Raw genomic sequence first — 57,671 nt, forward strand, 5'->3', positions numbered from 1 at the left:
CCTTCAAGAGGACGGCCAAGGCCTTGTCCGCTTGCCCGTGGCGGAACAGCCAGCGTGGCGACTCCGGCACCACGAAAGCCGCCACCACGAAGACCACGGCCGGCCACGCCGACGAAAGGAACATCTGGCGCCAGGCGTGATCCTGGGCGGACAGGATTTTGGCGGCGTCGCCGGCGGCGGCTTGCACGGCGTCATCCACCCCTGACTGATACCAAGCCCCGGCGGCCATCGCCACGGCGATACCCAGGGTGATGCACAATTGAAACATGGTCGAACTGATTCCGCGCACCTTAGCCGGCGCGCACTCGCTCATGAACACCGGCACCACCACGGCAATCATGCCGGCGCTCAAGCCCTGCAGGGTGCGTCCGGCAAACAGCATCCAGAAACCGGCGGAAAGCACGATGATCCCCACGCTGGCCACAAACAGGAACGCAGCCAGAATCATGGTTTTCTTGCGCCCGATCAGGTCCGAAAGACCGCCGCCGATCACCGACGAGGCCAGCGCACCGATCATGATGGCCGACGCCAGCATTCCCACCTCGGCCTCACTCAGGCGAACGCACTTGTCGAGGTAGAGCAATGCCGACGAAATGATCCCCAGATCATAGCCATAAAGGAGGCCGCCCAAGGAGGCGATGGCGACGAGGAGGAAGGTGTAGGTTTTGTTTTGCATGCGGGCTTTCAGGAAATGTCGGGGCAGAGAACCTGCGTGCGGACTTGGCGGAAGCCGTTGGGAACGGAGCCGAGGGGGTCAGGGCAAGGTTGCGGGCGTGGATTGCGCAGCGACGACCGCTGCGCCGGTGGGGGCTTTCGCCATCGCTCGATCGACGGCCCAATAGAGTGCGATCAAAGCGATGACCGTACTGGCCGGCATCACGACGGCTTTCCGGTACCAAGCCTTTTTCCAGAACCATGCGGTCAGGAGCAGACCGGTGATCACGATGAGCAATTGCGCGAATTCGATTCCGACATTGGCGCAAAACACGGCAGGGAGAAACAGGTGACGGGGCCAATCCACTTCCGAGAGTGCTCCGGCAAAGCCGAGTCCATGAACCAGCCCGAACACCGTGACAATCGCAAGCCGGCGACCGAACGGGCGCTTGGCGTCGGGTAGAAGGTTTTCCACCGCCACGAAGGCGATGCTGGCGGCGATGCCGATCTCCACCCAGTGGGCGACCGCCTCCGGGAAGCGGACGAGGCCAGCCATGGTGAACAACAGGGTGACGCAGTGGGCTACGGTGAAGGCCGTGACCTGCCACAGGATTTCCTTGAACCTCCGCGACCCGAGATAGACGCCGAGAATGAACAGCAAGTGGTCGGTGCCTTCTGGAATGATGTGGCGGAAGCCAATCCAAAAGCAATCGGTCAGCAACCGGACGGTGGCGGGTGGCGGGGAGACGGCTTCCAATGCGGGGGAACTCAGCGCCCCGGCGATTTCCGCGGGAGCAGGGTCGAGGTCGGTCTCGATCACCAGGAAGGAAACCGGTATGTCGAACTCGCCGATGCGATACCGGGAGTTCTTGATTTCCGGAATGATCGAATCGTCGCCGCGGGCTTCCAAGAACATCGCGACTCTCTGCGGCAACTCCATTTCGGGAGTGATGGGGACGCCTCCTTCGAGTGACGGGATGTGCAGACTCAAGCCGGACAGCCGGGTTTGGTTTTGCTCCAGGATGGTGCCGGCCGACAAAATGGCGGCCAGCGGGGCGCGCACCCGCGCGAGGTCGGCTCCCGTTCGAATGGAGTATGGAGCCACACCGGAAAGCATCTCAATCTGATCCAAGGCCAACTCCAACTTTACCCGCCAGGTTCCCGGCATGGATTTCTCGATCCTCGCTTCGAACACATCCAATCCATGAGCATGGCCGGCGGACGAGGTGGCGCCCCACGCGAGGATCGCCAGGGCGACTTGAAGGAGGATGCGTTTCATAGGGCCGGGTGCATGGCGGGGTTCCCCCCTTCCGACATCACCACTTCACCCGCAGCGTGACGAACCCGTTGCCCGGCACGGTGACCGTTGTGCCCACCTCTTCGCCCGGTTCTTCATCCAGCGTGCACAGCCGCACCGAATCGGGCGCGCGGTCGGGCCACACCAATCTCACGATTTCGTCCTTCTCCGAAACCGAGCGCAAGCGGAGGATCGTGTCCTTGCCGTCCGTGCTGCCCTTGAGGATGGCGATGGTGATGGAGGGCGATCCCTCCAGCGCGACCACGGGTTTAGTGACCGGGTTGCTCTGGGCGGGCGTGGCGACCAGGGGTTGCGCCTGTTCCACGCCGAAGCGGTTGGCCACCGCTGCGTCGTAGCCGGTGGCGTGCGGCATCACACGGTAGCGGAAGGGAATCAGTCCTTCCTGGGTCAGCGGGAAATTGGTGTGCCAATGGTTGTTGAGCGCCCAGGAATAGATGGTCGAGCTGGGCTGAAGATTGCGAATCCAATGCGGCGAACCGGTGGCGGCACCGATGATGTTGGCGGTCATGCCGCCGACTTCGAAGGTGGACGCGTCCAGCGAGGCCCAGGTGACACCGCATTGATCGTTGGACACATCCAACCAGCGTTGGAAGGCGATCCAGTTGCGGTTGGCTTCGGGCATTTGGTCGGCATCCACGCGCATCACGCCCCAGGGGATGTCGGCGCGAATCTCGCGATTCGGGACGGCGAAGGCAAAGCCGAAGTGGATGCCTTCCTTCGCGGCCACGGCCAACTTGTCCACGACATTGGAGCATTCGAGCCAGGGTTGGCCGGCAACGAGTCGCACCGCGCGCGACACCGACTTGCAGCCGGGGGCGACGGAGTCCACCTGCCATTCGACCACCAGCGGGCCGTTCTCTTTGACGCTGACTTTGATTTCGGTGTCGGGCTTGCCGTCGGCACTTCCTCCTGGCAACTGGCGGAAGGCGTTGAGGCCGCCGTCCTGCGCGGGGTTCACGAACTCATGAGGGTTGCCAGCGCAAAGCAGGCTTTTGATGTTGCCGGTGGCCGGGTCGAGGGTCGCCGTCAGAACGCCGTTGGAAGCGCTGTCTCCCTTGAGCGCGGCGGGCACCGGCGGCGGCGTGGCTTGGCCGGATTGCACGCGATAGGCTTTGCTCCCCAAGGCGGGGATGTTGGAAGCCAAGAAGGCCAGTTCGCCGGTGGAAAGCCGTTGAGAGGGCACGGCGGCTCCCGCGTCATCAATGACGCGATCCCCCGCTTTGGAGGCTTCGGCGGAAAGCGTCACCAACCCGCCGCGGTTCCACGACAGGGTGTTCATCACGGCCACGGACGGACCGGCGGGAACCTGTTCCGCAGACTGCTTCAAGAGCGCGATGCTGGTGTCCTGCGCCGCTTGAAAATAGGACTTCTTTACCTTCCAAATGGCTTCCTGGAAATAGGGATGATTGGGATCGGCATAGCACCACGTGTGCTCGGACCCGAGGAGGATGTTGCGCCATGAGGCTTCGACCTCCGCACGCGGCGCGGGCTTGGTCGGATTGAGCATCGAAGCCAGCGTGTCGGCTTGGATCAAGCGTTCCTTGGCAACCCGGTTCATGCCGGTGAACTTGGCGGCGGTGCCCAAGCCGTCCGTCCAGTATTCGGTGTAGTCCCCCCTGACCACCGGCAATTGGTCGCCGTATTTCTCATCAAAGGCCGACATGATGTCGTGGGCGCTGGAGATCGCCAGTTTGGGGTAGGCATATTCCTCGTTCCACATCCGCACGGCTTCGGGCAGGTCTTCATCTAGCGGCGTGTTGTCTGCCATGGCCCACGACATGGCAAAAAGGTCGTAGGGATACTTGTCGCCCCAGCTCTCCAAGGCTTTCAGGGTTCCGAGCAAATAGCCGTCGAGGAAGTTGGCGCGCGGGTTGGCAGTCTTGATGGTTTGAGGGATGTCGTCCGGATTCACGACGCCCATCCAGCTTTGATAGTGGCCCATCCCCTTGGCTTTGAAGCCCGGCGTGTAATCGCCCGGCTGGTAGAACAGCACCTTGGATTTTCCGTCGGGGCCGACCCACCAGAACGGGCGGTGGGAAAGTCCCGGAGCAAGTCCCGTGCGATCGATGCCGTTGAACAGGCAGAACGCATACTTGATGCCCGACTGGTTCAGCACAGGCAGCAAACCCCAGGAAACGCCCGGCACATCCACCTGCACGAAGGTGTCCACCGTGGCACCGGTCTTCTTCTGAAGCTGGCGGGCATCATGCAGCAGATGGAACATCTCCTCGTCGGCGCACACGCTGGTGTTCACATTGACATAACCGGCATCGAGGACCATGCGACCTTGGCGAATCGCCGTGTAAACTTCTTCCTTTTGCTTCGCGGTGGCGGTGCTGAGGTAACGCTCCACCGGCCAGATCACTTCCGGATTCCACTTGTAGCGCAGGCCTTCGGGGCGCTTGGCAGTTGCATTGGCGATGCGGATGCCGTTGACGACATTGCGCTTGTGGATGATCTCCACGTTTTCATGGGTATTGGTGTAGCCGATGTCCACGTGAGAGTGAGGATAGACGAACACGGTCCATTGACGTTGGGCGGGAACCAAAAAGGGCTTGCTGCTTTGCACCTTGGCTCCTTGGCGCAAGGTGACGCTGACTTCCGCCGCCTTGTCCACGCCCACGCCTTTGGGCAGCAGCAGGGAATAGTATCCCAAACCTTTGACGTTCTCGGGCAAATCCTGGGTTTCTACGGTTTGGCCGTCCACCGTGACCTCCAGTTTGGCCCGGCCGTAAAGACGGGTTCCTGTGAAGCCTAAGCGCACTTCACGCCCGGCTTCGCCATCGGGACGGTGGCGGTAAAACGGCTGGACGGTGGCCGCCATGTCAGTGGGGAAAGGCAGGGCATCGGCGGCGACCTCACGGGTGTTGGTGAACTGAACTTCGGACAGGCCATACACATTGCCGCCGTAGTTGCTCTTGGCCGCGAGGATCACGCCGGTAAGAGCCTTCCCACCGGTTTTAAGCGGAAACACTTGGGCTTCTTCCGCCGTGCCGCCGGCCTGCTTGAGGGTGATGTCCGCGAGGAGCACCCATTTCGAACCATCCATGGTGCCGTAAACCCGCACCTCGCGCAGGCCACGGTTGGTGTAGCCTGCTTGGTTGTGGTTCCACAGCTCAAGGCCGTCCACGGTCTGTGGCTTGCCAAAGTCGAAGCGCAGCCAAGCTGGACAGGCCGGAATCTGACCTGCAGGCGCAGATTCGGTTGCCACGAGCGCGGTGTGCCACATCGTGGCGGCACCGGAATTGCTGTCGTGACGCATCTGATCATCCAAGCCCGAATGGTCCACCAAGGTCGCCGCCGATGCATAAATCGAGGAAGCACTGATTTTGATGTCGGTGGTCGCGACCTGTTCGGTGACGGGGATGGAGAAAGCTGGTGATACGAAGCCAAGGGTGGCGACGGTGGCATAAGCCGTAAGCAGGGCGAAGGTGGAAGTGTTCATGATGGAAGGGTCCGCGCGAAAATCAGGGAAAGACACCGGGTCGTGGGTTCCTCTAGGATGTTAGAGATTGAGTCCATGGCATCGTGGCGAGGTCTTGAGCTGAAGCGTTTGCCTCCGACGGTCCAAGCCGGGTTGCCATGGCACATGTCGCGGGATCGCGTGCGGGAAAGACCTTCAGCGCCACATTGGCGGGTTCAACATGGTTGGCCTGCCTCCGTTGCAGGCGGATCTTCGCCGGCAGCACGAAGGACTTAGCAGCGTGAACCACAAATGGGTCGAATGTTCCGGCCGGATCTTTAGCGATCACTTCTTCTCTTTGGAAAAATTCAATAGGTTGAACGTGCCCCGGTGTCGTGAGCGAAGCCCATATTCGTCAGGCATTCCGGCGAAGGGCACGCGGCGGCGGCACAGAAGGACGACCACGCCGAGACCGCAGAGCAGCGCGGCAGCCGCTTCTGGAACCAGCGACATAGTCACGAAGCGGCTTTCCGTGGCCTCGTACCGAAAGTTCCGGCCCGCCTCGGTGTCGTTGTAGTTGAATAGCCACTGGTTGGAGCCGAAGGTGTCAGCGGTGAAACCGAAGGTGATGCCGCCGCCGGCGTAACTGACGGGGTGAAACGGTCACCCCAAGGATCAATTACTGAGGACGAGAGGCACTTTGAGCGGATTTTTCTGCACTTCGGCAGACTGATTTTGAAAGTAGCGCTGCACAGTTTGGGCATCAAGGTTCGTGCACGAGCAAATTGCGCCAACCAAACAGCGAAAACTTCAAGCATCGGGAGTCCTCACCCACTATATTGCGCCAAATGTGGGAGAGCATGACGAGATCCCCCACGATAAACCCGCGTCACCACGCTGAAGGCCATTCTCGAAACTATGGAGAGACCGCATTCGCTACAGCATGCGAGGATCCGGCCCTACCTGTTACCAATTGACCCGTGGCCGATACGTTGCTCCCCGGTTTGGGGAGATGAATCCCTTGGAGCTCTGATCTTCGGCATGCGGGGGGCGGAATGTTGAACGGCACCCCGTGGCGAGCTCATCCGACTGCTGGAGTTCAACCCATCCCGACCCAGTCATCGGTAAGACTTCGTCGAAGAAGCGGTGCGTTTATAGCTGCCGAGCAGCAACGCATCAATGCACCCCTAGGCTCCTCCCGTCATGCTGTCCACATTGTCGCATTATAGTGGGTGGAACTCCGGATGCTTGTCTTTTTCGGTACTGCGTAGGCGCAATTTAGTCGCGCGCGAAACTTGATACCCAAACTGCGCATGGCTATTTTGAGAGTGAGTCTGCCTATGTGCAGGGAAATCCACTCCAATAGCGTATCTCTTCTCGGACTTCTGCTCACTCCCACTTGGCTTCCAGCCCGCCGCCGACATCTTTTAGCAAGCGAATGGAGACACGACTGCCACCAATGAGGAGCAGCCACTCAACACATCCGGTTCGCAGGCGACGAACATAAAATTTCCCGTCGAGGTCAAGAGGGGAGGAAGAGCGCCGCGCGGAGCAATCCGCGCGGCGCTGAACTCCACCCGCTTCGTAAAACCCAAAAATTAGAAACCCCACGTGAAAAAGACCCAATGTCTGAGTTTGTTCGCCGCAGGAGGATTGATCGGAACGCTCTTCCTCTTCGATGAGGGCGACAGAAGTGGAGTAGCAACCGAGGCTAAGAAATCACCCCGCTCGTCGTCGGCCCGGGAGCACGCTTCAAGCGGCACGCCGGAATCCGCAGCCGCTAGCGATTCATCGGCACCGGTGAACCCGGCACCGCAAGACGGTTCGCAGCAGCACACTGCTGAGTGCCTCCATGAGAATGGAGAGCATTCCAACCCCGTCGGCAATGAGGTGAGGCCCGTCCATCAAGACCTTGAGCCGGACTTTCTTGACCGCATCGTTTCGGGAAAGTCCGTCAGCTTCGATCTTCCCGACGGTCGCAAGGCGACCGGTGTCGTGGAACTGATCCAACACGACGACACCGGAGTCCTGTTCGTTCAGGGCCGACTCGAACAGCCGGCCGCGGGGTCCTATTTCTTCCAACGCCAAACCATTGCAGGAGTGGCCGGATCGCTTGTCGGCAACATTCGGTTCGACGCCGGTAGTGACGCATGGAAAGTCCTGCCAACGGCCCCGAATGGTGGCCCGCGCCTCGTCGCCAGCACCGTGGATGAGGTCCTGTGCGTGAACTACGCGTTGCCACCTTCCGACCTGGATGCCGAGCAGGCCGGAGAACCCGAAGTTCAACACGCGCCGCAAACCCATCCGACCAACATCACCATTCCTTCGTATCAGAACGGTATTATCCCCCTGCAGAGCCTGCCCGATGCCACCGGCGTCGTTTACCTCGACTTCGACGGCGAGAAAGGTCCGTTCCCGAGCTGGGGGAACTTCGACGCCGCCCATTCCGGGGCCAACAACACCCAGATCTACGACGTCTGGAAAATGGTCGCGGAAGACTTTCAAGGCTTCAATCTCAACGTCACCACCGACCGCAAGGTGTATGACTCGGCTCCTCAAGGCCGCCGTATCCATTGCATGGTCACCCCCACGACCAACGCTGCTCCCGGCGCGGGCGGCGTGGCCTTTCTCGGTTCCTACAACTGGGGCGGCGACCCGGTGTGCTGGGCCTTCTACTCCACCGGCAAGTCATCGGCGGAGGTCATCTCCCACGAGATCGGACACACCCTCCAACTGGCGCACGACGGGCGGACCATTCCTGCCGAAGGTTACTATGGCGGCCACGGGACTGGTTCCACTGCCTGGGCGCCCATCATGGGCGTCGGCTATTACGCCAACCTCTCGCAGTGGTCGAAGGGCGAGTATGCCAGTGCCAACAACCTGCAGGACGACCTCGCGATCATCGTCAACAACAACGACGTCGATTACCGCGCGGACGACCGGGGCAATACGCTCGCCACGGCCAGCTATCTTGAAATCGCTGCCAACAGTTCGGTTTCCAACGAAGGGATCATCGAGAGCACCGGCGATGTGGACGCCTTCCGCTTTGTCACCAGCGGCGGCCAAGCGACCCTCAACGTCAACACCGTCGGCCTGAATCCCAACCTCGACATCCTCGCGGAACTCGTCAACGCGGCCACCGGTGTGGTGGTCACGTCGAACAACCCGGACCTCGGCATTGACGCCACCGTCGCCGCCAACCTGGCGGCCGGGGAATACCTCCTGCGCGTGAGCGGCACCGGCCGCGGCAATCCGTTGATCGACGGCTATACCAATTACGGCAGCCTCGGAGCTTACCTCGTTTCCGGCTCCGTGACCGGCGGCGTGAAACCCGACCGTTTCTCAATCGCCGAGAACAGTGCCAATGGAACCTCCGTGGGCACGGTGACACCCCGTAACAACCACGGCGGTGCCACTCTGGCCTACACGATTGCTTCCGGTAATGGTGCAGGTGCCTTGGCGATCAACGGCACCAGCGGGCTCCTCACCGTCGCGAACGGATCGCAGTTCGACTACGAAGCCCTTTCCCTGCGCTGGGATGATCCGCCCACCATCGAGCTGTTGGTGAACATCACCAATGCCTCGAACCCGTCGCTGAACGAAACGGTGCGCGTCGTGGTCAGTGCCACGGATGCCAATGAAGCCCACAGCATTGTCGGCACCTCCAACACCTCGGTCTATCGCAATGCCAACACCGGCACCCTCGTCGCCAACTTCTCGACCCAAGGTGAGGATCAGTTCGACAACATCACTTGGTCCATCACCTCGGGCAATGGTGGCGGTGCCTTCGCCCTTTCCGCGGACGGCAGGCTGACCGTGGCGAACTCCGCTGCACTCGCAGCCCAAAGCAGCCATGTCCTGCAAATTACCGCAACCGACAGCGGCCCGCTATTACCCGTCATTTCCGCGAATCACACCGTCACCGTCGGCACCTTGCTCTGGAATCCCGGCGATGCCCTGGTCGTCAGGAACTGGACCCAGGAAGCCGGTGTAACGGCGAGCCAGTCCTCGACCTTCGGCGGCTGTGTCGCCTCACGGGCCATCGATGGCAACACTGACGGAAACTTGGGCAGCGAGAGTCTCACCCACACCGACACTGGCACCAACAGTTGGTGGGAAGTGAATCTGGGTGCGGATCGGGTCATTGGCTCGGTGCAGCTCTTCAACCGCACCGACGGGGTGGGCACGCGGCTTTCCAATTTCAGGATCTCCGTGCTCGACGCCTCTCATACGGAAGTCTCCGGGCAGAACTTCTATCCAGGCAGCGGTTCGGTCGGCACCAGTGAGCTATGGAACTTGGCCTCCGCCGTGACGGGCCGTTATGTGCGGGTGCAATTCCTTGGATCAAACAACGATGGCAATGGCTACCTGTCCCTGGCGGAAGTCGTCGTCGCAGTGCCGCTTCCCGCAAATGTTGCCGTGGCCGATCCCAACTGGGCACAGCAAGCGGGAGCGACGGCGAGCCAGTCATCGACTTACGCCGGCGTGGTCGCCTCTCGAGCCATCGATGGCAATACCGAAGGAAACTGGAACGGCGGGAGTCTCTCTCATACCGATACTGGCACCAACAGTTGGTGGGAAGTGGATCTGGGGACCGACCGGCTCATCGGCTCGGTAAAACTCTTCAACCGCACGGACGCGGTAGGCACGCGGCTTTCCAATTTCCGGGTGTCTGTCCTCGACTCAAGCCGCACGGAGATCGCCGGCCAGAACTACTACGAAGGAATCGGGTCTGTCGGCACCAGCGAGCTGTGGAGCCTTGCCGCCGCAGTGACCGGCCGGCACGTGCGGGTGCAGTTCCTTGGAAACAACAACGATGGCAATGGCTACCTGTGCCTTGCCGAAGTGAAGGCTTTTGCGAGCGCTGCGCCGAGTGAGCCGCTTGCGACGCAATCCACCACCTTCGCGGGCGGAGTCGCCTCCCTTGCGGTCGATGGCAACACGGATGGCACCTATGCCAACGGCAGCGTCACCCATACCGATGGGACCACCAACAGTTGGTGGGAAGTGGACCTCAAAGCGCTGCAGAGCATCGATCAGATCGTCCTCTACAACCGGACGGACTTCCCCATCCGGTTGTCCAATTTCAAGGTCAGCCTCTGGAATGGCAGCACGGAGGTCTACAGCAGCAACCACTTCACCGAGCCCGGCACCCGGGCATCCAACGTGTTCAGCCTGTCACAAATCGCAGGCATGGTCGCGGACCGTGTGCGGGTCGAGCTATTGGGCAATAACAGCAACGGAGACACGTACCTCTCGTTGGCCGAGGTCGAAGTCTATGGAACTACGGCGACCAAGACCTGGACCAATGCCGCAGGGGGCTCGTGGACTAACACGGGCAACTGGAGCGGTGGCCTCATCGCCAGCGGTGCCAACATTACCGCCAACTTCGCCACCCTGAACCTGACGTCGAATGCGACTGTCACGCTCGATGGTACACGCACCATCGGTCACCTGACCTTCGGTGATACCACGCCCAGCCACCATTGGACCCTCCACACCGGCAGCAGCGGCCCGCTCACGCTCGACGTCACCAGCGGCAGTCCACTTGTCACCGTCAACAACCAGACGGCTACCATCGGCGCAGTCCTGGCGGGAAATGACGGCCTCACCAAGGCGGGTGCCGGCACACTGGTTCTCACCGGCACCAACACTTACACCACGGCCACCACGATTAGCGGTGGCACGCTCCAAATCGGCAATGGCGTGGCGAATGGCACCTACAACGGCACCTACTCTATTGGCAGCGGAAGCACCTTGCGTTTGACCAGGGCAACGGCAGCCGCGCCACCGTGGAGCAGCATTACCGGTGCGGGCACACTACGGCTCTTCACCGCCGCGAGCTTTGATTATGGTTGGGGCGCCGCCTCATTGGGCGCGGGCTTCACCGGCAAGCTCTCGATTGAAACCGGCCGCGTCCAAGTCAACGTTGCCGGCTTGGGTGGCACCAACAGCATTGACGTGGAAAACGGGGGGCAGCTCATCATCTATCCGACGAGCGGCCAGACTTACACCCAGCCGCTGACGATCGCCGGGAACGGCTACGGTGAACCGGGATACCCCGGCGCGTTGCGAAATTCGGTTGCCGCGTCCACCTGGTCGGGGCCCATCACCCTTGCGGCGGATGCCGGCATCTATTCGCAAACTGGCACTTTCACTCTCACGGGACCGATCACCGGGGCACATCAATGCGAGTTCACCCGCATTGGCAACATCGTGGTCGCCCCTGCGGTAGCGGTGCAGAACAGCTATGACTCCACCAAAATCAGCAGCGCGGGGGGCAGCGGCGTTATTTCGGCAGGGAACCCCTACGCCTTCAGTACCGGAGGATTATTGATGAATGGCGGCGTGCTGGCCCTGAACAACCACAGCTTCAGCTTCGCCTATCTCAGCGGCACCACCGGCGTCATTCGGAACAATGGAACCACTGCGGCTTCGGTGATCACGATCGGCAGCGACAACTCAAGCACCAGCTATGGAGGAACCCTGATCAACGGCAGCACGGCCACCCTCAGCTTCACGAAAACCGGCACGGGCACGCTCACCTTGACCGGTGCCAATGCCTACACCGGCGCGACCACCATCAGCGCCGGCACGCTGAGCGTCACCGGCTCGCTGGGAGCTACCACCATCACCGCGCAAAGCGGTGCAACCCTCGGCGGCACCGGCACCTTGGGTGGCGCGGTCACCGTGCAGGGAGGCGGCTCCATCATCCCGGGGACAAGCGCCATTAGCATGGGCACCCTCACGCTCAGCAACAAAGCGCTCACCTTGTCCGGCACCGCCGCGATGCAGATCGGCCGCACCGGCGGCACGCTCTCCAACGACAAGGTCAGCGGCATCAGCACGGTGACCTACGGTGGCAGTTTGTTCGTCACCGATGTGGGCGCGGACCTTCTCCAGGCCGGCAACACGTTCCAGCTCTTCAATGCCACCACCCGCACCGGCAGCTTCAGCAACATCACGCTGCCAACCCTCGCCTCCGGACTAGCGTGGGACACCAGTCGCCTTGCGGTGGATGGCACCATCAAGGTTGCAACAAGCGGCCCCATCCTCGTTAACCCCTACGACACCTGGGCAGCAGCTCAAGGCCTCGACGGTTCCAGCGACGATCCCGACCACGACGGCACCGGCAACCTGCTCGAGTTCTACCTCGACGGCGATCCACTCGCTGCCGACGGATCCACCCTTCGGGTCATGATGGTTGATACCACTCATGTGGTGCTCACCTTCCACCGCCGCGACGATGCCGAAGCCCATGTCAGCACCGAGTTGGTCCAATGGGGATCGGACCTCGCCGGCTGGACCGATGTTGCCCTCGGCGGATCCCACGCCGGGCCCGATGCCAACGGCGTTGTCGTCGAGGTGATCGAAAACGACGAGAGACCGGATGACATCACGGTATCCATCCCGCGAGAACTGGCGATCAGCGGCAAACTATTTGCCCGACTGAAAGTAACCGAATAATTTCCCTGGCCAACACCAGGGTGAGCACAACGGGTGACCGGCGGTTTGGGTTTTCCGTCGGTCACCCGATTCGCTTCAACAACGTTTTTCATCTGCGCAACTTCCTCGTCTTCGGTCGCAGGATGTAATGAACGAGTTCCCCAAGTCCCTTTGACCAAGTCCCTTTGAAAGTCCTCCCCCCTCTTTTGCTTGTCCTAGCCGCATGGTCGGCGCGGGCTGATAGCGTCGTCGTTCTCAACGAGCTCCACTACCACCCTACCGGCGCGGACACACCGAACCACGAGTGGCATGCTCTGGGGCCGTGGGGCCGTAGGCCGGTCGGCTTAAAAATGGCGGCAAAACCGCGGAGCGGCCCAACGACAGCGGCCGCGTGATAGCTAAACTCGACTACGAGCCCGATGGCAATTGGCCGTGGCTCGCGCACCGGCTGGCCGCGTCGCCCCGCAGTAGCGCGAAGTCGCGAGAGAGCCCGTCTTCGTACCTGATTCGGCCTTGCAGATAGCCGTCTGCATCAACCGGGCACGATCACTCACATCCCCATCACGATCTCACAGCCGGGCAGCTTCGCCTTGAGCGCCTGGATGCCGGCGGCATCGACCTTGGTCTGCCACAGATAGAGCCGCTTGAGATTGGCCCGTCCCGCGAGCTTGAGGATCCCGGCATTGGTCACCTGGGTTCCGTAGAGGTTGAGCGACTCGAGCTTGGGCAAGGTGGCAATGACACCGACAGCGGCATCCGTGACGCCCGTCTCGGACAGGCGCAGGATCTTCAATTCCGCAGCATCCTTGAGCATCGCTGCGCCCTTGTCCGTCACCTTGCAGGCCGACAGGTCGAGCGAAACCATCCCCGGCATCACCGGAGCCAGCTTGGCGAGATCGTCGTCGCCGAATTCCTTGCGCAGGCTCGCGGCGGTAAAGACCACGCCGCCAGTCGATTGCGATTCGAAATTCAGCGCCGCCGGGAATTCCTTCCGCAGGCGTGCCACCTCGCCCTTCAACGACTCGCGCTTGCTGGCCGCCTCCTTGGCTTCGCCGGCGCTGGCCTCCTCTTGCTTCTTCCGCGCGTCCGCTGGCACGATCTTCGAAAGCGCAGCATTGATGTCGTCTCCGGGATTGAGCGACGCGAGCTTTGCATCCTTCGACGCCCCGCTGTCGATCCACCACTTGATGAGCCGCACCTCGTGCGGCTCCAGTTGCTTCTTGTCCTCCGGCGGCATGTGCTCGTCATCGTCCATCGGCAGATCGATGCGGATGACGATGTTGCTCTCGGCGGACTTGCCGTGGACCAGTCCCTCGCCTTCCTTGCCGCCCTTCACGAGCAGCTCATAGTCATCCATCCGGAACTTGCCCTTCTGCTTCTCAGCACCGTGGCACGCGGCGCACTTCTCCTCGAAGATCGGCGCAATGATCTCGCTGTAGACCACCGGGTCTGCGGCCATCGCCCCGGAAGTCCCGGCAGCAAGCACCAGGAGCACGGAGCGGGTCAGGCCGCGATGGGATGTGAGGAAGGCTTTCATGGTCGCGATCGATTGCAGTTCTCAGAGTTTCTTGAGCTTCGTCACCCGTCCGCTGGCGTTCCAGTCCTGGACGTAGAGGTTGCCCGCCTTGTCGAAGGACAGGCCGTGCGGCGCGGTGAAGATGCCCGTCTTCATCTGGTCAAGCGGAATGCCAAAGCCCGCCCATTGGGCCTTGTTCGGATTGTCACCGAGGAAGGCGACAGGCGCGCCGTTCTTGTCGAGGATGGTCACGCGAGCCTCAAGCTCGGCCACCGCGCAAACATCGCCGAGGATGGAGAGCGTGCACGGGCGGCGCAGGTTGGTGGCGTGGACGCCGATCCAATTCCCTTCAAGGTCGAAATGGACCAACCGGCGGCTTTCGCGGTCGCAGACCAGCAACCGCGGCGCACCGTAGCGGGTGTCGATGGCCATGCCATGGCTGCACGTCGTCTTCCCATCGCCGGTGCCCTTGCCGCCGAACGATTTGAGGTGCTTTCCCTTCTCGTCAAACTTGTGGATGAACTGCGCCCCATAGCCCATCGAGCAGAAGATGGAGCCATCCGGAGCGACGGCCACGGCGGTGAGACCGTTCCAGCCGCCTTCCACATCGCCAGCGGTGGCCTTGGAAATCTCCAGCAGCTCCTTGCCGTCGGTATCGAGCTTGCAGACGCGCAGCGCCTTCGGCCCGCCGAGCTGGGCACCGTAGATCACCGTCTTGCCGCGCTCCTCGCGCACCGCCATGGCATGGAAGCCCTGGCACTCCGGCGCGATGCTTTTCACCAGCTTGCCGTCCGGCTGATAGACCAGGATGCCATGCGCGGCATCGGTGGAGACGTAGATGAAACCGCTCTTCTCATCGATGATCACGCCGCCGTGCGTCGGGCCGATCTTCTTTCCATCCGGCAGCTCGCCCCAATGGGGAATGGCCTCATACATGAAGGCTCCGTTGCCGGTGCGGACGGCTTCTTCGAGATCCTTGCCGGGTTCCTTTCCGTGGTCGGGATGGGCGAAGGCGAGCGCGGGGACGAGGAACAGCAGTGCGGTTGGTTTCATGCGATGGCAGTTGGAGAGGTGATCGGGAATCGGGATCGGCGGCAATCTGGAACTACAGGTCACGCCAGCACATCCTTCACGATGTGTCCGGCGACGTCGGTCAGGCGGAAGTAGCGGCCTTGGAATTTGTAAACGAGCTTCTCATGCTCGACACCCATGAGGTGGAGCATCGTCGCGTGGAGGTCGTGGACATGAACGCCGCCATCGACGATGTTGTAGCCGTAGTCGTCGGTGGTGCCGTGGGTGACGCCGGCCTTCACGCCCGCACCGGCGAGCCAGATGCTGAAGCAGCGCGGATGGTGGTCGCGGCCGTAGTTGTTGCCGCTCATCTTGCCCTGGCAATACGCGGTGCGGCCGAATTCGCCGCCCCACACGACCAGCGTGTCTTCTAACAATCCACGGCGCTTGAGATCCATCACCAGAGCGGCCGAGGCCTGGTCGGTCTGCTTGCACTGGCGGGTGATGCCACCGACGACGTCGCCGTGCTGGTCCCACCCCTGGTGGAAGAGCTGTACGAAACGGACGTCGCGCTCGATCAGGCGGCGCGCGAGCAGGCAATTCGCGGCGTAGGTCCCCGGCGTCTTCGAATCGGGACCGTAGAGATTGAAGGTCTCCTCGGTTTCGTCCGAGAGATCGGTGGCATCCGGCACACTGGTCTGCATCCGGAACGCCATTTCCGCCTGCGCGATGCGGGCATCGATCTCCGGATCCAGTTCGTGCGCGGCTTGGTCACGATTGAGTTTGCCCAAGGCGTCTAACATCCCGCGCCGGATGTGCGGCGAGACGCCTTCGGGATTCGTCAGATAGAGCACCGGTTCCTTGCCGGAGCGGAACTGCACGCCCTGGTGCTCGCTCGGGAGGAAGCCGGAACCCCACAGCCGGGTGTAGAGCGGCTGGTCGCGGCTGCCATTCTTCGAAACGAGGACAATGAAGGCGGGCAGGTTGGCGTTGAGACTGCCCAGGCCATACGAGGCCCAGGAACCCATCGACGGTCGCCCGGGGATCTGGTTGCCGGAGCAGAAGAAGGTGATCGCCGGGTCGTGGTTGATCGCCTCGGTGTGCATCGTGCGGATCACGCAGATCTCGTCGGCGATTTTTTGCGTGAAGGGCAGCGTGTTGCAGATCTCCATGCCACTGCGGCCATGCTTCGAGAAGTCGGCGAAGGAGCCGGCCATCGGCAGCAGGCTCTGGTTGCCACTCATCGTCGAGAGCCGCTGGTTGCCGATGACTTCCTTGGGCAGCGCCTTGCCATGTCCCTGGCGCAGCAGCGGCTTGTAGTCGAAGGTCTCCAAGTGCGACGGACCGCCGGCTTGAAACAGGTAGATGACCCGCTTCACCTTCGCGAAATGATGCGGCGCGCCGAGGCTCCCGCCGGTGGAAGCCGCTGCCTTGCCCGAACCTAACAGGTTCGACAAGGCCATGGCACCGAGACCGAGTCCGCTCTTGCCGAGGAAGTGGCGGCGGGTCAGTCCCATCAATTGGTCGTAGCTTGGACGAATCGGTTTCATGGGACTAGCGGTTGGTGATGACGGCGTCCGAGGTGAGCAGCGTGGAACAGACGACCACGAGTGCGGCGAGCGATGGATCGTCCTTGCCGGCCACGCTGAGGGCGGCGGCGCGGTCCTTTTCGTAGGTCGCCCTCTGGGCCGCGTGAAGTTCGGCGATCGCCGCCCGCTCGGCCGGCCGCGGTGCCCGGCATGCCAGAATGGCAAAGGCACGGTCGCACTGGGCGGCCGCATCGCCCGGAGCTTGCGCCACGCAACGCTCCGCCAGCTTCCGCGCGCATTCGAAGAAGCTCTGGTCGTTGAGGAAGATGAGCGGCTGGAGCGGCGTGTTCGTCGTCAATCGCCGCGCCTGGCAAATCTCGCGGCTTCCCGCATCGAGCGTGGTCAACATCGGCGGTGGTGCAGTCCGTTTCCGGAAAGTATACAGGGTGCGGCGATAGAGCCCCTCCCCCTTGTCGGGCACATAGTCACCACCCGAGGCCCCGGCTTCCGACCAGACGCCCGGCGGCTGCCATGGCTTCACGCTGGGTCCACCCACTTTCTCAACGAGCAGCCCCGCAGCAAAGAGCGCCTGATCGCGGATCGCCTCACCCGACAGGCGATAGGCCGGGCCGCGTGCCAGCAAGCGATTCGCCGGATCGCGCTCCAACTTCTCCGCGGTGTTGCTCGACGACTGGCGGAAGGTCGAGCTCATCACGATGCGCTTGAGCAGCTTCTTCACGTCCCAACCCGAGGCCACGAAGTCGTACGAGAGGGTATCGAGCAACTGCGCATGGCTCGGCGCGTCGCCCTGCAGGCCGAAGTTTTCCTGCGTCGGCACGATGCCGTTGCCGAAGCACATCATCCAGAAGCGGTTCACCGCCACGCGCGAGACCAGCGGATTGGCAGGGTCGGTCATCCAGTTCGCAAGGCCGAGGCGGTTCTTGGGGGCATCCGCCGGGAAAGGCATCACCGCGGACGGTGGCGATGGCTGCACCGGCTTGGTGAGATCGGGAGAAGCGTAGTCGCCGCGGGTGAGTATGTAGTGCTGCTTCGGCACCGGGCTTTCCTCCATCACCATGATCAGCGGGATGTGATCGAGGTAGTTGTCGTGGAGGTTCTTTCTCGCCGCGGTCACAGCCGTCCGCGCGGCGGCCATCTCGGGATCGACATGGCGGAGGTAGTAGTCGCGGAGGCCGTCCTTGGCCGCGGCATTGCCGGTCCTCGCCGCCTCGGCGATCTTGTCGGGAGAGCCACTCGAGAGCGCGGCGACTTCCATTGCCACGAGTTCGTCGCGGAAGACCGAAAGCTCGTCGATCTGCCCTTGGGCGAATCCGCGGTCGTCGCGCGGCCGGGCCCCGAGACGGAATTCACCCGCGGTGATGTTCTTGTCCAACTGGTCGGTCACGACCGCGGTGACGGCCGGCTTGCCGTCGAAGTACATCTTCAATCCGCCAGCTCGCGAAGTCCCATCGTAGGTCACCGTCACCTGCACCCACTTGCCGACCGGGAATGGCTCGCTCGTTTCGATCGACGCGGCGCAACCCGGCCACAGGTGGATGCAACTCCAGCGCAGCTTGCCCTTCTCTAACAGCAGCTCGAATCCCGACGCGTCCGCAACCTGGGAAAACATCGCCGGACCGCTTTGCAGGATCACCGCCCGATCCTTCGCATCCGGGCTGAAGATCTTCAGCGACACCGAAAGCGGATCGTGCCGGGTCACTCCGGCGATTCCCTTGAGATGCAATTCCGTATCGCCATCAAACTCCACGGCATCGCCGGGCACGTTCTTCAACTGTCCGCCGGAGACCGCGGCAGGCTGGCCGTTGGGAACGAGGTTTGCGAGCGGTGCCGCCGCATCCAGCGGATAGTGGCCGGCGCGCGGCGTGAGCGAAATCGTGGGCTTCGCAGCGAACCACGCTTCAAAGGCAGCTTCGCGGCTGGCGGGCAGTTCACGGAGATGCTTCTCCGCCGCCTCCAGCGCAGCGCGACGCTTCGCGATCTCCGGCCCGTGCTCCGGCTTCTGCAGCCGCATCGATGGCTCGGGAGCGCTGGTCGAGAGGGAGAATGGATAAAGCCCGTTCTCGTCGATCTGCCCGAACATCGACGCCATGCTGTAATAGTCGCTCTGCGGCAGCGGGTCGTACTTGTGGTCGTGGCACTTGGAGCACTCCATCGTCAGCCCGAGGAAGGCGGTGCCGAAGGTGTGCACACGGTCCGACACGTTCTCCTGGCGGAACTCCGCTTCGATCGATCCGCCTTCCTGCGTCTGGCGGTGCAGGCGATTGAACATCGTGGCCAGCTTCTGCTCCTGGGTCGCATCCGGCAGCAGGTCGCCGGCGACCTGCCAGCTTGCAAACTTGTCGTAGGACAGGTTCGAGTTGAACGCGCCGATCACCCAATCCCGCCACGGCCACACGAAGCAATTGGCATCCGACTGGTAGCCGTAGGTGTCCGCGAAGCGCGCCACATCCAGCCAGTCCTGCGCCATCCGCTCGCCATAGCGCGGCGAGGCGAGCAAGGCATCCACCTGCTTTTCATACGCGTCCGGCGATGCATCCTCGATATAGGCCTGCAGTTGCTCCGGCGACGGCGGCAGACCTGTTAGAGTAAGCGATGCCCGGCGCAGCAGCGTGGCGCGATCGGCTTCCGGATTCGGCGAAAGCTTCTCCTTCTCCAGCTTGCCGAGCACGAAGCGGTCGATGTCGTCCTTGCTCCAGGCGGAATCCTTCACCGCGGGCGGCTCGTGCTTCTTCGGCGCGACGAAAGCCCAGTGCCGCTCATAGGCCGCGCCTTGCTCGATCCAGCGGACCAGAATGTCCCGCTCCGCATCGGTCAGCGGGCGGTTGAGCTTGGCGGGCGGCATGATCTCTTCCGGATCGTGCGAACGGATGCGGGCGACCATCGCGCTGGCCTTGAGGTCGCCGGGCACGATCGCCCGTTCACCGCTATCCAGCTTGGTCGTCGCTCCTTCAAAGGTGTCGAGCCGCAGCCCGGCCTCGCGGCCCTTGTCCCCATCGGGTCCGTGACAGCCGAAACAGCGGTCCGACAAGATCGGCCGCACGTCGAAGGCGTAGGACAGCGGTTCCTCGGAAGCAGAGGCTGCGGAGATTAGAAGGAAGGAAAGAAGTCGTTTCACGTGTAAACTCGGGTCGGGGCACCAAATTTTGCGGGGCCCTACAAATTGGGAGAGGCTTTCGCTGGCCATAGCTACGCGAGGATGTCCTTCACCACCTTGGCCGGTTCCACGCCGGTGAGCTTCTGGTCCAGACCTTGGAACTTGAAGGCCAACCTCTCGTGGCTGAGGCCGAGCTGGTTCAAAATCGTCGCGTGCAGGTCGCGGATGTGCACCGGATCCTGGACGATGTTGTAACTCATCTCGTCGGTCTCGCCATAGACCTGCCCGCCCTTGATGCCCCCCCCGGCCATCCACAGCGAGAAGCAGCGAGGGTGGTGGTCGCGGCCGTAGTTGGTTTCGTTCAGCGCTCCTTGGCAATAGACCGTCCGGCCGAATTCGCCGCCGAAGATCACCAGCGTGTCCTCAAGCATCCCGCGTTGCTTGAGGTCCTGGATCAGGCCGTAGATGCCCTGATCGACGTCCAGGCATTGCGAGCGCAGGTCGCGCGGCAGGTCGCCGTGCTGGTCCCAGCCGCGGTGGAAGATCTGCACAAAGCGGGTGCCACGTTCCAACAAACGCCGCGCCATCAGGGCCGAGCTGGCGAAGGTGCCGCCGACCTTGCTGTCCTTGCCGTAGAGTTCGTGGACGTGTTCCGGTTCGCCCGACATGTCAGCCAGTTCCGGCACCGAGGCCTGCATGCGGAAGGCCATCTCGTACTGCTGGATGCGGGTCTGAATTTCCGGATCACCGACGATCTCGTAGGACCGCTGGTTTATCGCGTTGAGGCCATCGAGCATCTTGCGCCGCAACTCGCGGGAGACGCCGGGAGAATCCTGAAGGTAGAGCACCGGATCGCCCTTCGAGCGCAGCGCCACGCCGGCGTGCTTGCCCGGCAGGTAGCCGGATCCCCACAAGCGTGCGGAGATAGCCTGGACATTCGAGTAGGGCGAGCTGTGGTTGGCATGCAGCACTACGAAACTCGGCAAATCCTCGTTCATGCTGCCGAGGCCATAGGACAGCCATGAGCCGATGGACGCTTTGCCGGATTGCATCGAGCCGGTGTAAACAAGCTGGTTGGCGGGCTCGTGGTTGATTGCCTCGGTGTGCATCGATTTGATGATGCAGATGTCGTCGGCCATCTTCGCGGTCCACGGCAGCAACTCGCTGATCCACGCGCCTCCTTGGCCATGCTGGTCGAACTTGAAAATCGTTGGTGCCAGCGGGAAGGACCCTTGGCCAGAGGTCATCCCGGTGAGTCGCTGGCCTTCCTTGGCCAGCCAGTCCTTGAGGTTTTCCTTGAAGCGCTTTTTGAGGTCCGGCTTGTAGTCGAAAAGATCGAGCTGTGAGGGCGCGCCAATGAGCGAGATGTAGATCGCGCGCTTCGCCTTCGGCGCGATGTGCGGCAGCGCATCCTCCATCGACGAGGAAAACGCCTGGCCACCGCCGAGCAGCGAGGACAGCGCGGCGACACCGAGGCCGGTGCCGTTCTTACGGAAGAACTGTCGGCGGGTGATGGCAGAGTTGTAGTCGGTGATCGGGTTCATCGGCGCGGGTGGATCGGGGTGACGACGGCGGGGAGACTCGTCCCCCTTTGCTGAGATTCGTCGGATGGGAAAAGTTGACTGGAGACAAGCGCCCACGCTTTTTTCGATGTCCGGGTATGGTCCCCGTTGCCCCTCGCATTCGCCTTCAGGGCAGCCGCGCAATAGGCCGCCAGGTCCGCCTCAAGCGCATCCAGCATGAGCAAGAGGCAAGCCGCAGGCTTGGTTACATGAATCAACCCGGGGGAAGGGGCCGATAGCGTGTCGCGAGAGAAAACCATGCGCAAAAGAAGGGTCGGGACTGGCCTCGGTGCTTACTTGTTCAGCGTCTCGTCGAGGTTTAACAACTGGCTCGCCACGAGCGTCCATGCGGCAAGTTGCGGGACATCCAGCTTCGGATCGGCCTTGGTCTCGCCGGTGGAGATCATCGCCTGTGCCTCCTTGGCATCCGCGTGGTAGGCCGCAAGAGCGGACTCATACGTGTCCTGAACCACCTTGCGCTCCTCTGCCGTCAGGCTGCGCGACATCAGGCGTGTCGTCATGTAGTCGATGCGCTGCGACGGATCGGCGACCGCGGCCATCGTGTGCTCCGCGAGCCGTCGCGAAGCCTCGACGAATTGCGGATCGTTTAGCGTCACGAAGGCCTGGAGCGGCGTGTTGGTCCGGTCGCGGCGCACGCAGAAGACTTCACGGCTCGGCGCGTTCATGATCTCCATCGCCGGGTGGGGCGCGGTGCGCTTCCACAGGGTATAGAGCGAGCGCCGGTAGAGCGCCTCGCCCGCGTCCTGCTTGTAGTTCTTAGTGTTCGATTCCTTCATCGCCACCGCCTCCCACACGCCTTCCGGTTGATACGGCTTCACCGGTGCACCACCTACCTTGGGCGAAAGCAGGCCGGCCGCGGAAAGGGCGGTGTCGCGGATCACCTCCGCATCCATCCTGAAGCGCGGGCCACGGGAGACCAAGCGATTCGACGGATCTTTCTCGAGCTTCTCCGGTGAGACGGCGCCCGATTGCCGGTAGGCCGCCGAGGTCACGATGAGCTTCAGCATGTGCCGGTAGTCCCACTTCGAGTCGACGAACTCGGCCGCCAGCCAATCGAGCAACTTCGGGTGGCTGGGCCGTGCGCCCATGATGCCGAAATCGTCGTTGGTTTCGACAATCCCGGTGCCGAAGAAATAGTACCAGGTACGGTTCATCGTCACCCGTGCGGGCAAAGGATTGGCGGGATCGCTCAACCAGCGAGCGAGGCCGAGGCGATTCTTCGGCGCGTCGGCCGCCATCGGCGGAAGTACGGCGGGTGTGGTAGGCGCGACCTTCTCGCCCTTGTCCGAATAGACCCCGCGGGTCAGCACGTGGGCGAAGGGCTCGCCGGGCTTCTCCGCCATGACCAGCGACACCGTGCCCCGGTTGCCAAGGGTGCTTTGTTCGGCCTTCAGCACATCGAGTCCGGACTGCAGTTCGCGCGACGGTTGATCGACCGTCGTCAGATAATAGCGAAACAACGAATCCATCTGCTCCTTGGTCCGCTGTTCCGGTCTCTTCGCGAGAATGCCCCGCACCAATCCATCTTGGGCGAGCATGGAAATTTCCTGCTGCGAAAGCAGGCGGCGGTAGAAGCGGAAATCCTGGAGCGCCACCTTGCCGTTGAGTTTCGAATCGCCGCCTTCACGCGAGCCGAGGCGCAGCGGAACCTTTGTTTCGATTTCCGGTCCCACGCTGTTCGCATCGAACGAGGTCTTCACCTTCCTGCCGTCCACGTAGAGCTCCAGCACCTTGGCGGAGGGTTGAGTGCCGTCGAAAGTCACCATCACGTGATGCCATTCATTCGGCGTCAGCGGATCGCCACCGTTGATCTTGCTTCCCTTGGCGGGCCAGGTGTCGATGACGTGGGCGGCTGGCACGCCGCCTTGCAGATAGAGATCCCAGCCGCGGAAGGCCTGATTGGGATCCATCCGCGCGATCACCGCTCCGGTTGGCTGACCCTCAATGCGGATGAGGCCGCCGTAGCTCACGCCTTCGTCGCGCTTGAAGCCCGCAAAGTCCCCGAGGTCCACAATCCCGTCGCTCACTTGCGCCGCCTTGCCGGATGGAGCATTCACCCGCGAGAGCTTCGCCTCCCATTGCTTTGAGGTTCCCCCCGCCTTGCCACGCAGCGGGCCGTCGTCTTCATCCAGCGGCAGGTGCACGGCCAGCGTGGAATCGGCCGCGGCGGACCGGCCGCTCCTTGCAGTTTTCAGCCAGTGCCCGAAGTCATTCCTGACCGCATCCTTGCGGGCCGCGATCTTGCGTTCCTGCTCCGCGATCTCCCCGGGAAGGGCCGTCAGGCGCTCGCGGTCCTCCGGCAGCGGCACCATGACGTTCGGCGGATGATTGGCATTGTTTCCGTCCAGCGCTGACATCGGCGTGTTCCGGAAGAAGGCGGTCAGCGAGTAGAACTCCTTGGTCGAAACCGGATCGAACTTGTGGTCGTGGCAGGCCGCACAGCCGGTGGTCAGGCCTAGCCAAACGGCGGAAACGGTTTCCACTCGGTCCTTGGCGTAGATGGCATCGTACTCATCGGCAATGGCCCCGCCTTCTCCGGTGGTCGCAAGACAGCGCGAGAAGCCGGTAGCCACTTGCTGATCGAGCGTGCGGTTCGGGAGCAGGTCGCCGGCGATCTGCTCGGTGGTGAATTGATCCCACGGCATGTTCGCCGCGAAGGCGCGCACCACCCAGTCGCGGTACGGCCAGATCGACCGGAAGTTGTCGATGTGGATGCCATGGGTATCGGCGTAGCGGGCGGCGTCCAGCCAATGGCGGGCGAAGTGCTCGGCGCTGGCGGTGGTGGCGAGCAACTGGTCGGCAGCCTGTTCGATTGCCGCTTGTGGATTGACCTTGGCCGCTTGTTCGAAGGTCGCCACCGCCTCAGGGGCAGGCGGCAGTCCGGTTAGATCCAGATGCATCCGGCGGTAGAAGCGCGCCAATTCCTCGGGCACGTTTGGCTTGAGTCCTTGCTCGCCGAGTTTTGCAGCAATGAAAGGGTCAATCGGGTTGGCCGCCCAGGCCTTGCCCGCTTCGGGCAGCTCCGGGCGCTTCACCGGGATGAAGGACCAATGCGCTTCGTACGGAGCCCCTTGCTCAACCCATTTTTCCAGCAAGGCGATCTCCTCCGGTCCCAGCGTCTTGTGGGAAGCCGGCGGCGGCATGATCTTTTCCGGATCCTTCTCGTGGATGAGCTGGACCAGCCGCGACTCGGCGGGCTTGCCCTTCAAGATCACTGGTTCGCCATCCTCCCGCGGCGCAAAGGCGTCCGCCTCGCGATCGAGACGCAGGGGTGCCTTTTTCGGCTCGCGGGTGCCGCTGTCCGGCCCGTGGCAATGGTAGCAGTTCTCGGAAAGCAGCGGCTGGACGTGTTCGTTGAACGAGATGATGTCTGGAAGGCGCGGGCCACGGCCTCCGCCACCGTCCACCGGAGCTTCCACCGCGCCAACACGACCTGAAGCCGCAACGCCCCAGAAGGCCGCGGCCGAAGCCACAATGGTCCACGGGACAATCTTGCGAAGGAATGGGAACTCAAAAGTCATGTCGAATAGGATTCGTACGGTTGCAGAAGAATGCTCAGAAGCCGAACTCGCCCATGGGGTTCACATCTGCTTGGAAGAGCGTCCGGTTCAGAGACTCCGGGGAAAGAAATGGGTAGAGCGCCTTCTCTTTCTCTTCCAGATCCGCGACCAAGAAGATGGGAAGGTTTGGAATACCATTTGGAGCACGAGTGAAGGATGCACCTTGCTTCTCAATCATGGCAGCCACCGTGAAGACTCCTCCGGCGTCACCGATGAGGACGTCCACTTTGATCGACTGTCCTTTCCGCAACTCGATCCACTCGCCCGAATAAATAGGGAGCGTGGGATGTCCAGGAACACCGTTCCCCACCAGTTCACGGGGGCTCCGGGTGAAATGCCAGAAGGACGAGTCGAACACCACCTTGCTGTCGAAACCGATGACCATGCAGTTGTCTCCCCATCCGACAAATCGGAAGATACCGGTTTCGGTCACCTTCACCCTGCCGGTGTAGTGGGCCACCCACATGCCCGGACCGGAATCGGGACATTGAAACGCCTTGGCCGCCTCCGTATCCTGCATTAGCTGATAGGTGAACGCCTTCGAGCGAAGTTTGGTGTCGGCCGTGAAGTGCTTGTGCTTTGAAGGTGGAGCCCACTTCGAGCTTTTGATAAATCCTCTCACGATCGACGTGTAGTCCTTTTCGTCAGGGGCTTTGACTCCGGTGTCCTTGTTTTTCTGGTCCCGTTTGAAATCATAGAAGGTGCCGACCAATCCCGCGCCACCCGTGGTGCCGAAGGGATTGGGGTCCATGAACCCCTGGCCGATGCCGAGCCCACTGCCCGGTCCCGTCCCGCGACCCGCGCCGGTTCCAATCCCCGTGCCGCTTCCGCCGCCGGCTCCCCCGCCCTTGCCCAAAGAGGCTGCTGCCATTTCAATCGGCAAGGAGGGGTCCGGAAGTTCGTTCGAGGAATCCGGAAGGGAAAATTCAGCCGTGAGGCTGGTGGACGCAATGCGCTTCGACAAGACGGTGGGAGTCATTTGCTGCCGCACCTTCTGCTGAATCTTGTGGCTGACTTCAGAACCGGCGCTTCCTCCGCCTCCACCACCGGGAATAAAATCGATTTTTTCCTGTGGCGGCTCGATCCAACGGATGAAGAGGAAGATCGCCAACAGGATGAAGACCGCGTGCGCCAACAAGGAAATGGAGAGCGCGCTGCCGCCCAATTTCCGCCACACTCCTTTTGCTTTGCCGTGATCAGCGTCTCCGGCAGGCGCAGGCTTTGGGCGGGCGATCGGCTTCGGCACTGCCGCCACCGATGCCTGCTTCGGCCCCGTGACTGGCATCTTGAGTCCGGCCTTCGATGACGAACCAATCGGGGTCGGCGGGAGCTGGCCCTTGATCGGGCCGTTCGGTGGACTTGCAGGTGCCGGACGGACGACATGCTTCATCGCAGAGACACGCGCCGCCACTGCGGGCTCGTCCGTGTCCAGGCTGCGGAATTCCGCGGACCGAAGGTCAAACCGCTCCGGCGGGGACTGGCCTGAATTGCTGTGAGAACTCATCATTGCACTCGATGGAGGAAGCCGGGAGAACCGCATCCGGTTCAGTCGGACAAGCGCTCGGGAATGCCGAGCAAGGCGACCCGGCCCGCTTTCTGAGATGTGTAGAGAAAGACATACGAGCGGAAGCGCTGGTCCATGGCCCAGCGGGTGCTTTGCACCACCTCCCAAACTCCGCCTGCCTTCCGGGTCAGGATTTGCACGGCGATCATGTCATCTTTCTTTCCCGCCGCTCCCGTCAATAGACGGTGGCTGCCGGGAACAAAACTCTGGGGCGAGCCTTCGCCCAAGCGGACGGCCGCCTCTATCTGGCAGAGATTGAAGACCAGCGTCGCGCCGCCGTCGAAGCCCGTTGCCGGCAGGGACACCGCGCTTCCCTGGTAGCCTTTGCCGGCGGGAACGATCATGAACAGCAGCCGCTCGCGTCCTTCCGCAGGCACCTTCACGGATAACACCGGCTTCTCATCGGACTCCGTCGTGAAAAAATCGACGAAGGTATCGTCGCGCAAGGCACCCTTGTGCGGTCCTCCGATGTCGTTCTTCGAAGTTCTGATACTCTCCCTGCCCTTACCCGTCCCGACGAAGAGGACCGGCGGTGCCCCCCCCTTTGGATCAAAACATACCGACCGGAAGGACACGACCGCAGTCTCCGCCCGAAGAGACATCGAGCCAACCCATGGCAGGACGACCGCAAAGAGCCGGAGCCAAGCACCCTTTTTCAATCGCAGGAGAGCATTCATTGGATGACGACGAAGGGGGGATGGAATCAAATCTCTTCCCCGGACAGCCACCGGAACGAAGTGACGTCGAAACGGCGGCCGAAGCTCCGGTTGACGTTGGAACGAAGCGAACCAGCCGCGACCTCCGGCAGATCAGTGTTGTCCAGATACTCGGGCACCCGCTGCACCACGGCTTCGCACCAGGCACGGGCGGTCACCGTGCCATCCTCGGCAGTAGCTTCGCCATATGCCCGCACCAGAAAGGTGTCGGAACGCGCATTGAGCACCGGAGCGATCGGTCCCAGCAGGTCTGCTTGGCAAACATAGGCGGGAGCGCCTTGATAGCGTGAGCCCATGGCAGCGCTGGGGTTGGCGTAGGCGGTGCCCTCCAGATCGGCTGCGGTGATCCGGGACGAACTGAAGTCCTCGTTGATATCCACGTCGGGGTCTTCAAGAGCCGCTTGCAGAGCGCCGTAGAGAGTCCGCTCGTCGTTTTCCGGACCGAGCCGCCGGTTGATGAATTCCCCTAGCGAGCGGAAGGGACCGCGCGCTTTGACCTGACGGACGATCGCCTTGGCCAGAGCATCGATCTGATCCTCATCGAGCTCACGGTAGCCGGTCCAGCGCAGGTCTTCCCCGGCTTTCCCGCTGGCAGCATCGGCGGAGCCGCCGTTGGGCATGCTGAAGCGGCTGACCACGAAATTACCCGGGGGTTCAACCCTCGGCTTGCCGGACATCGACTCCATCACGCCCATCCGCTTGCGATGGGCGGAAGCGAGCAACGACTTCCATGCCTCCACCGACACCGAATTGATATTGAAGCCGCCGTCCACCATCAAGGCGGCGGCCGACTTCTTGTAACCATTGGTAGCCGCCCGATCGCGGCTCACGAGCTCGCCAATCACGCTTTCAGCAGGCCGGGCGAGGTAGGGACGGTACCGTTCGTTGGGCAGAGGCTTGCCGTTCTCGTAGAAATCGCGGACCACCGCTTCGATGCCGGCTTTACCGCCGGATCGCAGCAATCCATCCCTCGGTGCCATCGAACTGAAGAAATAATCGTCCCAGAGCAGATGGTTCGCAGCATAGCTACGATCGATGTTCGGCCGCTCGAGGAGAGTTCCGGGTGGGAACTTTTCGCCGCGGATGGACCCGCCGAACTGGTTCAGATACATGTCCACCCAGTATGGCCAGCCGCGGTTCCCCTTCACGGCATTCGACGGCACACCCGGCGAGGCAAAGGAGTTCCCAATCGCGTGATTCTGCATGAAAAAGCCGCTCGAATAGAGGTTGTCAATCGAGGCCTGCGGCAGGTGCTGCAACTGGGCGAGCGAGGTCAGAGGTGCCATCGGGATTTCGATGTCGGTGATCAGCGACTGCCCGCCCTGCGGGAGATGGCTGCCGCCGAAATAGGTGTGGGTGGCATCGCCCGGTGTCACCTGGAGATAGCTCGAAGCCTCTTGATACGAGTTGATCGACTCAAAGCTCAGCTTGTAAGCGCTTGCCGAAAACGGGGTCTTTCCCCCGCTGTTCGTCGCGCCTTGGAAGCCGTGCCCCGGAATGCAATCGGCCCACGTTTTGTTAGGCAGATCGGTCTCGTCCAAGGCCTTGAGCTGGGCATCCATCACCATGAAGGGGCGCGGAGCATTCGACAAACTGCTGAACGTGCTCGTCGAGCGGTCGCTCGAAAGCTTGTCGGGCGACGGGCTGTCACCCTGATAGCGCCAGGATACCTTTGATGACCAAAGGTAGGTCTGCCAAGAGCCATCGCCCTCCTTACAGTGGTTGCCCCTGATATCGAAGGTCGACTGGTACCCTCCGTTACTGGCATAGGCGGACCCCCCATTTTCAAACAGCTTGACCCGCGTCTTCACTTCAAGGCGGTCGGCGGGTGCACCGCTAACATCAATCAAAGACTCGCTCCGCCCTGGGCCATTGCCGTTACCCCATTCGCCGCCGGCAAAAGAGGGTGAATAGCGGAAGGGCACCGTATCCATCATGTGGGCATGGTGCATCGGGATGGCCTGGAACCACTCCCAACGCGTCGGAGTAAGGACTTTGGCTTCGCCGGCGCGCAGGCGCAGAGGCTTGTCGGCGATCGGCCGCACGCCATTGCCACGGCCGCCGTTTCGCCAGTCGAAGACGCCGCGGACCTGACCATTGACAACCATTTCGTGCTCCATTGGCATGGCCGTCCAGAGCATGCTGTATTCCGGCACCACCAGATCCACGTTATAGGGGTTCCAGAGAGTCATTACCGGATAGGCGTAGAAACGCACCGCCAGCTTCTGGGGATCGGCGGGATCGGGCTTGGTGCCGTAACTAATGAACAGGAGACAGCGAATCAGAACCGGTGCCGGCCGCAGGGTCCCGGTGTTCCAACGCTGATTGACCTGTTCGTCCGGTTGGACGTCAGTGCTGCCATTGAAGGCGGTCAGGGTCGGCCGGCCGTTGTCGAGAGTGACCTTGTTGCGCAGGCGGCTGTAGTGGGCCAGGCTCTTCCACGACAGGACGTCGTATTCATTGGCGTCGCTCAGCGCGATCTTGCGGTTCGGCCCCATCGGTCCGCTGAGTCCCGCGGACGGCCAAGCCGGTGCCCGATCGAGGCTCGACTGCTCCAGGAACAGGCTGAGGTCTTCCCGCAATGCGCCCTTCGAAACATTGGTGAGCACGCTTCGGGGATAGGGTGACAGATCGTGGAAATACTTCTCGCCGACGAGGCGGGATGCGGCCGCCAGATCGGTCTGGCTGCGGGAGATCACCTTGGCAGCCTCCGGCGTATTGGACGGGAACTCTTCTTCCACCGCCTGCACCCCATGCGCTCCCGGCGTCCCCGCGGCGGACAATACGTCCGCAGTGACGGGCGACTTCTGCAGATCGAGTTCGGATGTCGGGTTGACGAAACCCTTGCAGTTTTCATCGCCGACCCACCACGCCAGCCGACCGGTCTGACTCCTCTTCGCGCCCGTTAGATCGATGCCCCCGGCATGCACCGGTTCCGCTTCTTCATGACCGCCGGCAAGCTTCACCGGGTACTTGAAGCTGCCGCCCTCCGCGAAGCCGGTGCTACTCAGCGCCTCAGAGTCATCCGACGAAACCAACCAGCGGCGGAACGGCTTGTCCCGATCGTAGTCCGGCGTCCTACCAAGCTGCTCATCGCGCGCACTCCAAACCCCCGCAAGCTGGGGGTGGGCAAGCGAGGACGACTCGTCCTCCTCTGATGCAAGGATGCCAGATGGGGCCGTGATCCGCTGGTCCGGACCCAGCTCCTTTTGCAGGTCGCCAATCGCCAGCATCAAGGCGAGCCGGGCATTGGCCTTGGCGGTCCATACCTCCGATTCGCGACCACCGTTTCGAAGCGAGATGGTGGACAAGCTGAGCAGGCCCACCGCCAGGACGAGCAGCAACACCGTCAGAGAAAGCGTGATCATCAGCGCGAACCCTCCCGGCATGGACGAACGAGGCATTCCCGACGGGCGGGCGCAGCACCCCCTTGCAACGACGATTCCATCTTGCGGACGAATTATCCGGCTGGCCCTCGAGATCGGTGGAGGAGTCTTCATGGCAATTCGAATGTCGCTGATCGGGATTGGCCTACGCAGTTACGCCATGAGATACGATCGACGAACTCCTCTTGTATTCGTGTCGACCGCCCCCCCATCGCGGGGTCGTGCACCGGCCAGAGGCTCGCCACGGCATACCATTGGCCAATGGAACAAAGTAGGGGCTCGCGGTCGCGCCGACTCCGGTGATGACAGCTCCGTGGATCGAGGCGCAGCCAGCGAGAAACGGGAGAGGAGTGGCTTTCATGAATGTCTCTGATGGCCTGGTGAAGGATTTTTCTGCACATTAAGCAGACTCACTTGAAAGTAGCCCTGCACAGTTCGGGCAACAAGGTTCGCGAACGATCAAATTGCGCCAACGCAATACCGGATAGACCAGATATCCGTGAGCTAACCCGCTATTTTACGACAAATCCTGCTTCCGCTTGTCGCCTTTGCCACGCAGCTGGTATCTGCCTTCTCATGCGCTGGAGGTCGATGCCTTCCGCCTTGGCCGAGGCGGCAAGCCGGTCTTCTAACGCGCGGCGGAACGCGAATGCCGTCGAGTATCTTTTCATGCCGCCTTCTCCAGCATCTTCATCAGCCACGCAGGCAGCCCTTCCATCGACTTCGCCTTCTTCAGCTACGGCCGCGTAATCAGACCCCGGCGGAGTCCCTGCTCCAGCGCCTGCCGGAGCTCGGCCGCACGGAGCCTGCCATCTACTTCCATTCCCGGATTTCCGACGAGAAGTGGCGCCCCTACGTCGGGACGATGAAGAAGATCGCTGACGAGCTGAGGGCGCATCTGGCGGCGTGAGGGTAAGTGCCGGCTTTGAAGACGACAGGATCCTCGTTCTCCACGAAGGGCTCGAGCTCCGCCGCGTCGAGGCGGGAAAGCAGGTCCATCGACAGCCCGGTAACCTGCAGCAGGCTTGTCTCTCTTACTTCGCGCCGGAGTTCATGCCGTCCTCTATGATCACCTGCGCGTCGAGCACTCCACCCAGGTAGGCGATCTTCAATTCCGCGCCTTCCAGCGAGTTGACCGCTTCCCGGTGCTGGTCTGCCAGTAGACGCGCATGGTCAGCGTCCTTCAGGTCCAACTCCTCCAGCGTCAACAGCCAGGAGGGCGGCGGGAACAGCAGCGGATCGATCAAGCTGAAGGCCAGCCGGACGATTTCCTCCAGCGAGCGAGTCGCCGGTTCCTGAGGCCGCTTGGGCACCTCCCGGAGACCCAACCGGCGCAGCGAGGCATTGAGCAGGTAGAACCCGCGGATCCCCTTCATCGGGATGATGACTCCCTTGTTCACGAAATCATGGAAAGTGCTCCGTGGCAGCGGTGGCTCGAAGCAGCGGCTGATCGTCTCGCGACGAACTGCATATACTCCGGGTAACCGGTTGGCGGGGACTTGGAAGACGGCGAGGCCATGGCGGCAGCATGATCGCGGGACTGGACGCTGGCATGGAGATTATGCCGCCCCTCGGTTTCTGGCCCGGCCTAGCCCCTTCATAAAGCCATCGCAGAACTAGCATCCCGAAAATACTTAATGTTTCTTAAATAGGTACCAGAGCAGTTGCCAAAAATGCACCGTTTTTCCGGATTTCGACGGATTTCCACGGCCGCCCCCGGACCGGGCGTTTTCGCCCCTAGACGAAAAAAGCCCCTAGATCGGGGCTGATTCCAAGACTTTCCGGGGAGTGGAGCATAGGAGATTCGAACTCCTGACCTCTTCATTGCGAACGAAGCGCTCTACCAACTGAGCTAATGCCCCTTTTCCGGTGGGACGGCACACGGGTTGACAGAGCTAACGGAGGGAATCAAGGGGGAAATCGGGGGCACTTCAGCCCGCTCCACACCCCCCTCCGCCAGCGCAGCATTCTAACACTGGATAATCAAGCTTTGCCAAGCGCCGCGAATTTCCCATAGTGCGGCCCATGCAATCGCGTTGGCTTCTCCTTCCCGCCGCATCTCTTTCCCTTTTCCTGAACTCCTGCGTCAATGGTGGCGGCGGTCTTGCCGGCGCTTCCAACCCCTCCGGCACGGGCCCCTTCGATAGCCGGGGCAACTACGTCGAGGCTTGGGCCGACAACCCGTCAGCCTGGCGCAAGGGCAATACCGAAATCGTCGAAGCCGTGCCTGATCGCCCGGCGGCTGACGTGCCGGTGACGACGCAGCAGACTCCGGTGCTGGTGGTGAACGAGACTCCCGAGACGGTCCGCACGACGACCACGGTGGTTTACAAGAAGCCGACGCCGGGTTCCTCCGCGAGCCTGCCGAAGCCGAAAACCACCACGACCGTTGTCAAGACCACGACGAAGCCCAAGACCTCCACCGCGGTTGCCAAGTCGACGCCGAAGCCGACCGTCAAGAAGCAGGTGGTGTCGAAGTCGAAGCCGAAATCGGCGCGCCACACCGTGCGCTCGGGTGAAAACCTCTACAACATCGCCAAGCGCTACGGCACCAGCGTGAGCGCGATCCAGAAGGCCAATGGCGTGAAAGGCGCGACGATTCGCCCCGGCCAAGCACTGGTAATTCCCCGCTGATCAAGCGGTCGCAATGCTGCCCGCTTTCACGGCAAAGCGGGCCATGCCCTCCAAGCCGGCGGACTCGTCGAGCCAGCCGAGGTGCGTGGTGGTGATCCATTTCTGCGCCACGGTGGGAAGCACGCGTAGCACGGCATTCCGGCGACTGGGATCCAGCTCCCCGAAGACGTCGTCGATCAAATAGACCGGCAGACTTCCGCGGACTGCCGCGAGGGCCTCCCCTTGGGCGAGCTTGAGCGAAAGCGCGAGGGTCCGCTGCTGGCCTTCGCTGGCGAATTCCCCGGCGGGCAGCCCATTGATCGAGAGCAGCAGGTCGTCGCGATGCGGGCCCACAAAGCTCTGGCGCTGCCGACGTTCCCGGTCGCGGGCCTGTTCCAAGGCGAGCCGCAAATCATGCCCGCCCGCAGGCCGGTATTCTATGGCGAGCAGCTCCTCCTTTCCACTGACCTCACGCTGCGAAGCGGCGGCGCGGGGTGAGATGAGTTCCACCAGCCGGGACCGTGCTTCCACCAGCAGGGTCCCCTCGGAAATCATGACCTCCTCATACGAGCGGATCTCGTCCTCGCGGGGCCGCGGATCTTTCAGGAGCAGATTCTTCGCCTTCAAGGCCCGTCGATAGCGAGCCAAGGCCGTCCGATAGCCCGGCTCGAGCTGCGACCCCATGAAATCGAGATAATGCCGCCGCGTTTCCGCCGAACCGCGGACCAGCTCGAGGTCTTCGTTGCCCATCCACACGATCAGCCCGCCATCCGCCAGATAGCTGCCGGAGCCGTCCCGCGCCTCGCCATCCACCGTAAGCTCAAAGGCCTTTTGCCAACGTACCCGGCGCTCTTGCTCCCATGCCTCCCCGGCGACACCAAAGCCCCCTGCCCCGCCCATACGGGCCATGGCGGGCATCTTCCGCGTCCGCGGCGAGTGGAGCCGGACCAGCACGCAGACGGCCTCCAAAATGGAGGTTTTCCCTTGGGCATTATCCCCCGTGAACAGGGCCCCGCCTTCCGGAATCTCCAGCGCAAGGCCGGAAAAACAGCGGAAATCGACAGCGCGCAGGGTGCGGATCACGGGGGGAGTAGCGAGTAGCAAGTAGGCCGTAGCAAGGGAGAAAGGCACGGGCAAGGCAGCGAGATGTCCACGGCTGTTCTCCCACGCTACTTGCTGCCACCTACTCGCTACTCCCCCACCCACTCGCTACTTGCTACTTGGCCTCCGCCGTGCATCCTCGCCGCCCGCTCATGGCAGGGCCTCGTTTCCAAGCACTTCCCGGATTCCGCGACTTTCTCCCGAAAGACACCGCGGCCCGTAACTATTTGTTCGAAATCTGGCGCTCGGTCGCCCGCCGCTATGGCTTCGTGGAATACGAGACGCCGCTGCTGGAGGACACCGCGCTCTATATGAAGAAGGCAGGAGGCGAGCTGAACTCGCAGCTCTTCCGCTTCGAGGACCAAGGCGGCCGCGACGTGACCCTGCGTCCCGAGGTCACGGCCTCGCTGGCACGCCTCGTCGCCCAGCATCAGCGCGATTTCCCGAAGCCGCTGAAGTGGTTCGAGATCGGCCAGTGCTTCCGCTACGAGAAGCCGCAGAAAGGTCGCGGCCGGGAATTCTTCCAATTCAACGTCGACATCCTCGGCGAAGCCGGCCCACAGGCCGATGCCGAGCTGATCGCCTTGGCAATCGACACCATGCTCGCCTTCGGGTTCCAGCCGGGGGACTTCGTCGTGCGCGTCTCCGACCGCCAGGCATGGCTCGACTTCGCGTCGCAGCGCGGCGTGAAGGAAGAGAGCATCCCGGATTTCCTCCAGATCATCGACAAGCTGGAGCGCGAGAAGCCGGAGGTCACCGCGGAGAAGCTCTCCGCGATTGGCCTCACCACCGACGAGGTCACCGCCTTCATCGCGAACCCCGAGAACGCGTCATCCGCTTTCGAAACCATCCGTGCCGAACTGACCGCACGCGGGCTGGGCGAATACCTCTCGCTGGATCTCTCCATTGTCCGAGGACTGGCGTACTACACCGGCGTCGTCTTCGAGGTCTTTGATTCAAGGAAGAGCATGCGCGCCGTCGCCGGCGGTGGCCGCTACGACACCCTCGTTGGTGTCATTTCCGACGGCGGCGTGGAGATGCCCGCGACTGGCTTCGCCATGGGCGACTACGTCATCCGCAATCTCATCGAGGAAACCCCGCATGCCGAGCTGAACATGGCCTCATGGCTCCAGCGCAATGCCGCCGCCTGCGACATCTACCTCGTGCTCGCCGACGACTCGAAGCGCCCCGAGGCCCTCGAAATCCTCAGCGAACTCCGCAACGCCGGCATCTCCTGCGACCTCCCCTTCTCCGCCGCGAAGGTGAACAAGCAGTTCCAGAATGCCGAGCGCAGCGGTGCCCGCTTCGCCCTCGTCATCGGCAGCGAACTGCCCGAGCTCAAGCTGAAGAACCTCTCCTTCCGCAACGAGGAAAGCTGCCATGTCCTCGGCCTCGCCGACTGGCTCGTCGACCGCCTCAAGCAACCCGACGGCCCGCTTCTTGCCTGAAGAATTTCAACCGCAGATGAACGGGATGGACGCAGATGAACCACATGCGAAAGAAACCGAAGCAATCATCGGATGCGCTTTTTCGGTTTTGAACGCATTGGGTCACGGCTTCCATGAAAAACCTTACGAGAATGGGTTGGTCGTCGAGTTCCGCCACCGGGGGATTTCCTTTTTCCAGCAACCGCGCTACCCCCTGACTTATCGCGGCGAGTTAGTTGGCGAATACGTTCCCGATCTCACCGCTTTCGACAAGGTGGTCGTGGATGCGAAAACCATCGACAGAATCACTGATCATGAGATCGGCAAGATGTTGAACTACCTGAGGGTAACCGGCTTGCAGGTCGGCCTCATCCTCAATTTCAAACACGCCAAGCTACAGTTCCGCCCGGTTACTCTCACGCGTCCCGATTCCCCGGACCTCCATTCCTGATCTCATCTCTTCCATCTGCGTTCATCCCGTTCATCTGCGGTTGAAACACTTCAAGTCCAACACCGCCAAACTTTCCCACCATGCGCACGCACCACTGCAACGAACTCCGCCCCGCCCACATCGGTGAAACCGTCACCTTGATCGGCTGGGTCAATACCGTGCGAGATCAGGGCGGCGTCATCTTCGTGGACCTCCGCGACCGCGAAGGCCTGACGCAGTGCGTCTTCCGCCCGGAGGAAAGTCCGGAAGCAGCTGCCGCCAGTCACAAGCTCCGCGGCGAAGACGTGGTGCAGGTCATCGGTAAGGTCGCCAACCGCCTCGAAGGCACGGCCAACGACAAGCTCGGCACCGGCGAGATCGAAATTGTCGCCACCCAGCTCGTGGTGGTGAACAAGGCCGACGTCCTCCCCTTCCAGCTCGATAAGGAACTGTCCAACGAGGACATCCGCATGCGCTATCGCTACCTCGACATCCGCCGCCCGCGCATGTCGCAGAACCTGCGCACGCGCCACCGCGTGACCAAGGCGACCCGCGATTACCTCGACGAAAACGGCTTCTGCGAGATCGAGACGCCGATCCTCTCCAAGTCCACACCGGAAGGCGCACGCGACTTCCTCGTCCCATCGCGCCTCCAGCCCGGTTCCTTCTACGCCCTGCCCCAGGCCCCGCAGCAGTACAAGCAACTGCTCATGGTCGGCGGCATGGAGAAGTATTTCCAGATCGCCAAGTGCTTCCGCGACGAGGACCTGCGCGCCGACCGCCAGCCGGAGTTCACGCAGATCGACATCGAAGCATCCTTCGTCCATCAGGACGACATCATCGGCTTGGTGGAAGGATTGCTCGGCCGCGTCTTCAAGGAGTCGCGCGGAGCGGACATCCCGAAGAGCTTCGATCGCGTCACCTACAACGACGCAATGAACACTTACGGCTCCGACAAGCCGGACCGTCGCTTTGGCTACCACCTCACCGATCTCGGCGATGTCTTCGCGAACTCGTCCTTCAAGGTCTTCTCCGGCGCACTCGCTTCCGGTGGCACCATCAAGGCCATCAACGCGAAGGGCTTCTCCGACATCTCCACCGGCCAGGTGAAGACGCTGGAACAAATCGCCATCCAGGCCGGCGCGAAGGGCCTCGCCTACATCCAGGTCCGCGGCGAGACCGTCGATACTTGGCGCTCCCCCATCACCAAGTTCCTCTCGCCCGAGGAGATCGAGGCGATGAAGCAGAAGCTCAACATCGAGACCGGCGACCTGATCCTCTTCGCCGCCGGCGCTTGGGATCAATCCTGCGACATCCTCGGCCGCGTGCGCCTTGCCTGCGCGGAGATGCAAAACCTGCTCGAAGGCAACGAAGAGCTGAACTTCCTCTGGGTTACCGAATTCCCGCTGCTCGCGAAGGATGAGGAGACCGGCGGCTTCGTGGCCGTGCACCACCCCTTCACCCGCCCTCTCAAGGAAGACGAGGAGCGCTTCCTGACCGAAGGCCCCTCCACCGATCTCCGTGCCCAGGCCTACGATGTGGTCTTGAACGGCTACGAGCTCGGCGGTGGTTCCATCCGGATCCACGAAGGCCCGCTGCAGTCCGCGATGTTCAAGGCACTCGGCATCTCCGAGGAAACCGCAGCCGAGGAATTCGGCCACATCCTCGATGCCTTCCGCTTCGGCGCCCCTCCGCACGGCGGCCTCGCCCTCGGCCTCGACCGCCTCGTCATGCTGATCTGCAACGAGCACTCGATCCGCGAGGTCATGGCCTTCCCGAAGAACAACAAGGGCAGCGACCTCATGAGCCAATCGCCCGCCGAGGTCGATCCCAAGCAGCTCCGCGACCTGCGCATCCAGACCCTGAAGAAGCCCGGCACGGCACCCGCCGCGGTGGTGCAAAGTTAAACCTGCCAACCCGGGAGATGGCCCGTGCTTTGAAGAGGAAGACGGTCATTACAATTCCAAGAAACGAGCGCTTTATCACAATCGCACTGGGTGGCCTGTTCTTGACCATCGGTGCGGTCGTTCCCGGCGGTCTTATGGTCAAGTCGATCCGCGGTTACCTACGAACCAGCGATGAGGTTTCCGTCGAAGCGCGGATCCTCAAGCTGGAACGCAGCCGAGGGAGACGGGCCTCGACCATCGCCGAGTATTCCTACCGCTACCATGGCGAGGGCTACCGCTCTACCAATGTTGCCTTGTTTCGGGACAGTTCAGATCTCTATCAAAACCTGAAAACGGCCCATGAATCCGGCACTACGGTTCGGGCTTGGATCGATCCGGACCATCCCTCCTATGCGGTGATCGACCGTGAATGGAAATGGTCGAAGATCCCGCTTGCGATGATCCTCTTTGGCGGATTCGCGGGCGTTGGATGTCACCTCATATACTGCGGATGGAGAGGCCATCGATAGCCCTCCCTCTGGAATTTGTGGCGATTTCCCGATTTCTGAGCGACGATTCAGGCAAACTGAACCATCCGCCATGACCACCCTACCCGCAGAATACCTGACCACCGTTTTCCTCCTCGGCATCCGGCCCGTCCCTCTGCCTGCGAAGTTCGCGATCATCACGGGCTGGAACCCGATGGACCGGCCCACCAGCGCGGTCGAAAACATCCGTGAAGACGAGGCCCTGCGACGGACCTTGGAGTTGAAGGCACTTTCCTATTTCCGCGCGACCGGATGTTCGCCGGACCTCTCCCATCGCGAACCCGGCTGGGGCGTGGAGATGCCGAAGGCCGACGCCATCGCCCTCGGCCGCCGCTTCAACCAACGGGCCATCTGGTGGATCGAGAATGACAGCCTGATTCTCGTGAACTGCGCCGATGGCGAAGAAACGCCGGTGGGAGAATTCGAGTTGAGAATCGCCGGCGAGAAGTAGCAGACCGAAGCGTGCAACTCTGCCCCTCAGCGTGCGCCAGCCTTCTTCAGCTCGGCCACGGCTTCATCGAGCCGCTTGCGCGTCGCGACGAGCTGCCCGTTGAGTTCCTTGAGCTTTGAATCGCGTTCGGCGAGTGCCGCATCTCGCTTCACGAGCGCCTCGTCGCGTTCCTTCACGGCCTGCTCCCACGTTACGATACTGGCCTTCGCCTCTTCAAGACCGGCGGAAAACTTGGCGATGTCCTCGATCCGGAGCGCTACCTCTTTCTCCGCAGCCTCGGCGGCCTTGCGGATGGAATCCACGGAGTCCTTTAACCCTTGGATGTCGGACTGGAGTTGGTCGGCGCGCTTTTCGGCTTCGAGGCGCGCGTTCTTTTCAAGGATCTCGCGGCTCTTTGCCTCATGCAGCTCCTTGTCGCGCACTTGGCCGCCGAACCACTGGATCAAAATGAAGCCGGCGAGCACGATGCAGCCGACGGCGTTGACGATGGGAAGCGCTCTCGGGTTCACGGCTCCTGATGCTTCGTTTCAAAGCTGACCTTCTCCACGCCCGCCGCTTTTGCGGCGTCGATCACGGAAAGCACAGCCTGATGGCGGCTGTCCTGATCGGCACCGATCAACACCTTGGTGTCCTCGGTCGGCGGCAGCGCCCGCAAGCGCTCGGTGATTTCCGAGGGCGTCACGATCTTCGTATCCCAAGTGATCACGCCGTGGGCATCGATCGCGATATGGATCGGCGGTGTCTTGTTGTCGGCCACCGAAGAGGTGGACGCCGGCAACTTGAGATTCACCCGGTGGATCTGGCTCATGCTCAGGCTCACCATCATGAAGCTGGCGAGCAGGAAGAACATGATGTCGATCAATGGCACGATCTCGATCCGCGCGTCTTCCTCGTGGTCGTCACCGCCACCCGACTGGAGTTTGACCGGCATCGGCTCAGCGCTTGAGGTGGCGTTCGACCGCGAAGGTTTCGAGGTCGTGGCCGTGGGCCTTGGCGGATTGCACCAGCAGTTCGGCGTGGTTGATCCAGGTCTCAAAGGAGTGACGGAAGGTCGAGACGCGCTTGCGGAAGAAATTGTAAGGCAGCAGGCAGCCGATCGCGATGGCCAGGCCGCAAGCCGTGGCAATGAGCGCCTCGGCGATACCGCCGGTGACCTTGGTCACCCCCAACGCTTCATCGCCGAGCGAGGCGAAGGATCCCATCAAGCCCACCACGGTGCCGAGCAAGCCGAGCAACGGCGCCAAGGTGATGATCGTGCCGAGGACCCACATGCGGGCCTCCGAGCGCTCGATCCACTTCGTGGCATGCAAGTGCATCGCCGCGAGCATCGATGTGTGGGCGTGGGAAATCCCTTCGTTCAGATTGTGGAGGAACGGATCCTCCCCCTGCTGGCCGAGTTGCCACGCAGTGTTGAAATCGCCCGTGCCGAGCGCCTCGCGGGCTTTCTCCTGAGCCGCCGGACGAATCGACCGCTTCAGAGTGATCCACCAGTAGGTCCGCTCTAACAAGACACACACCGCCAGGAAAAAGGTGGCCGCCACGGGCCACATGATCCAGCCCCCTTCATGAAACGTCTTGAGGACGATATTCGCGATCAACATCGATCAATTCAGTTGGAAAACAATGGGCCGGGAGGCGCTCGCCCGGACACCCGGACGGAATTTCCAGCGGCGCACGGCACTCAGCGCCGCTTCGTTAAAAATGGGATTCGTGCTGCTCGTGACGCTGGTGCTGACCACGTAGCCGCGCTCATCGACGGAGAAAAGCACCGTGACCCTGCCGGTGAGACCCGCCGAGCGCGCACCGGACGGGTAGCTCGGCTTCGGCATGCGGCCACCAGCCCACCGGTCCGCACCCACCGGGCTGTCACCGGAACCTCGCGCCGTACCATTGCCGGTGCCCGTGCCTTGACCGCTTTCGCCGGTGGTGCTTTTGCGACCGACCGTCTTGCGGGTGGTGGAAGCTTTCGGCCGCGTGTTCGCCGGCTTTGCCACCGCGGGCTTTGGCTTCTCCATCCCATCCGGGCTGCTGATCTGCGGGAGATCGGGAATGTCCGGGAGCGGCTCGACGTCGGCGATCTCCGGCACTTCAGGCATCTCCGGGATCTCGGGCACCTCGGGAATCTCCGGCATCGCCACTTCTTCCGTGACCGCTTCGTCGGTCGCCTCCGCTTCTGCGGGCGGAGCCGAGCCCATCGCCATCGGCGTGAGGCTCACCTCCAGCTCCTGCGGCTTGGCCGCCAGCAATTCGGGCAGGCGGTCCACCACCTTGATCACACAAGCAACGGAACTCGCCCCGGCCACCGTCAGCCAGGTGGCGAGGGTTCCAATGTTGAGGGCGTAAAGGAAAGGGCTCATGGCAAATCAACTCTTAATGAGAATCAGTCGCAAGAGAAGCCTGCACCCCTCCCCCGGCGAGTGTCAAACGTGAAGGCATAAACTTTTCGCGCAACCTGCGGTTCTTGATCCCCCGCTGAAAATCCCGAAGCTGCCGCGCATGGCGCGCGAATATACGCTGAACCGGCGAACGACCGGACCGACGTCCGGGATCGATTACCGGGCGGAGCTGAATGACGAGCAGTTCGCCGCCGTCACCGCGCCGCCCGGCCCGACGCTGGTCATCGCCGGTGCAGGCTCGGGAAAAACCCGCACGCTCACCTACCGGGTCGCCTACCTGCTCGACCACGAAGTCGAGGCCCGGAACATCCTGCTGCTGACCTTCACCAACAAGGCCGCGCGGGAAATGACCGAGCGTGTCCGCACGCTGGTCCCGCACGATGTTTCGGCGCTCTGGAGCGGCACCTTCCACTCGATCGGCAACCGCATCCTGCGCCGCCACGCCGAGGTGCTGGGCTTCACGAAGTCCTTCTCGATCCTCGACCGCGATGATCAGAAGTCCTTGCTCGGCGGCGTGATCGCCAGCCTCGACATCGACACGAAGGTGCGACGCTTCCCAAAGGCGGACGTGCTCGCATCGATCTTCAGCTTGGTGGAAAACACCAGCGAGTCGCTCGATGACATCATCAGGGTCCGCTACCCCTACTTCGACGACTGGTCGTCCGAGATCCACAAGACCCACGAACGCTACGCCAAGCGCAAGCAGGAGACCAACTCGATGGACTTCGATGACCTGCTTGTGCTCACCCTGAAACTTTTCCAACAGGACGAGGAGCTGCTGGCCCTCTACCGCAAGCGCTTCCGCCACATCCTCGTCGATGAGTATCAGGACACCAATGCGGTGCAGAGCGAGCTGATCGACCTGCTCGCCGGCGACGGTGCCAGCGTGATGGCGGTCGGCGACGATGCACAGTCGATCTACTCCTGGCGCGGCGCCGACATGGGGAATATCCTCAGCTTCCCCAAGCGTCACGAGGGTTGCCGCGTTTTCAAGATCGAGACGAACTACCGCAGCGTGCCGGAGATCCTCGATCTCTCCAATGCCGCGATCCGCGCCAACCGAGCGCGCTTTGACAAGGACCTCAAGTCATCGCGCGTGGAAGCCGGCATCAAGCCGGCGCTGGTGCCACTCGAGGACCCGGCCACCCAAGCGGCGTTCGTGGCGCAACGGATGTTAGAGCTGCGTGACGAGGGCATTCCATTGGAGGAAATGGCCGTGCTCTACCGTGCCCACTTCCAGTCGCTGGAGATCCAGATGGAGCTGACCACCCGCGGCATCCCCTTCGCCATCACCAGCGGCCTGCGGTTCTTCGAGCAGGCGCACATCAAGGACGTCTCCGCCTTCCTCCGCTTCGTCACCAACCGCCGCGACGAAACCAGCTTCAAGCGGCTGGTGCTGCTGCTGCCGGGAATCGGTGCCGCCGGAGCCGACAAGCTGTGGCGCGACTGGCAGAAGACCGGCTACGCGGAAAGCGAAGAGATCCCCGTCTGGTCCGAAGTGCTCGGCGCGCTCAAGCCGCCGAAGAAAGCGGCCAAGCACTGGGAGCAGCTCGGCTACACGCTCGACGAACTCACGCCCAACGGCGAGTTCGCCCGCCCCTCCGAGATGGTCTTCAGCGTGCTCGAAGGCCTCTATGCCGAATTTCTCCAGGCCTCCTACGACAACTACGAGAACCGTCGTAGCGACATCGAGCAGCTCATGGCCTACGGTGGGAACTTCGACGACGTGCTCGAGTTCCTCTCGCAGCTTTCCCTGCTAGGCTCCGCCGACGGCGAACCCACCGGCGACACATCGGAGAGGGACGACGAGAAGGTGACGCTTTCCTCCATCCACCAGGCGAAGGGACTGGAGTGGAAGGTGGTTTTCCTCATCTGGCTGACCGACGGGCAGTTCCCGAATGGCCGCATCCTGGAATCGGATGACGAGGATCAACTCGAGGAAGAGCGCCGGCTTTTCTACGTGGCCATCACCCGGGCAAAGGATGAGCTGTATCTCACCTACCCCTTCATCAACCCGAAGTCCTACACCGGTGACGTGATCCAGCGGCCGTCGCGCTTTCTGGAGGACTTCCCCCGCTCACTCGTCGAGGAGTGGAAAGTCGGATCGAACTGGGCCTCGGACGAGCCATTCTAACCGGGACCGCGGCATTCATCCCGCCCCAATGCCACTGGGAGCGCGGGATTCATCCCGCCCGAATGGTCCCTTCAGCGGAATAGCCATCCCGGGAGCGCCGGTCTTCAGACCGGCTCGAATGGTCCTTCGATGCCGGTCTGAAGACCTGCGCTCCCAACGGACTCGAACATTTAAGCGAGATAAATCCCGCTCCCGGTTCCTCACTCCAATCCATCGATCACCTTCCGCACCGCCCTTGCCGCCTCGCGGAACTGCTCCGCTTCCACCGCATTGAGATCAGGATGAAGGAACCGCTCGACCCCTTTCTTCCCCACCACCACAGGCAGGCTCAAGCACACATCGGTAACGCCCAGATACCCATCGACCAACACGCTGAGCGGCACGGTCCGCTTCTCGTCTAACAAGATCGCCTCGATGATATACGCCGCCGATTGCCCGATCGCATAGCAGGTATTCCCCTTCTTGCGAAAGACCTCCATGCCGAAGTGCTTGGCACGCTCGCACAGGGCACGCCGCTCCGGCGTATCATCGATCCTTTCCCCTCCCGACTGGGCCACGCTCATGGCGGGGAATTGGTGCTCCCCATGCTCGCCCAGGATATAGGCCCGCAGGTCGTCCGGGTGGATCGCAAGCATCTCCGATAGCAGTTCGCGGAAGCGGATGGAATCGACCAGCGTGCCGGTACCCATCACCCGCTCGCGCGGAAAGCCGGTCAATTGCAGCGCCTGCCAGGTGAGCACATCAACCGGGTTGGTCACCATCACCAGCTTGCAATTCGGCGCTACCTTCGCGATCCGCGGCAGAAGCTCTTTCATCAGATCCGCATTGCCTTGGGCCAGCGCGTTGCGAGTGAGAAGCCCGGCCGGCATCGGCACCGACGCACAAACGGCGACCACCTCGCTGCCGGCGGCGTCTTCAATCTCGCCCGCACGGACTTTCACAGGGATCTGTTGGAAAGCCTGGGCATGGGTCAGGTCCAGAGCCTCGCCCTCGGCCTTTTCTCGGTTCGAGCCCACCAGCACCACCTCTCGGGCGACACCGCGGAGCACCAGTGAATAGGCCAGCACCATCCCGACTTTGCCCGGGCCGACAATCGTGACTTTCATACCGGGTTCATCCGCGATGACCGCGCGGCCTTCAAGATCTCTCCGCATACTTGTCCGAATCCCCCGGTGGCATCCCCCTTTTCCGTCAAGACGGCAGCGCGGATCACGGCTAGCGTGCAGGTCCATGAATATCGGCATCCCGAAGGAGATCAAAGCTCAGGAACACCGCGTCGCCATGATCCCCGGCTCGATCGCCGAGCTGGTGAAGAGCGGCCACCGGGTCTTCGTGGAAGCCGGCGCGGGAACGGGCTCCAGCTACAGCGATGAACACTATCTCGCCATGGGGGCGGAGATCTTGCCCGATGCCGATGCGATCTTCTCCGCCGCCGAAATGATTGTGAAGGTGAAGGAGCCGCAACCGGAGGAGATCGCCCGCCTGCAGCCGCATCACCTGCTTTTCACCTACCTCCACCTCGCCGCCAGCAAGCCGCTCACCGAAGCACTCGTCGGCACCGGCTGCACCGCACTCGCTTATGAGACACTGGAGGTGAACCACCGCCTGCCACTGCTGGAGCCGATGAGCGAAATCGCCGGCCGCATGTCGTCGATCGTCGGCTCCTATCACCTCGCGAAGCACAATGGCGGCCGCGGCACGCTGTTAGGCGGCGTCCCCGGCGTCGCGCCCGGTCGTGTGGTCGTCATCGGCGGCGGCACCGCCGGCGTGAATGCGGCGCGCGTTGCCACTGGCATCGGCGCGGACGTGACCATTCTGGAAGTCGATTTCGAACGCATGCGCTTCCTCGACATCACCATGAGCGGCACCCACACCGTATATTCGAGCGAGGCAAATCTGGCCGAGCTGCTGCCACGCGTGGACCTCGTCATCGGCGCAGTATTGGTTCCCGGAGCCAAGGCGCCGAAGCTGATCACGCGCGACATGCTGAAGCTGATGCAGCCGGGTACCGTGTTCGTGGACATCGCCGTCGACCAAGGCGGCTGCGCGGAAACCACGCGCCCAACGACTCACCACGCGCCGACCTTTGTCGAGGAAGACGTCATCCACTACTGCGTGGCCAACATGCCGGGTGCCTACGCCCGCACCGCGACCCAGGCGCTCAACAACGTCACCCAGCGCTGGATCACCCTGCTCGCCGACCACGGAGTCGCCGGTGCCAGCCGCATCCGCAAGGAAGTACTCGGCGCGGTGAACTGCAGCGGCGGCAAGCTCACCTGCCCGCCGGTCGGCGACGCCCACGGCATCCCCGTGGTCGATGCCGCCGAGGTGCTCGGTGTCTGACCGGGTAAGTCAGAGCTTCTCGGGCTCCTGAAGGAGCTGCGCCACCCTGCTGAGCAGCACACCGGCCCCACCGCCATCGACTACCCGGTGGTCGAAGGTGAGGACCAACTCCGCCTCGGTCATCGGAACGAAAGCCTCCACCTGACTGCTCCACACCGGCTTTTTCACGCCGGCACCGAGGCCGAGGATGAGCGTCTCATTCGGCAGCGGAATCGGCGTGCCGGAGGTGAGGCCGAACGTGCCGAAATTCGTCACCGTGGCGATGCCACCGCGCAGATCGTCTTCAGAGAGCCGGCGACGGCGGCCCCGCTCGACCATCTCGGCATAGTCCTTGGTCAGGTCAGAAAGCGACTTTTGATCGACCTTACGGAGTACCGGCACCACGACGCCGTCGTCCACCTGCACCGCCACGCCGATGTCGAAGGCACGCGGGTGCACGACCTTTTGTCCAATCAGGAAACCGGCGGTTGCGGGTTCTTCCACCAACGCCAGGGCAAAAGCGCGCAGGACGTAAAGCGTGAGTCCGGGCTTCGGATCCTGATTGCGGCGATGTTCTAACACCCGGTCGAGTTTCACCGGCAAGCCCACGGTTGCGAGCGGACGCGTCCAACTCCGGCGCATAGCATCGGCCACGGCCATGCGCATCGGCGAGGCATTGCTGCTCGGCCACGTGTCGATGTAATCAAGGAACTTTTCCAAGTCCTCCACCATGACGCGGCCTCCGGCACCTGTGCCAGCGACAGCGGAGATATCGGCCTCGCGCAGGCCCATCTCATTCATGCGCGCCCGCATCCGCGGGGAAATGTAATGCGCACCCATCACGCCCGCAGGGACGGGCAGGCCCTTCACGCTCGGCACCACCTCAGGTGATGACTCCTCGTAGGAATCATCATCGAGCGCGAAGTGCAGGTTCTTCTCCTGCTCCTGCGGCGATGCGGCAGCGGCGGTGCGACGATCGGCTGCGGCCTCGACGGTATCGACGCCGGTGCGAACGATCTCCTCCTCGGTGACATCCAGCAGGCCTAACAGCGTGCCGACCGAGTAGGTCTCGCCTTCCTTCGCGTGGATCTCCTTCACCGTGCCGCGGCACAGCGTGGTCACTCCCATCGTCGCCTTGCTGGTCTCAACTTCGATCACCTCCTGGTCCGTCTGCACCGTATCGCCGGGCGCGATGCCGATGCGGACGACGGTCGCCTCGGCGATCGATTCACCGAGCTGCGGCATGAAGATGGGAACGGTGGGCATCGGGGAGATGTTAGATAGAGGATGGCAGATGGAAGATTAGAAAGACAGCAGCTCGCGCAGGGCAATGCAGATGGTCTCGGGGGTCGGGCGATGGGCCGCCCAAAGTTTCGGGTGATACGGCACCGGCGTGTCGCGCGAGTTCAGGCGGCGCGGCGGGGCGTCCAGCAAGTGGAAGCCATCGGTGCACACCCGCGAAACAACCTCGGCGGTGACGCCACCCCAGGGAAATGCTTCCCCGAGGGCTAACAGGCGGCCGGTGCGGGCGACGCTGGCGAGCACGGTATCGATGTCCAGCGGCTTCACCGAGCGCAAGTCCACCACCTCGATCTCCCACCCACCCTGCTCCTTCAAGCGATCCGCGGCGCGGACGGCCTCGTGGACCATCGCGCTGTAGGCCACCACCGTCGCGTGCTTGCCGGGGCGCGTGATGCGGGCGCGACCAATGGGCAAGTGATCGCCATTGATGCGCGGCGCTTTCAGCCAGCGGTAGAGGAACTTGTGCTCGCAGTAGATGACCGGGTCATCCAGCGCGACCGAGTCTAACAGCATGTGATACGCGTCCGACACGGTCGCCGGCGTGACCACGATCAGGCCGGGATAGTGCGCATAGAGCGCCTCCATGCTCTGGCTGTGGAACGGCCCCGAGCCCGGCGTGCCACCGGAGGGCAGGCGGACCGTCAGTGGCACCGGCACGCCGGTGCGGTAGAAGTGCGTCGCGGCCTGGTTGACGATCTGGTTGAAGGCGATCGACGAGAAGTCCGCGAACTGCATCTCGATGATCGGCCGCATGCCCTCGATCGCGGCACCGACGGCCATGCCGATCATCGCGTCCTCGCTGATCGGCGAGTCCAGAACCCGTCCGGGAAACTCCTCGGCCAACCCCTTGGTCGCCTTGAAAGCACCGCCGAATTTCGAAATGTCCTGTCCGTAGAGAAAGACCCGCGGGTCGTCGCGCAGCAGCTTCTCCTGCGCCTCCCGGATTGCATCGACGTACGTCACGCTCATCGTCAAATCCCTCCTCCCGTCTGCGTCGAAAGCGCCCGCCAATCCTCGTCCCACGGGTCCGGAGTCGGCTCCTGCTGGGCCTGCGCGACCGCAGCCTGCACCTCGTCGGTGAACTCGCGCTTCCAGCGTTCGATTTCCTCCACGGTTCCGAAGCCGCTTTCGATCATCTGGACGATGCCGGTCTCGATGCAGTCGCGCCCGAGCTGGCTGTCCTTCAGCACCGGCGGCACATAGCTGCCGTCATCGTGCTCGCCATGGCCGCTGAGGCGGAGCAAGCGCGCCACCACCATCTGCGGGCCGTTGCCCTCGCGGGCCAGCTTCACCGCATTTCCAATGACCTTTGTGCAGGCGAGCAGATCGGTCCCATCGACTGAATGCCCGCCGACCCCGTAGCCCTTGGCCCGGTCTAGCAGGTCCTCGCAGGCGAACTGGCGGTCGGTCGGCGTCGAGTAGGCGAACTGGTTGTTGCCGACGATCACGACCATCGGCAGGCGTTCGACCGCCGCCATGTTGATCCCTTCATGAAAAGCACCCGTGGAAGTCGCGCCGTCGCCGACGCAAGTGGCACCGACCACTCCAGCCAGCTCCCCTTTCAAGCGCCGGGCGATGAGCATCCCGCCGACTACGGACACCGCCGCGCCGAGGTGGGAAATCATCGCCGGCATGCCATCGAGCGGGCGGCCGCGGTGAATGTTGCCGTCGCGACCCTTCATCGGCCCGAGCACCGAGCCGAGGTAGGTGCGGGTGCAATCGATCAGCGGCTCGCCGAAAGCGGTGCGCCCGGCTTGGTCACGGATCAGTGGGGCGAAAATGTCGCGGCCCTTGATCAGCGAGGCGCCGAGCGACGCGCTGACCGCTTCCTGGCCCTTGCCGAGGTAGACGCCGCCGACGATTTTGCCCGCCTTGTAGAGGCTGGACAGCTTGCTTTCAAGGAGTCGCGCCCGGAGCATCGCACGGAAAACCTCGCGAACATAGTCGCGATCCAAATCCACGGCGGTCCTCTGGGCTTCCTCGGTTTCCGGCACGGGCGAAAGCGTAAACAGGCAGCATGAAGGGCCGCAACCGCTTTCCCGCAAGTCGGGAAGAGAATGCCAGTGGACGCCTTTCCAGCGATGGCGAATATTGACCAATATCGCCATCGCGGTTAGTGTTTCCCCGTCATGGCGAGCAGCATCAATCTTTCCCTCACCGACGAGCTCCGTGCCTTCGTGGACCGGAATTCCGGCGACGGCACTGACTACTCCACGCCCAGCGAGTTCCTGCGCGACCTTCTGCGGGAGAAGAAGCACCGTCTGGAAGCCGCCGCCGTGCGCGACGCGATCATCGAGGGCTACCGCGACCTCGCGGAAGGACGGATCGTAGAGTTCGACGGCGACCTGAAGAGCACCCTGGCGAATGCCAAGAAGCGCGAACGCGAGGGCTGGAAGTGACGTGAGCCATGTCTTACCTCGCACTCTCTCGCCGCGCGGTCTTGGATCTCGCAGAAATCGAGCGCTACTCCATCGAGCAATGGGGCAAGAAGGTCGCGGCGGACTACTTGGATGACATCGAAGCCGCCCTGAAGCGGCTGAAGGAAGCCCCCGGCCTGCTCAGGGCCCGTCCCGAGCTCTCCGAAAACCTGAAATTCTACCGCGTCGGGCGTCATCTGCTCGTCTGCGCCCTTGAGGGGGAGAGCATCTACGTGCTGGCAGTGAAACATGGGGCCATGGATCTTCCAGAGCGGCTTGCGGAACTGGAGCCTCATCTGGTGCAGGAAGCCGGGGTGCTTCATCAGGCTTTCCTCCGGTCCAAGCGCTCCTGAATCTTCTTCCCCATGGCCAAATCGACCGCCTTTGCCCGGATTCGCGCCGAAGTGATCCGGCTCGTTAGTATGATCCCGGAGGGCAGGTTCACGACCTACGGGTCCATCGCGGTGCACATGAACTGCAACCCGCGCCATGTCGCTCATACCCTCAGCCGGTTGACGGACGAGGAAGCCAAGGATCTCCCGTGGCACCGCGTCGTCGCCGCCGATGCCCGTATCAGCCGGTCCATGGAACCGGATTTGGCGGCCAAACAGAAGGCCCTGCTTGAAGCCGAGGGAATGAAAGTGGATTCGAAAGGCTACATTGCCGACTCGGACGCCCATTTCCATGTCGTCGGCATCCGCAGGGACATCCGGTGGAAAGACTGAATCCGACCCAAGCACTTCCCTGCCCGGCATTTTTCCCATCATGCGCGCCATAGTCATCGCAGACGACGCTTTCCTTGTTGGCCACTTGATCGATAGCCCGCCTTTCGCCTTTCCCCGGCCTCCATGCGCCATTCCGCATAGCCCGGGCGAAAAACACGGCCCCACCATGCCGGAACCCGATGCCCACGCCGCTCGCACTACCATTGGTATTCATTGCCTCCTGCCATCAGACAATCGGGAATCGCCCGTTTCTCATGGCCCGCTGCGAGTACATCGAGGCCGTCCGGTGGGCCGGTTGCCTGCCGCTGATCGCGACCGGCGGCGAGGCCGATGACTTGCTCGACTACGCCGACGGCATCCTTTTGACCGGCTCACCCGCAAACGTGCATCCCTCGCATTATGGGGAAGAGGTGCTCGATCCTACCCTGCCTCTTGATCCGCTGCGGGATTCGTGGACGCTGCCCCTGATTCGCCGCGCGATCCAGCGGGGAGTTCCGCTGATGGGCATCTGCCGCGGTCACCAGGAAATCAATGTCGCCCTCGGTGGCAGCCTTCACCAGGCGATCCATGCCGTCCCCGGATTCAATGACCACCGTGAACCTGACACCGACGACCAAGCCGTCAGGTTCGCCGTGGCCCATGAGATTGACGTCGTGCACGGCGGACGCCTCGATGCCATTCTCGGCCAGTCGCGGATTCCCGTGAACTCCGCCCACGGCCAAGGCATCCATCGCCTGGCGGAAGGATTGCGGGTCGAGGCCCGCTCGCCCGACGGCGTGATCGAAGCGGTCACGATGCCGGAGGCACCGGGCTTTAACCTCGGCACGCAGTGGCACCCCGAATGGCAGGCGGCTGCAAACCCTGCATCTCAGCGGATCTTCAAGGCATTCGGCGACGCATGCAGGGAACGTCGGTCAGGACGTCCTCGATGAAGGAGCAGCGGAAATCCCTCGGGCAGGGTCTACTCCTAGGCCTCACCGCCGCGGCATTCTTCTCGGTGAGCTTCGTCCTCAACCGCAAGATGGCGGATGCCGCGGGGCACTGGGCATGGTCCGCCTCGCTCCGTTTCCTGATGATGGTCCCGGTCTTGGCGCTCATCATCACTGCCCGGCGGCAATGGTCCCGCTTTTGGGAAATGTGGCACATCTCCCGCGTCGGGTGGATCGCATGGGGCACCCTCGGTTGCGGGATCTTCTACGCGGCACTCACCGCAGCATGCTCGGTATCTCCCGCATGGGTCGTTGCGGCGACCTGGCCGGTAGCGATCGTGATCGGCATCCTGCTCGGACCGCTGCTCTACGATGACCATCGTAGGAAAATCCCGAAACTGGCGCTGCTTTTCAGCACGACCATCGTGGCGGGCGTGGTCCTGCTGCAAGCGGAAGAGTTCCGGGCGGGCAATGCCGGACACGTCCTCCTCGGCATCCTGCTGGTTCTGGCGAGCGCGACGGCCCATCCGCTGGGAAACCGCAAGAGCATGAATCTGATGGAGGCCGCCCGACTGCCTGCCGATGCCATCCTGCGACTGAGCCTGATGATTTTCGGCAGCCTTCCACTCTGCGGCCTCCTGTGTCTCTGGGGCTTCGTCGAGGCGGGTCCTCCACCGCCGGCCCAACTTGCCACCGTGGCGCTCGTTGCCGCCGCGGGACTCATTGCCACCCCCTTGTTTTACATGGCCACGGACCGGGTGAACCGGGATGCCGCCTCGCTGGCAGCGGTCGAGGCGACCCAAGCGGCGGAAATCGTGTTCACCCTGCTGTTGGAAGCGTGGCTCATCGGCATCCGACCTCCCGGTGCCTTGGGAATCCTGGGCCTCATCCTCATCACCGGAGGGATGCTGCTGCATGCCAGGCCGACATCCCGCCGTCCCCTCGTTTCCTGAGCCCCCCATTCGCCTTTCCCGTCCCGGCATGCGCCATTCCGCATTGCCGGAAACGGGGCGGCCCCTCATAACCCCGCCGCACTCTTCCAGACTACCCTGATGAAACCAACTCTCCTCGTTCTCGCCGCTGGCATGGGCTCCCGCTACGGCGGACTGAAGCAGATGGACCCCATGGGTCCGAGTGGCGAAACCGTGCTCGACTACTCGGTTTTCGACGCGATCCGCGCCGGCTTCGGCAAGGTGGTCTTCATCATCCGCGAGGATTTCGCGGAGGCCTTCAAGACCAGCGTCGGCTCCCGCTTCGCTGGCAAGATCGAGGTCGATTACGCCTTCCAGAAGCTCGATGACCTGCCGGAAGGCTTCACCATCCCCGAAGGCCGCACCAAGCCCTGGGGCACCGCCCACGCCGTGCGCGCCGCCCGCCATGTCGTCACCGGTCCCTTCGCGGTGATCAATGCCGACGATTTCTACGGATCCGATGCCTATGAGGTGATTGCCCGCTGGTTCGCCTCCGACACCGGCGCCGCCGGCAAGGATCACTACTGCATGGTCGGCTACCCGCTGAAGAACACCCTCTCCGAGCACGGCTCGGTCAACCGCGGCATCTGCCAGACCGATGCCGAGGGCCTGCTCACCGACGTCGAGGAGGTCGTGGACATCTCCCGCGATGAGGATGGCATCGTCCGTGGCACGGCGCTCGATGGCAGCCGCCGCGAGATCGCCGATATCTGCCCGGTCTCCATGAATTTCTGGGGCTTCACCGTGGAACACTTCGCCCAGCTCGAGGAGCACTTCATCGCCTTCCTCAAGGAAAAGGGCGGCGAACAGAAGTCCGAGTGCTACATCCCCACGGTGGTCGACGACCTGATCCGCCGCGACAAGGCCGACTGCCGCGTGCTCGACACCACATCTTCCTGGTTCGGCGTGACGTATCCCGACGACAAGCCGCACGTGGTCGCATCGATCGCGAAACTGGTGGCCGCCGGCGACTATCCGAGCCCGCTCGGCTGAACCGCCTAACGCCCCGATTTTCCGATTCCCAAAGCGCGGCACGGCAGGCAAGCTCCGCCGCCATGACCCTGCCGCGCTTGTTTGCCATCGCCATTCTTTCGCTGACTCCCGGGCTCACCGCCCACGCCGGCGGGAAGAAAGGCGAGAATTCAGGCATCTCCTTCCACCTGCAGGGCGACCCTTCGGACAATCCGAAGATGATCTTCGAGCAGAACACCGCGGGCAAGCAGGTCGTCTATCGCCGCAATCCCGACTTCATGACCAAGGACGTCGCCGCCTTCAATTCTTTCCCATCGCAGGATGGCCAGGGCTTCGGCGTGGTGCTCCAACTCAAGCCTTCCGCCAAGAACCGGCTTGCCGCCCTCACCAGCGCCAACATCGACCGCTGGATGCTCGCCATGGTCAACGGCCGCAAGGTCGACGCCGTGATCATCGACAAGCAGGTGGAGGATGGCTACCTGGTGATCTGGAAGGGCATCGGCCAAGCCGAAATCGACGCTTTCGACACCCAGGTTCCCCGCATCGGGGAAAAGAAGCCCCGACGCTGATCCCGACATGCTCCGCACGCTCGCCCTCGCCGCCGCATTCCTGACTCCCCTGTTCGCCGTCGAGCTCCAGCTCCCGACGGAGAATCATCATCTCTTCACCGGCGAGCCGGAGAAGTTCTACATGTATGTGGACCGCACCTTCGAGGGAGAAACCTCGAAGCCGTGGGAAGGTGGCAGCTTCGGCTTCGTCCGCACCCCGATCCGCATCGGCCAGGATGTGGTGCTGACGAAGTTCCACGAGGGCGTCGATATCCAGCCGGACAAGCGCGACAAGGCCGGCAATCCGCTCGACCTGATCATGTCGGTCTCCGATGGCACCGTTGTTCACTCCAGCAATGTCGCCGGCCGCTCGAACTACGGGAAGTACGTCGTGGTGGAGCACCGCTTCGAGGGCGACGCCTTTTACAGCGTCTATGCCCACCTCGCCGAGGTGACGGCGAAGCCGGGCGACGCCGTGAAGAAGGGCTCCGTGCTCGGACGCATGGGCTACACCGGGGCCGGCATCGACCGCACCCGCGCTCACCTCCACTTGGAGATGTGCCTGCTGATGAGCGGAAACTTCGAGGGCTGGCACCACGCCTTCTCCGGCGGCACGAATTTCCACGGCAACTTCAACGGCATGAACCTGGCTGGCATGGACGTCGCCGGATTGTTCCTCGCCCACCAGAAGAACCCGGAACTTCGCGTCCAGGACTTCGTTCTCAACAGCCCCGCGTATTTCAAGGTGACCATCCCGCGCGACGGGGCGTGGAATTTCGCCGAGCGTCACCGCTGGATGGTGAAGGGCGACATGAATGCGCCATCGCCCTCGTGGGAACTCTCCTTCACCGCCACCGGCCTCATCAATGGCATCACACCGAGCCCGCGTCCGGTCGCCGAGCCGGTGGTCACCGCCGTGCGCAACTCGCGCATCGGCCACCGCCACCTGACCCGCGGCCTGATCGATGGCACCGGCAACGGCGCCGCGCTGACCCGCTCCGGCAAGCAACTCATCGCGCTGCTGACCGACGATTTCCCGACGCCGGCCGCCACGACTCCGGCGACCCACACGACCCCCGGAAGCCAGTAACGGGAACTTCCCAAGGGTTGGCACTTGGCACTTCTCATTTGGAACTTTTAGCTCCCGGCATGGATTCCATCCTCGCCCGCATCGAAAGCCTCGGCCACAAGCTCCCCGAAGTCCCCGTCCCCGTCGCCGCCTACGTCAACTGCGTCCGCAGCGGCAACCTCCTCTTCCTCTCCGGCGGCCTGCCGATCGACGGCGACCGCAAGGTGATCGGCAAGGTGCCGGCCGACGTGTCGATCGAGGAAGCGCAGGAAGGTGCCCGCATCATCATCCTCAACCGCCTCGCCGTGGTGAAGCAGGAGATTGGCTCTCTCGACAAGGTGAAGCAGATCGTCGCGCTCAACGGCTTCGTGAGTTCCGCCCCGGACTTCTACGGCCACCCGCAGGTGGTCAACGGTGCCAGCGAACTGCTCATCGAAATCTTCGGCGAGAAGGGAAAGCACTCCCGCACCGCCCTCGGCGCGGCCGCCCTGCCGCTCAATGTCGCGGTGGAAATCAATTTGATCGTGGAAGTGGAGTAAGGAGTGTCGACATTCTGTCGACACGGCGTGGACAGAAATGTCCACGCGCCTTAACGCTATGCCCCTCCACGACTCCCACAATCACCTCCAGCGCTTCGCGGATCCCGCAAGGATCATCGCCGAAATGCGCGCCGCCGGAGTGGAGGGATGCGTGGTGAACGGCACCGGAGAAGACGACTGGGAGCAGGTCGCCGCACTGGCGGAAGCGTTCCCGGATTTCGTCCGCCCCGCCTTCGGCCTGCATCCATGGAAGGCCCACCTCGCCTCGCCCGCTTGGGCTGACATGTTAGAGAGCCATCTCGACCGCTTTACCAACGCATCGGTGGGCGAGATCGGGCTGGACGGCTGGGTCGCAGATCCGCCGCTGGAAACACAGCGACCGGTATTCCTGCGCCAACTGGCCTTGGCCCGCGCTCGAGGACTCCCGGTGACCATCCACGCGCTGAAGGCATGGGACCCGCTGTTCGATGCCTTGAAGGCGGAGCCTCCACCAGAGCGCTTCCTCCTCCATTCATTCGGCGGCTCCACCGAATTGGCAAAACGTCTCGCCGACCTCGGAGCGTGGTTCTCCTTCTCCGGCTACTTCCTCCATCCGCGAAAGGCCAAGGTTCTCGACGCCTTCCGCGCAGTCCCGCAAGACCGGCTCCTATTGGAAACCGACGGACCCGACATGCTGCCACCGGACGAGTTGGTGTCTCATCCCCTCCCCGACGGCAAAAACCACCCGGCGAATTTGCCACGCATTGGAGAAGGACTGGCAGAAGCACTCGAAATGCCCTTCAACCAACTTGCGGAACTCACCCGCGCAAACCACGCCCGCTTCTTCGACCTCGCGCCTCTTCCTTAATTCGCCGCTTCTAACAGCGCATCCACCTCCCGGTGCCAGCCGCGATCACGGATTTGCATCACGACCTCGTCCCAGGCAGGAATCACCAGTCCGTCCGCCGCGATCTGCTCATAGTCCGGAGGGAACTCCTGCTCATCCCCTAGCGCCTGCTGCGACAGATAAAAGCAGGCCCACGCCCGCCAAGCGCGGATCTCCTTCCGCTCCCCGCTGACCCTCGTCGCCAAGTGCTGGAAGTGGCGGACCGGGTTTCCCACAAATCGCCCCTCGGGACGGTGACGCAGCATCCACACCAGCACGCCGTAAGGAGGCGGCTGCCTCTGCAAAATCTCCTCGTCGCCTCGAAGATCAGCCATGAAAGCCTTGTTGAGCTGAAGGATCGCCTGCGCCGGCTTGCCCTCGCGCCACAGCGACTGGGCGTAGCAGAGCGCCGCGAAGTAGTAGCGGTCGCACTTCGCCGGCCCGAGGGCCCGCGTGATCATGTGCCCGTGAGGATGACTCACCTCCGGCAGCCCCGGACAAGCAGGGACGGGAAAGATCTCGGATACAGGCGGCTCCATCGGCGAGCCCAGTTGTGCAATTTTCTCCAACCTAGCAAGCGGATCGGACGTAAACTCCCGCGAGTTGAAAGCTCCTTGAACCCGGGGACGTTTCAGGCAAACCGCCTCCCGCTACCGCTTTCATCAGGAAACATGTTTTAAAATGCGATTTCGTCCAAAATTCTCTAGCTCATGGATCGCGTTGGCAGGATGCCTCGGGCTTCTCTCCTGCGATTCCTCCACGCGCAGGGAGACGGCCACGGGATCTCCATCCGCACCCGCGGAGGACACCGCGCAGCCCGCGACACCAAAGATTTCCCTCCCGGAGACGGTTTCCTTCAACGAGCACGTCCAGCCGATCCTCTCCGAGTATTGCTACCACTGCCACGGGCCGGACTCGGGAACCCGCGAGCCAAAATCCGCGCCACTCCGCCTGGACATCGAGAAGGAAGCCTTCGCCGTGCGCGAGGATGGCAAGCCGGTCATCGTGAAGGGCCAGCCGGACCAGTCCATGCTGGTGAAGCTGATCCACGAGCAGGACCCGCAGAAAATCATGCCGCCGCCCGCGTCCCACAAGACGCTGAATCCGGAGCAGATCGCGCTCTTGGAAAAGTGGATCGCGCAGGGCGCGCCCTATGAAGCCCACTGGTCCTTCATCCCGGCGAAGCGGCCGGAACTGCCGGAATCCGGCAAGGATTGGGCGGCGA

44 protein-coding genes and 1 tRNA gene (2 of these 45 cut by a window edge) are annotated in these 57,671 nt (G+C 62.6%); 20 read left to right on the forward strand and 25 right to left on the reverse strand.

Translation table 11 applies throughout. The features are described from left to right. The 3 genes from OKA05_RS11370 to OKA05_RS11380 form a co-directional block, all read right to left on the reverse strand. Window positions 1-676: the start of an MFS transporter gene (locus tag OKA05_RS11370; RefSeq protein ID WP_264487260.1), read on the reverse strand. It extends 977 nt beyond the left edge of the window; 676 of the gene's 1,653 nt are visible here — the first part of the coding sequence; it begins with the start codon at window positions 674-676; the stop codon falls past the left edge of the window. A gap of 78 nt (window positions 677-754) precedes the next feature. Next, a complete protein-coding gene (locus OKA05_RS11375; protein ID WP_264487261.1) occupies window positions 755-1,933 on the reverse strand; it encodes a HupE/UreJ family protein in 1,179 nt (392 codons plus the stop codon). Between the two features lie 37 nt (window positions 1,934-1,970). Then, a complete protein-coding gene (locus OKA05_RS11380; RefSeq protein ID WP_264487262.1) occupies window positions 1,971-5,417 on the reverse strand; it encodes a glycoside hydrolase family 38 N-terminal domain-containing protein in 3,447 nt (1,148 codons plus the stop codon). A gap of 1,569 nt (window positions 5,418-6,986) precedes the next feature. Between OKA05_RS11380 and OKA05_RS11385 the strand changes: the two genes are divergently transcribed. After that, window positions 6,987-12,842 (forward strand): beta strand repeat-containing protein, encoded by a 5,856-nt coding sequence (locus OKA05_RS11385; RefSeq protein WP_264487263.1) that lies wholly within the window; start codon window positions 6,987-6,989, stop codon window positions 12,840-12,842. 529 nt (window positions 12,843-13,371) lie between these two features. On the opposite strand, the gene OKA05_RS11390 is transcribed toward OKA05_RS11385, so the two are convergent. The 12 genes from OKA05_RS11390 to OKA05_RS11445 all read right to left on the reverse strand — a co-directional run bounded on the left by OKA05_RS11390 (window position 13,372) and on the right by OKA05_RS11445 (window position 32,663). Further along, window positions 13,372-14,358, reverse strand: coding sequence for a c-type cytochrome domain-containing protein (locus OKA05_RS11390; RefSeq protein WP_264487264.1), 987 nt, complete (start codon window positions 14,356-14,358; stop codon window positions 13,372-13,374). A 21-nt stretch (window positions 14,359-14,379) separates the two neighbouring features. Beyond that, complete coding sequence (locus OKA05_RS11395; RefSeq protein WP_264487265.1) at window positions 14,380-15,390, reverse strand: NHL repeat-containing protein; 1,011 nt, start codon at window positions 15,388-15,390, stop codon at window positions 14,380-14,382. 59 nt (window positions 15,391-15,449) lie between these two features. Then, a complete protein-coding gene (locus OKA05_RS11400) occupies window positions 15,450-16,898 on the reverse strand; it encodes a DUF1501 domain-containing protein (RefSeq protein WP_264487266.1) in 1,449 nt (482 codons plus the stop codon). Window positions 16,899-16,902: 4 nt separating this feature from the next. After that, the gene (locus tag OKA05_RS11405; protein WP_264487267.1) at window positions 16,903-20,013 is read right to left on the reverse strand and encodes a DUF1553 domain-containing protein; all 3,111 of its coding nucleotides are present in this window, start codon (window positions 20,011-20,013) and stop codon (window positions 16,903-16,905) included. 71 nt (window positions 20,014-20,084) lie between these two features. Next, entirely contained in the window at window positions 20,085-21,536 is a 1,452-nt protein-coding gene (locus OKA05_RS11410; protein WP_264487268.1) for a DUF1501 domain-containing protein, read from the reverse strand. A 311-nt stretch (window positions 21,537-21,847) separates the two neighbouring features. Next, a complete protein-coding gene (locus OKA05_RS11415) occupies window positions 21,848-25,096 on the reverse strand; it encodes a DUF1553 domain-containing protein (RefSeq protein WP_264487269.1) in 3,249 nt (1,082 codons plus the stop codon). Between the two features lie 34 nt (window positions 25,097-25,130). Continuing rightward, window positions 25,131-26,525, reverse strand: a complete 1,395-nt coding sequence (locus tag OKA05_RS11420; RefSeq protein ID WP_264487270.1) for a hypothetical protein — start codon at window positions 26,523-26,525, stop codon at window positions 25,131-25,133. Between the two features lie 155 nt (window positions 26,526-26,680). After that, a complete protein-coding gene (locus OKA05_RS11425; protein WP_264487271.1) occupies window positions 26,681-27,376 on the reverse strand; it encodes a hypothetical protein in 696 nt (231 codons plus the stop codon). Window positions 27,377-27,402: 26 nt separating this feature from the next. Then, entirely contained in the window at window positions 27,403-30,783 is a 3,381-nt protein-coding gene (locus OKA05_RS11430) for a hypothetical protein (protein WP_264487272.1), read from the reverse strand. Between the two features lie 870 nt (window positions 30,784-31,653). Then, window positions 31,654-31,800, reverse strand: a complete 147-nt coding sequence (locus OKA05_RS11435; protein WP_264487273.1) for a hypothetical protein — start codon at window positions 31,798-31,800, stop codon at window positions 31,654-31,656. 35 nt (window positions 31,801-31,835) lie between these two features. After that, entirely contained in the window at window positions 31,836-32,201 is a 366-nt protein-coding gene (locus OKA05_RS11440; RefSeq protein WP_264487274.1) for a hypothetical protein, read from the reverse strand. A 389-nt stretch (window positions 32,202-32,590) separates the two neighbouring features. Then, a tRNA-Ala gene (locus OKA05_RS11445) sits at window positions 32,591-32,663 on the reverse strand. A gap of 163 nt (window positions 32,664-32,826) precedes the next feature. On the opposite strand from OKA05_RS11445, the gene OKA05_RS11450 reads away from it, so the two are divergent. Continuing rightward, window positions 32,827-33,435: a LysM peptidoglycan-binding domain-containing protein gene (locus OKA05_RS11450; protein WP_264487275.1), complete on the forward strand. Its 609-nt coding sequence runs from the start codon at window positions 32,827-32,829 to the stop codon at window positions 33,433-33,435. Here OKA05_RS11450 and recF read toward each other — a convergent pair whose 3' ends face one another. Then, window positions 33,436-34,497, reverse strand: a complete 1,062-nt coding sequence (gene recF, locus OKA05_RS11455) for a DNA replication/repair protein RecF (protein ID WP_264487276.1) — start codon at window positions 34,495-34,497, stop codon at window positions 33,436-33,438. 170 nt (window positions 34,498-34,667) lie between these two features. Between recF and hisS the strand changes: the two genes are divergently transcribed. The 5 genes from hisS (at window position 34,668) to OKA05_RS11480 (ending at window position 39,257) form a co-directional block, all read left to right on the forward strand. After that, complete coding sequence (gene hisS / locus OKA05_RS11460) at window positions 34,668-35,963, forward strand: histidine--tRNA ligase (RefSeq protein ID WP_264487277.1); 1,296 nt, start codon at window positions 34,668-34,670, stop codon at window positions 35,961-35,963. After that, window positions 35,896-36,393, forward strand: a complete 498-nt coding sequence (locus tag OKA05_RS11465; RefSeq protein ID WP_264487278.1) for a GxxExxY protein — start codon at window positions 35,896-35,898, stop codon at window positions 36,391-36,393. Before hisS ends, OKA05_RS11465 begins: the two co-directional genes overlap by 68 nt. A gap of 80 nt (window positions 36,394-36,473) precedes the next feature. Then, window positions 36,474-38,279, forward strand: a complete 1,806-nt coding sequence (gene aspS / locus OKA05_RS11470) for an aspartate--tRNA ligase (RefSeq protein WP_264487279.1) — start codon at window positions 36,474-36,476, stop codon at window positions 38,277-38,279. Window positions 38,280-38,296: 17 nt separating this feature from the next. Continuing rightward, entirely contained in the window at window positions 38,297-38,788 is a 492-nt protein-coding gene (locus OKA05_RS11475; protein ID WP_264487280.1) for a DUF3592 domain-containing protein, read from the forward strand. Between the two features lie 70 nt (window positions 38,789-38,858). Next, entirely contained in the window at window positions 38,859-39,257 is a 399-nt protein-coding gene (locus OKA05_RS11480; protein ID WP_264487281.1) for a DUF3293 domain-containing protein, read from the forward strand. Window positions 39,258-39,283: 26 nt separating this feature from the next. Here the strand turns inward: OKA05_RS11480 and OKA05_RS11485 are convergent, their stop codons facing one another. From OKA05_RS11485 to OKA05_RS11500, 4 genes are read right to left on the reverse strand one after another with little or no spacing between them, the layout of a single operon-like run. After that, window positions 39,284-39,766 (reverse strand): hypothetical protein, encoded by a 483-nt coding sequence (locus OKA05_RS11485; RefSeq protein WP_264487282.1) that lies wholly within the window; start codon window positions 39,764-39,766, stop codon window positions 39,284-39,286. Continuing rightward, window positions 39,763-40,188, reverse strand: coding sequence for an ExbD/TolR family protein (locus tag OKA05_RS11490; RefSeq protein WP_264487283.1), 426 nt, complete (start codon window positions 40,186-40,188; stop codon window positions 39,763-39,765). Before OKA05_RS11490 ends, OKA05_RS11485 begins: the two co-directional genes overlap by 4 nt. A gap of 4 nt (window positions 40,189-40,192) precedes the next feature. After that, window positions 40,193-40,858: a MotA/TolQ/ExbB proton channel family protein gene (locus OKA05_RS11495; RefSeq protein WP_264487284.1), complete on the reverse strand. Its 666-nt coding sequence runs from the start codon at window positions 40,856-40,858 to the stop codon at window positions 40,193-40,195. 3 nt (window positions 40,859-40,861) lie between these two features. Beyond that, on the reverse strand, window positions 40,862-41,614 hold the full coding sequence (locus OKA05_RS11500) for an energy transducer TonB (RefSeq protein ID WP_264487285.1): 753 nt from the start codon (window positions 41,612-41,614) through the stop codon (window positions 40,862-40,864). Window positions 41,615-41,753: 139 nt separating this feature from the next. Between OKA05_RS11500 and OKA05_RS11505 the strand changes: the two genes are divergently transcribed. Beyond that, window positions 41,754-43,787, forward strand: a complete 2,034-nt coding sequence (locus tag OKA05_RS11505; RefSeq protein ID WP_264487286.1) for an ATP-dependent helicase — start codon at window positions 41,754-41,756, stop codon at window positions 43,785-43,787. A gap of 200 nt (window positions 43,788-43,987) precedes the next feature. On the opposite strand, the gene OKA05_RS11510 is transcribed toward OKA05_RS11505, so the two are convergent. Beyond that, a complete protein-coding gene (locus OKA05_RS11510) occupies window positions 43,988-44,893 on the reverse strand; it encodes a malate dehydrogenase (protein WP_264487287.1) in 906 nt (301 codons plus the stop codon). A gap of 124 nt (window positions 44,894-45,017) precedes the next feature. On the opposite strand from OKA05_RS11510, the gene ald reads away from it, so the two are divergent. Continuing rightward, window positions 45,018-46,130 (forward strand): alanine dehydrogenase, encoded by a 1,113-nt coding sequence (gene ald, locus OKA05_RS11515; RefSeq protein WP_264487288.1) that lies wholly within the window; start codon window positions 45,018-45,020, stop codon window positions 46,128-46,130. A gap of 9 nt (window positions 46,131-46,139) precedes the next feature. On the opposite strand, the gene OKA05_RS11520 is transcribed toward ald, so the two are convergent. Genes OKA05_RS11520 through OKA05_RS11530 form a run of 3 tightly spaced genes read right to left on the reverse strand, consistent with a single transcriptional unit; the run spans window position 46,140 to window position 49,405 of the window. Further along, window positions 46,140-47,375 (reverse strand): dihydrolipoamide acetyltransferase family protein, encoded by a 1,236-nt coding sequence (locus OKA05_RS11520; RefSeq protein ID WP_264487289.1) that lies wholly within the window; start codon window positions 47,373-47,375, stop codon window positions 46,140-46,142. Between the two features lie 36 nt (window positions 47,376-47,411). Continuing rightward, window positions 47,412-48,380 (reverse strand): alpha-ketoacid dehydrogenase subunit beta, encoded by a 969-nt coding sequence (locus OKA05_RS11525; protein ID WP_264487290.1) that lies wholly within the window; start codon window positions 48,378-48,380, stop codon window positions 47,412-47,414. A 2-nt stretch (window positions 48,381-48,382) separates the two neighbouring features. Beyond that, window positions 48,383-49,405, reverse strand: coding sequence for a thiamine pyrophosphate-dependent dehydrogenase E1 component subunit alpha (locus OKA05_RS11530; protein ID WP_264487291.1), 1,023 nt, complete (start codon window positions 49,403-49,405; stop codon window positions 48,383-48,385). A 135-nt stretch (window positions 49,406-49,540) separates the two neighbouring features. On the opposite strand from OKA05_RS11530, the gene OKA05_RS11535 reads away from it, so the two are divergent. The 10 genes from OKA05_RS11535 to OKA05_RS11580 all read left to right on the forward strand — a co-directional run bounded on the left by OKA05_RS11535 (window position 49,541) and on the right by OKA05_RS11580 (window position 56,428). Next, entirely contained in the window at window positions 49,541-49,810 is a 270-nt protein-coding gene (locus tag OKA05_RS11535; protein WP_264487292.1) for a ribbon-helix-helix domain-containing protein, read from the forward strand. An 8-nt stretch (window positions 49,811-49,818) separates the two neighbouring features. Then, window positions 49,819-50,181 carry a type II toxin-antitoxin system RelE/ParE family toxin gene (locus tag OKA05_RS11540; RefSeq protein ID WP_264487293.1) on the forward strand — a complete coding sequence of 121 codons (363 nt, stop codon included), beginning with the start codon at window positions 49,819-49,821 and terminating at the stop codon, window positions 50,179-50,181. A gap of 12 nt (window positions 50,182-50,193) precedes the next feature. Further along, window positions 50,194-50,553 carry an MGMT family protein gene (locus OKA05_RS11545; protein ID WP_264487294.1) on the forward strand — a complete coding sequence of 120 codons (360 nt, stop codon included), beginning with the start codon at window positions 50,194-50,196 and terminating at the stop codon, window positions 50,551-50,553. 179 nt (window positions 50,554-50,732) lie between these two features. Next, the gene (locus OKA05_RS11550) at window positions 50,733-51,485 is read left to right on the forward strand and encodes a gamma-glutamyl-gamma-aminobutyrate hydrolase family protein (protein WP_264487295.1); all 753 of its coding nucleotides are present in this window, start codon (window positions 50,733-50,735) and stop codon (window positions 51,483-51,485) included. Next, entirely contained in the window at window positions 51,452-52,435 is a 984-nt protein-coding gene (locus OKA05_RS11555) for a multidrug resistance efflux transporter family protein (RefSeq protein WP_264487296.1), read from the forward strand. The genes OKA05_RS11550 and OKA05_RS11555 overlap by 34 nt, the downstream gene beginning before the upstream one ends. Window positions 52,436-52,534: 99 nt before the next feature. After that, the gene (locus tag OKA05_RS11560) at window positions 52,535-53,446 is read left to right on the forward strand and encodes a nucleotidyltransferase family protein (protein ID WP_264487297.1); all 912 of its coding nucleotides are present in this window, start codon (window positions 52,535-52,537) and stop codon (window positions 53,444-53,446) included. A 62-nt stretch (window positions 53,447-53,508) separates the two neighbouring features. Beyond that, complete coding sequence (locus tag OKA05_RS11565; protein WP_264487298.1) at window positions 53,509-53,994, forward strand: hypothetical protein; 486 nt, start codon at window positions 53,509-53,511, stop codon at window positions 53,992-53,994. Between the two features lie 7 nt (window positions 53,995-54,001). After that, entirely contained in the window at window positions 54,002-55,063 is a 1,062-nt protein-coding gene (locus OKA05_RS11570; protein WP_264487299.1) for a M23 family metallopeptidase, read from the forward strand. A 59-nt stretch (window positions 55,064-55,122) separates the two neighbouring features. After that, complete coding sequence (locus OKA05_RS11575; RefSeq protein ID WP_264487300.1) at window positions 55,123-55,581, forward strand: RidA family protein; 459 nt, start codon at window positions 55,123-55,125, stop codon at window positions 55,579-55,581. Between the two features lie 58 nt (window positions 55,582-55,639). Next, on the forward strand, window positions 55,640-56,428 hold the full coding sequence (locus tag OKA05_RS11580; RefSeq protein WP_264487301.1) for a TatD family hydrolase: 789 nt from the start codon (window positions 55,640-55,642) through the stop codon (window positions 56,426-56,428). Here the strand turns inward: OKA05_RS11580 and OKA05_RS11585 are convergent. Further along, window positions 56,425-56,907: a hypothetical protein gene (locus tag OKA05_RS11585; protein ID WP_264487302.1), complete on the reverse strand. Its 483-nt coding sequence runs from the start codon at window positions 56,905-56,907 to the stop codon at window positions 56,425-56,427. The genes OKA05_RS11580 and OKA05_RS11585 overlap by 4 nt on opposite strands. A gap of 220 nt (window positions 56,908-57,127) precedes the next feature. Between OKA05_RS11585 and OKA05_RS11590 the strand changes: the two genes are divergently transcribed. Next, on the forward strand, window positions 57,128-57,671 hold the 5' portion of the coding sequence (locus OKA05_RS11590) for a DUF1553 domain-containing protein (protein WP_264487303.1). It continues 2,696 nt past the right edge of the window; 544 of the gene's 3,240 nt are visible here — the first part of the coding sequence; it begins with the start codon at window positions 57,128-57,130; its stop codon lies off the right edge, out of view.

The sequence above is a fragment of the Luteolibacter arcticus genome (assembly GCF_025950235.1).
Taxonomy (GTDB): Bacteria; Verrucomicrobiota; Verrucomicrobiia; order Verrucomicrobiales; family Akkermansiaceae; genus Haloferula; species Haloferula arctica.

Excerpts from the sequence above, each read along its gene's own strand:
- OKA05_RS11375 (WP_264487261.1), bottom strand. The coding sequence starts at position 1,933 with ATGAAACGCATCCTCCTTCAAGTCGCCCTGGCGATCCTCGCGTGGGGC.
- OKA05_RS11380 (WP_264487262.1), bottom strand. The coding sequence starts at position 5,417 with ATGAACACTTCCACCTTCGCCCTGCTTACGGCTTATGCCACCGTCGCC.
- OKA05_RS11390 (WP_264487264.1), bottom strand. The coding sequence starts at position 14,358 with ATGAAAGCCTTCCTCACATCCCATCGCGGCCTGACCCGCTCCGTGCTC.
- OKA05_RS11395 (WP_264487265.1), bottom strand. The coding sequence starts at position 15,390 with ATGAAACCAACCGCACTGCTGTTCCTCGTCCCCGCGCTCGCCTTCGCC.
- OKA05_RS11400 (WP_264487266.1), bottom strand. The coding sequence starts at position 16,898 with ATGAAACCGATTCGTCCAAGCTACGACCAATTGATGGGACTGACCCGC.
- OKA05_RS11410 (WP_264487268.1), bottom strand. The coding sequence starts at position 21,536 with ATGAACCCGATCACCGACTACAACTCTGCCATCACCCGCCGACAGTTC.
- OKA05_RS11415 (WP_264487269.1), bottom strand. The coding sequence starts at position 25,096 with ATGACTTTTGAGTTCCCATTCCTTCGCAAGATTGTCCCGTGGACCATT.
- OKA05_RS11420 (WP_264487270.1), bottom strand. The coding sequence starts at position 26,525 with ATGAAGCATGTCGTCCGTCCGGCACCTGCAAGTCCACCGAACGGCCCG.
- OKA05_RS11425 (WP_264487271.1), bottom strand. The coding sequence starts at position 27,376 with ATGAATGCTCTCCTGCGATTGAAAAAGGGTGCTTGGCTCCGGCTCTTT.
- OKA05_RS11430 (WP_264487272.1), bottom strand. The coding sequence starts at position 30,783 with ATGATCACGCTTTCTCTGACGGTGTTGCTGCTCGTCCTGGCGGTGGGC.
- OKA05_RS11435 (WP_264487273.1), bottom strand. The coding sequence starts at position 31,800 with ATGGACCTGCTTTCCCGCCTCGACGCGGCGGAGCTCGAGCCCTTCGTG.
- OKA05_RS11450 (WP_264487275.1), top strand. The coding sequence starts at position 32,827 with ATGCAATCGCGTTGGCTTCTCCTTCCCGCCGCATCTCTTTCCCTTTTC.
- hisS (WP_264487277.1), top strand. The coding sequence starts at position 34,668 with ATGGCAGGGCCTCGTTTCCAAGCACTTCCCGGATTCCGCGACTTTCTC.
- OKA05_RS11465 (WP_264487278.1), top strand. The coding sequence starts at position 35,896 with ATGTCCTCGGCCTCGCCGACTGGCTCGTCGACCGCCTCAAGCAACCCG.
- aspS (WP_264487279.1), top strand. The coding sequence starts at position 36,474 with ATGCGCACGCACCACTGCAACGAACTCCGCCCCGCCCACATCGGTGAA.
- OKA05_RS11475 (WP_264487280.1), top strand. The coding sequence starts at position 38,297 with ATGGCCCGTGCTTTGAAGAGGAAGACGGTCATTACAATTCCAAGAAAC.
- OKA05_RS11480 (WP_264487281.1), top strand. The coding sequence starts at position 38,859 with ATGACCACCCTACCCGCAGAATACCTGACCACCGTTTTCCTCCTCGGC.
- OKA05_RS11490 (WP_264487283.1), bottom strand. The coding sequence starts at position 40,188 with ATGCCGGTCAAACTCCAGTCGGGTGGCGGTGACGACCACGAGGAAGAC.
- OKA05_RS11495 (WP_264487284.1), bottom strand. The coding sequence starts at position 40,858 with ATGTTGATCGCGAATATCGTCCTCAAGACGTTTCATGAAGGGGGCTGG.
- OKA05_RS11500 (WP_264487285.1), bottom strand. The coding sequence starts at position 41,614 with ATGAGCCCTTTCCTTTACGCCCTCAACATTGGAACCCTCGCCACCTGG.
- OKA05_RS11505 (WP_264487286.1), top strand. The coding sequence starts at position 41,754 with ATGGCGCGCGAATATACGCTGAACCGGCGAACGACCGGACCGACGTCC.
- OKA05_RS11510 (WP_264487287.1), bottom strand. The coding sequence starts at position 44,893 with ATGAAAGTCACGATTGTCGGCCCGGGCAAAGTCGGGATGGTGCTGGCC.
- ald (WP_264487288.1), top strand. The coding sequence starts at position 45,018 with ATGAATATCGGCATCCCGAAGGAGATCAAAGCTCAGGAACACCGCGTC.
- OKA05_RS11520 (WP_264487289.1), bottom strand. The coding sequence starts at position 47,375 with ATGCCCACCGTTCCCATCTTCATGCCGCAGCTCGGTGAATCGATCGCC.
- OKA05_RS11525 (WP_264487290.1), bottom strand. The coding sequence starts at position 48,380 with ATGAGCGTGACGTACGTCGATGCAATCCGGGAGGCGCAGGAGAAGCTG.
- OKA05_RS11535 (WP_264487292.1), top strand. The coding sequence starts at position 49,541 with ATGGCGAGCAGCATCAATCTTTCCCTCACCGACGAGCTCCGTGCCTTC.
- OKA05_RS11540 (WP_264487293.1), top strand. The coding sequence starts at position 49,819 with ATGTCTTACCTCGCACTCTCTCGCCGCGCGGTCTTGGATCTCGCAGAA.
- OKA05_RS11545 (WP_264487294.1), top strand. The coding sequence starts at position 50,194 with ATGGCCAAATCGACCGCCTTTGCCCGGATTCGCGCCGAAGTGATCCGG.
- OKA05_RS11550 (WP_264487295.1), top strand. The coding sequence starts at position 50,733 with ATGCCCACGCCGCTCGCACTACCATTGGTATTCATTGCCTCCTGCCAT.
- OKA05_RS11555 (WP_264487296.1), top strand. The coding sequence starts at position 51,452 with ATGCAGGGAACGTCGGTCAGGACGTCCTCGATGAAGGAGCAGCGGAAA.
- OKA05_RS11560 (WP_264487297.1), top strand. The coding sequence starts at position 52,535 with ATGAAACCAACTCTCCTCGTTCTCGCCGCTGGCATGGGCTCCCGCTAC.
- OKA05_RS11565 (WP_264487298.1), top strand. The coding sequence starts at position 53,509 with ATGACCCTGCCGCGCTTGTTTGCCATCGCCATTCTTTCGCTGACTCCC.
- OKA05_RS11570 (WP_264487299.1), top strand. The coding sequence starts at position 54,002 with ATGCTCCGCACGCTCGCCCTCGCCGCCGCATTCCTGACTCCCCTGTTC.
- OKA05_RS11575 (WP_264487300.1), top strand. The coding sequence starts at position 55,123 with ATGGATTCCATCCTCGCCCGCATCGAAAGCCTCGGCCACAAGCTCCCC.
- OKA05_RS11580 (WP_264487301.1), top strand. The coding sequence starts at position 55,640 with ATGCCCCTCCACGACTCCCACAATCACCTCCAGCGCTTCGCGGATCCC.
- OKA05_RS11585 (WP_264487302.1), bottom strand. The coding sequence starts at position 56,907 with ATGATCACGCGGGCCCTCGGGCCGGCGAAGTGCGACCGCTACTACTTC.